The sequence below is a fragment of the Rhizobium leguminosarum genome, assembly GCF_001679785.1.
Lineage (GTDB): Bacteria > Pseudomonadota > Alphaproteobacteria > Rhizobiales > Rhizobiaceae > Rhizobium > Rhizobium leguminosarum_R.
The window spans coordinates 230687-288357 of sequence record NZ_CP016292.1 but is presented as its reverse complement, the minus strand read 5'-3'; the positions used below and the strand labels follow the sequence as shown (position 1 = coordinate 288357).

Below are 57671 nucleotides of genomic sequence, written 5' to 3'. Positions count from 1 at the left end.
GATCGCCCTTGGGGTCAGGCCGGATCAGCCGGTGGCGATCTGCCTGGAACGCAGCCCGGCGATGGTGGTGGGTCTTTTGGCGATCCTCAAGGCGGGCGGCGCCTATCTGCCGCTGGATCCGGCCTATCCGTCGGCGCGGCTGCGGCAGATTGTCGAGGATGCCGCACCGCGGCTGCTGCTTTGCGATGCCGCCGGACGCGCCGCACTCGGCCCCGAGGCGCTTGTCGATCTGACGGTGGTCGATCTGGAGACGGCCACCCCGGCCTGGGCCGAACTGCCGGCCTCGAACCCGGACCCGCGCGCCCTTGGCCTGAGCCCGCGCCATCTCGCCTATGTCATCTACACCTCAGGCTCCACCGGAACCCCAAAGGGCGTCATGGTCGAGCATCACAGCACCGTGAACCTGCTGCATTGGAGCAGCGGCGTATTTGCGGAATCAGAGATCAGCCGCACGCTGTTTTCTACCTCGATCAGTTTTGATCTGTCCGTCTATGAGTGCTTCGTTGCGCTGTCGCAAGGAAGCAGTCTTTATCTTGTCGAGGACGCGCTGGCGTTGGCGCAGACGCCCTTGGATGTCTCCTTGATCAACACGGTCCCCTCGGCGATCGCCGCTCTGGTCGACAAGCAAGCCGTGCCAGCTTCGACACGCGTCATCAATTTGGCGGGTGAGCGGCTGAAGGCAGATCTGATCGAGAGGGTCTTCGAGAGCAGTGGCGCAGAGAAGATCTGTAATCTGTACGCTCCTTCCGAGACGACGACGTACTCGACCTGGATTTGCATGCCAAGGGAGAGGCTGTCGTTGAGACGATCGGCCGTCCGATCGCCAACACGCGGATCTACCTTCTGGACGCTCATGGTCAGCCGGTGCCGTTCGGGGCGGTGGGTGAGCTTTACATCGGCGGAGCGGGGGTGGCGCGTGGCTACCTCAACCGTCCCGAGCTGACGGCGGAGCGGTTCATCGCCAGCCCGTTTGTGGAGGGCGACCGTCTGTACCGGAGCGGCGACCTGGGGCGTTATCTGCCGGACGGCAATCTGGAGTTTTTGGGCCGCAACGACGATCAGGTGAAGATCCGCGGCTTCCGCATCGAGCCGGGCGAGATCGCCGCACGGCTTTGCGAGCACGAGCTTGTCGGCGATGCGGTGGTGGTGGCGCGCCAGGACCGCGCCGGCGACCAGCGGCTCGTCGCCTATGTGGTGGCGAAGCCGGCGCACGGATCGGACGAGGCCGATGGCGCGCAGCTTGCTGCCTCCTTGCGCGCCCATCTGGGTAGCCTGCTGCCGGACTACATGGTGCCGAGCGCCTTCGTGCGGCTGGATGGGCTGCCGCTGACACCGAACGGCAAGCTCGACCGCCAGGCGCTGCCGGCCCCCGACGACGATGCCTATGCGCGGGCGGCCTATGAAGCGCCGCAGGGCGAGGTCGAGACGGCGCTGGCCGGGATCTGGCAAGAGCTCCTCGGTGTCGAGCGGGTCGGACGCAACGACAACTTCTTCGAGCTCGGCGGCCACTCGCTCCTGGCGGTGCAGCTGATGGAGCGGCTGCGGCTGCTGTCGCTGGGGGTGGAGGTGCGCACCCTGTTTGCCAGGCCGGTGCTGGCCGATCTGGCCGCAAGCCTTGGCAGCCATCACGAGGTGGCGGTGCCGGCCAACCTGATCACCGAGCACAGCACGGCGATTACGCCGCAGATGCTGCCGCTCATCGAGCTGGCCCAGCCGGAGATCGACCGGATCGTCGCCACGGTTCCCGGCGGCGTCGGCAACATCCAGGACATTTATGGCCTGTCGCCGCTGCAGGACGGCATCCTGTTCCATCATCTGCTGGCCAGCCGGGGCGATCCCTATCTGCTGGTCTCGCAGATGGCCTTTGCCGACCGTGGCCTGTTGGAGCGCTATCTTGGCGCGGTTCAGCAGGTGGTGGATCGGCACGACATCCTGCGCACGGCCTTTGTCTGGGAGGGGCTGTCGAGCCCGGCCCAGGTGGTGTGGCGGCGTGCGCCGCTACAGGTGAGCGAGGTCGAGCTGGATGACTGTGACGGTTCCGGCGCCGAGGAGCTCCGGCACCGGTTCGATCCACGCCGGCAGCGCATCGACCTTGGCCGGGCGCCGCTGATGCGGTTCGTGATCGCGCGAGAGCCCGGCAGCGGGCGCTGGCTGCTGCTGCAGCTGCTGCACCATCTGATCGGCGATCACACGACGCTGGAAGTGATGGATGCCGAGGTGCGGGCCGTGCTTGACGGGCGCGCCCATGAGCTGGCAGCACCGCAGCCGTTCCGCAACCTGGTGGCGCAGGCGCGGCTGGGGGTTGATGCCAAGGCGCATGAAGCGTTCTTCCAGGAACAATTGGCCGACATCGACGAGCCGACCATGCCGTTCGGGCTGAGCGAGGTCTACGGCGACGGCAGCGGATCCCGCGAGGCACGGCGGATGCTGCCGCAGGCGCTCAACGATCGGCTGCGGCAACAGGCGCGGCGGCTGGGGGTGAGCCTGGCGAGCCTTTGCCATCTGGCCTGGGGGCAGGTGATGGCGCTGAGCAGCGGGCGCGAGCAGGTGGTGTTCGGCACGGTGCTGTTCGGCCGCATGCATGCCGGTGCCGGCGCCGACCGGGCGCTGGGCCTGTTCATCAACACCCTGCCTGTGCGGCTTGACCTCGACGGGACCGGGGTCGAGGCGAGCGTGCGGACCACGCATGCGCGGCTTTCCGAGCTGCTGGCGCACGAGCATGCCTCGCTGGCGCTGGCGCAACGCTGCAGCGGGGTGGCGGCGCCGGCGCCGCTGTTCAGCGCGCTGTTGAACTACCGTCACAACACGCCGGCCATGGCCGGCGTGGGAACAAGCGACGTGCTGTCCGGCCTGGAATGGCTGGGCAGCGAGGAGCGCACCAACTATCCACTGACCCTGTCGGTGGAGGATTCTGGCGAGGCGCTCGGCCTGACGGCGCAGGTGGTGGAGCCGATCTCCGCCGATCGGATCTGCGGCTACATGCAGCAGGTGCTCGAGCAACTGGCCGAGGCGCTGGAGCATGCCCCCAATAGGCCGGTGCGCGACCTCGACATCCTGCCGGCCGCCGAGCGCACCTATCTGCTGGAGGATCTGAACCGGACGGTGGCGACCTATCCGTCGGAGCGGTGCATCCATGAACTGTTCGAGCAACAGGTCCGGCGCGCACCCGAAGCCGTCGCCCTCGTCCATGAGGACGAAGAGCTAAGCTATGGCGAGCTCAACGCGCGGGCCAACCGGCTGGCCCATCATCTGATCGCCCTTGGGGTCAGGCCGGATCAGCCGGTGGCGATCTGCCTGGAACGCAGCCCGGCGATGGTGGTGGGTCTTTTGGCGATCCTCAAGGCGGGCGGCGCCTATCTGCCGCTGGATCCGGCCTATCCGTCGGCGCGGCTGCGGCAGATTGTCGAGGATGCCGCACCGCGGCTGCTGCTTTGCGATGCCGCCGGACGCGCCGCACTCGGCCCCGAGGCGCTTGTCGATCTGACGGTGGTCGATCTGGAGACGGCCACCCCGGCCTGGGCCGAACTGCCGGCCTCGAACCCGGACCCGCGCGCCCTTGGCCTGAGCCCGCGCCATCTCGCCTATGTCATCTACACCTCAGGCTCCACCGGAACCCCAAAGGGCGTCATGGTCGAGCATCACAGCACCGTGAACCTGCTGCATTGGAGCAGCGGCGTATTTGCGGAATCAGAGATCAGCCGCACGCTGTTTTCTACCTCGATCAGTTTTGATCTGTCCGTCTATGAGTGCTTCGTTGCGCTGTCGCAAGGAGGCACTCTTTATCTTGTCGAGGACGCGCTGGCGTTGGCGCAGACGCCCTTGGATGTCTCCTTGATCAACACGGTCCCCTCGGCGATCGCCGCTCTGGTCGACAAGCAAGCCGTGCCAGCTTCGACACGCGTCATCAATTTGGCGGGTGAGCGGCTGAAGGCAGATCTGATCGAGAGGGTCTTCGAGAGCAGTGGCGCAGAGAAGATCTGTAATCTGTACGCTCCTTCCGAGACGACGACGTACTCGACCTGGATTTGCATGCCAAGGGGAGAGGCTGTCGTTGAGACGATCGGCCGTCCGATCGCCAACACGCGGATCTACCTTCTGGACGCTCATGGTCAGCCGGTGCCGTTCGGGGCGGTGGGTGAGCTTTACATCGGCGGAGCGGGGGTTGCGCGTGGCTACCTCAACCGTCCCGAGCTGACGGCGGCGCGGTTCATCGCCAGCCCGTTTGTGGAGGGCGACCGTCTGTACCGGAGCGGCGACCTGGGGCGTTATCTGCCGGACGGCAATCTGGAGTTTTTGGGCCGCAACGACGATCAGGTGAAGATCCGCGGCTTCCGCATCGAGCCGGGCGAGATCGCCGCACGGCTTTGCGAGCACGAGCTTGTCGGCGATGCGGTGGTGGTGGCGCGCGCCGACCGCGCCGGCGACCAGCACCTTGTCGCCTATGTCGTGTGTGGACCCGAGGCAGGATCGGACGACGAGGATGGAAGCGGGCTGGCCGGCGCCTTGCGCGCCCATCTGGGCGGGCGGCTGCCCGACTACATGGTGCCGGCTGCCTTCGTGCGGCTCGAGGCGCTGCCCTTGACGGCGAACGGCAAGCTCGACCGCCAGGCGCTGCCGGCCCCCGACGACGATGCCTATGCGCGGGCGGCCTATGAAGCGCCGCAGGGCGAGGTCGAGACGGCGCTGGCCGGGATCTGGCAAGAGCTCCTCGGTGTCGAGCGGGTCGGACGCAACGACAACTTCTTCGAGCTCGGCGGCCACTCGCTCCTGGCGGTGCAGCTGATGGAGCGGCTGCGGCTGCTGTCGCTGGGGGTGGAGGTGCGCACCCTGTTTGCCAGGCCGGTGCTGGCCGATCTGGCCGCAAGCCTTGGCAGCCATCACGAGGTGGCGGTGCCGGCCAACCTGATCACCGAGCACAGCACGGCGATTACGCCGCAGATGCTGCCGCTCATCGAGCTGGCCCAGCCGGAGATCGACCGGATCGTCGCCACGGTTCCCGGCGGCGTCGGCAACATCCAGGACATTTATGGCCTGTCGCCGCTGCAGGACGGCATCCTGTTCCATCATCTGCTGGCCAGCCGGGGCGATCCCTATCTGCTGGTCTCGCAGATGGCCTTTGCCGACCGTGGCCTGTTGGAGCGCTATCTTGGCGCGGTTCAGCAGGTGGTGGATCGGCACGACATCCTGCGCACGGCCTTTGTCTGGGAGGGGCTGTCGAGCCCGGCGCAGGTTGTCTGGCGCAAGGCGGCCTTGGATGTGCGCGAGGTCGAGCTGGAGGGCTGTGATGGTTCCGGCGCCGATGAGCTCAGGCGGCGGTTCGATCCACGCCAGTACCGCATCGACCTTGGCCGGGCGCCGCTGATGCGGTTCGTGATCGCGCGCGAGCCCGGCAGCGGGCGCTGGCTGCAGCTGCAGCTGCTGCACCATCTGATCGGCGATCACACGACGCTGGAAGTGATGGATGCCGAGGTGCGGGCCGTGCTTGACGGGCGCGCCCATGAGCTGGCAGCGCCGCAGCCGTTCCGCAACCTGGTGGCGCAGGCGCGGCTGGGGGTTGATGCCAAGGCGCATGAAGCGTTCTTCCAGGAACAATTGGCCGACATCGACGAGCCGACCATGCCGTTCGGGCTGAGCGAGGTCTACGGCGACGGCAGCGGATCCCGCGAGGCACGGCGGATGCTGCCGCAGGCGCTCAACGATCGGCTGCGGCAACAGGCGCGGCGGCTGGGGGTGAGCCTGGCGAGCCTTTGCCATCTGGCCTGGGGGCAGGTGGTGGCGCTGAGCAGCGGGCGCGAGCAGGTGGTGTTCGGCACGGTGCTGTTCGGCCGCATGCATGCCGGTGCCGGCGCCGACCGGGCGCTGGGCCTGTTCATCAACACCCTGCCTGTGCGGCTTGACCTCGACGGGACCGGGGTCGAGGCGAGCGTGCGGACCACGCATGCGCGGCTTTCCGAGCTGCTGGCGCACGAGCATGCCTCGCTGGCGCTGGCGCAACGCTGCAGCGGGGTGGCGGCGCCGGCGCCGCTGTTCAGCGCGCTGTTGAACTACCGTCACAACACGCCGGCCATCGCCTGCGAAGCGGATGATGTCCTGTCCGGCATGGAATGGCTGGGCAGCGAGGAGCGCACCAACTATCCACTGACCCTGTCGGTGGAGGATTCTGGCGAGGCGCTCGCCCTGACGGCGCAGGTGGTGGAGCCGATCTCTGCGGATCGGGTCTGCGGCTACATGCAGCAGGTGCTCGAGCAACTGGCCGAGGCGCTGGAGCATGCCCCCAATAGGCCGGTGCGCGACCTCGACATCCTGCCGGCCGCCGAGCGCACCTATCTGCTGGAGGATCTGAACCGGACGGCGGCGGATTATCCGTCGGAGCGGTGCATCCATGAACTGTTCGAGGCACAGGTGCAAAAGGCGCCGGAGGCGGTGGCGGTGGTCCATGAGGAGGAGCGCCTAAGCTATGGCGAGCTCAACGCGCGGGCCAACCGGGTGGCCCATCATCTGATCGCCCTTGGGGTCAGGCCGGATCAGCCGGTGGCGATCTGCCTGGAACGCAGCCCGGCGATGGTGGTGGGTCTTTTGGCGATCCTCAAGGCGGGCGGCGCCTATCTGCCGCTGGATCCGGCCTATCCGTCGGCGCGGCTGCGGCAGATTGTCGAGGATGCCGCACCGCGGCTGCTGCTTTGCGATGCCGCCGGACGCGCCGCACTCGGCCCCGAGGCGCTTGTCGATCTGACGGTGGTCGATCTGGAGACGGCCACCCCGGCCTGGGCCGAACTGCCGGCCTCGAACCCGGACCCGCATGCCCTTGGCCTGGGCCCGCGCCATCTCGCCTATGTCATCTACACCTCAGGCTCCACCGGAACCCCAAAGGGCGTCATGGTCGAGCATCACAGCCTGGTCAATCTGGGGTTGGCTCAGATCGGGCTTTTTGGCGTCTGTTCAAATAGCCGTGTCGTGCAGTTCGCCTCCTTCGGTTTTGATGCAAGTGCTTCGGAGCTTGTCATGGCTTTTGGCTCAGGCGCCGCATTGCACTTGCCTGCGGACGAGCTCCGCCAGGCGAGTAACAAGCTATCGGATTACCTGCGAAGCGAAGCCATAACCCATGCGACGTTACCTCCAGCCTTGCTTCAGGCAAGCAAGGATCCGGGATGTTTGGCATCGCAAGTTCTCATTCTTGCTGGCGAACTGCCGAAAGCAGAACTCGTCCGAAGTCTGGCCCCGGCATCTATCGTCAACGCTTATGGCCCGACCGAAGCAACAGTCTGCGCGACGGTTTGGAGTTGTCCCGATGATTTTGATGGGTCAGTCGTCCCGATCGGCCGTCCGATCGCCAACACGCGGATCTACCTTCTGGACGGTCATGGTCAGCCGGTGCCGTTTGGGGCGGTGGGTGAGCTTTACATCGGCGGGGCGGGGGTGGCGCGTGGCTACCTCAACCGTCCCGAGCTGACGGCGGAGCGGTTCATCGCCAGTCCGTTTGTGGAGGGCGACCGTCTGTACCGGAGCGGCGACCTTGGGCGTTATCTGCCGGACGGCAATCTGGAGTTTTTGGGCCGCAACGACGATCAGGTGAAGATCCGCGGCTTCCGCATCGAGCCGGGCGAGATCGCCGCACGGCTTTGCGAGCACGAGCTTGTCGGCGATGCGGTGGTGGTGGCGCGCCAGGACCGCGCCGGCGACCAGCGGCTCGTCGCCTATGTGGTGGCGAAGCCGGCGCACGGATCGGACGAGGCCGATGGCGCGCAGCTTGCTGCCTCCTTGCGCGCCCATCTGGGTAGCCTGCTGCCGGACTACATGGTGCCGAGCGCCTTCGTGCGGCTGGATGGGCTGCCCTTGACACCGAACGGCAAGCTCGACCGCCAGGCGCTGCCGGCCCCCGACGACGATGCCTATGCGCGCACCGCCTATGAAGCGCCGCAGGGCGCGGTCGAGACGCTGCTGGCCGGGATCTGGCAAGAGCTCCTCGGTGTCGAGCGGGTCGGACGCAACGACAACTTCTTCGAGCTCGGCGGCCACTCGCTCCTGGCGGTGCAGCTGATGGAGCGGCTGCGGCTGCTGTCGCTGGGGGTGGAGGTGCGCACCCTGTTTGCCAGGCCGGTGCTGGCCGATCTGGCCGCAAGCCTTGGCAGCCATCACGAGGTGGCGGTGCCGGCCAACCTGATCACCGAGCACAGCACGGCGATTACGCCGCAGATGCTGCCGCTCATCGAGCTGGCCCAGCCGGAGATCGACCGGATCGTCGCCACGGTTCCCGGCGGCGTCGGCAACATCCAGGACATTTATGGCCTGTCGCCGCTGCAGGACGGCATCCTGTTCCATCATCTGCTGGCCAGCCGGGGCGATCCCTATCTGCTGGTCTCGCAGATGGCCTTTGCCGACCGTGGCCTGTTGGAGCGCTATCTTGGCGCGGTTCAGCAGGTGGTGGATCGGCACGACATCCTGCGCACGGCCTTTGTCTGGGAGGGGCTGTCGAGCCCGGCCCAGGTGGTGTGGCGGCGTGCGCCGCTACAGGTGAGCGAGGTCGAGCTGGATGACTGTGACGGTTCCGGCGCCGAGGAGCTCCGGCGGCGGTTCGATCCACGCCGGCAGCGCATCGACCTTGGCCGGGCGCCGCTGATGCGGTTCGTGATCGCGCGAGAGCCCGGCAGCGGGCGCTGGCTGCTGCTGCAGCTGCTGCACCATCTGATCGGCGATCACACGACGCTGGAAGTGATGGATGCCGAGGTGCGGGCCGTGCTTGACGGGCGCGCCCATGAGCTGGCAGCACCGCAGCCGTTCCGCAACCTGGTGGCGCAGGCGCGGCTGGGGGTTGATGCCAAGGCGCATGAAGCGTTCTTCCGGGAACAATTGGCCGACATCGACGAGCCGACCATGCCGTTCGGGCTGAGCGAGGTCTACGGCGACGGCAGCGGATCCCGCGAGGCACGGCGGATGCTGCCGCAGGCGCTCAACGATCGGCTGCGGCAACAGGCGCGGCGGCTGGGGGTGAGCCTGGCGAGCCTTTGCCATCTGGCCTGGGGGCAGGTGGTGGCGCTGAGCAGCGGCCGCGAGCAGGTGGTGTTCGGCACGGTGCTGTTCGGCCGCATGCATGCCGGTGCCGGCGCCGACCGGGCGCTGGGCCTGTTCATCAACACCCTGCCTGTGCGGCTTGACCTCGACGGGACCGGGGTCGAGGCGAGCGTGCGGACCACGCATGCGCGGCTTTCCGAGCTGCTGGCGCACGAGCATGCCTCGCTGGCGCTGGCGCAACGCTGCAGCGGGGTGGCGGCGCCGGCGCCGCTGTTCAGCGCGCTGTTGAACTACCGTCACAACACGCCGGCGGTCGCCTGCGAAGCGGATGATGTCCTGTCCGGCATGGAATGGCTGGGCAGCGAGGAGCGCACCAACTATCCACTGACCCTGTCGGTGGAGGATTCTGGCGAGGCGCTCGGCCTGACGGCGCAGGTGGTGGAGCCGATCTCTGCGGATCGGGTCTGCGGCTACATGCAGCAGGTGCTCGAGCAACTGGCCGAGGCGCTGGAGCATGCCCCCAATAGGCCGGTGCGCGACCTCGACATCCTGCCGGCCGCCGAGCGCACCTATCTGCTGGAGGATCTGAACCGGACGGCGGCGACCTATCCGTCGGAGCGGTGCATCCATGAGCTGTTCGAGCAACAGGTCCGGCGCGCACCCGAAGCCGTCGCCCTCGTCCATGAGGACGAAGAGCTAAGCTATGGCGAGCTCAACGCGCGGGCCAACCGGCTGGCCCATCATCTGATCGCCCTTGGGGTCAGGCCGGATCAGCCGGTGGCGATCTGCCTGGAACGCAGCCCGGCGATGGTGGTGGGTCTTTTGGCGATCCTCAAGGCGGGCGGCGCCTATCTGCCGCTGGATCCGGCCTATCCGTCGGCGCGGCTGCGGCAGATTGTCGAGGATGCCGCACCGCGGCTGCTGCTTTGCGATGCCGCCGGACGCGCCGCACTCGGCCCCGAGGCGCTTGTCGATCTGACGGTGGTCGATCTGACGGTGGTCGATCTGGAGACGGCCACCCCGGCCTGGGCCGAACTGCCGGCCTCGAACCCGGACCCGCGCGCCCTTGGCCTGAGCCCGCGCCATCTCGCCTATGTCATCTACACCTCAGGCTCCACCGGAACACCCAAAGGGGCACAGAATGAGCATCGGGCTATTCTCAATCGCCTGATCTGGATGCAGAAAGCCTACGCTCTTAATGCGACTGATGTCGTCTTGCAGAAGACGCCATTTGGCTTCGACGTCTCGGCCTGGGAATTCTTCTGGACGTTGCTTGAGGGGGCGACCCTGGTACTGGCGCCTCCGGCTGCACACAAAGATCCAGATGCCCTTGTAAACCTTATAATCAGTCATCGCATCACCACTGCGCACTTTGTACCATCCATGCTGGTCAGCTTTATGGAGGCGAAGAGCGTTGATCGCTGCACATCACTGCAGCGTCTCGTGTGCAGTGGCGAGGCACTTGCTGCCTCCCTTGCGCACAAGGTTCGGCGCGTATTGCCTTGGACTGGCCTGCACAATCTATATGGTCCCACGGAAGCTGCTATCGACGTGACGGTTTGGAGTTGTCCGGCTGATTTTGACGGGTCAGTCGTCCCGATCGGCCGTCCGATCGCCAACACGCGGATCTACCTTCTGGACGCTCATGGTCAGCCGGTGCCGTTCGGGGCGGTGGGTGAGCTTTACATCGGCGGAGCGGGGGTTGCGCGTGGCTACCTCAACCGTCCCGAGCTGACGGCGGCGCGGTTCATCGCCAGTCCGTTTGTGGAGGGCGACCGTCTGTACCGGAGCGGCGACCTGGGTCGTTATCTGCCGGACGGCAATCTGGAGTTTTTGGGCCGCAACGACGACCAGGTGAAGATCCGCGGCTTCCGCATCGAGCCGGGCGAGATCGCCGCACGGCTTTGCGAGCACGAGCTTGTCGGCGATGCGGTGGTGGTGGCGCGCCAGGACCGCGCCGGCGACCAGCACCTTGTCGCCTATGTCGTGTGTGGACCCGAGGCAGGATCGGACGACGAGGATGGAAGCGGGCTGGCCGGCGCCTTGCGCGCCCATCTGGGCGGGCGGCTGCCGACTACATGGTGCCGAGCGCCTTCGTGCGGCTGGATGGGCTGCCCTTGACACCGAACGGCAAGCTCGACCGCCAGGCGCTGCCGGCCCCCGACGACGATGCCTATGCGCGCACCGCCTATGAAGCGCCGCAGGGCGCGGTCGAGACGCTGCTGGCCGGGATCTGGCAAGAGCTCCTCGGTGTCGAGCGGGTCGGACGCAACGACAACTTCTTCGAGCTCGGCGGCCACTCGCTCCTGGCGGTGCAGCTCTCGAGCCGGCTGTCGCAGGCTGTTGGTGTCGAGCTGCCGCTGACGAGGCTGTTCGCCACGCCGGTGCTGGCGGATCTGGCGGCAAGCATCGTCGAGGCGTTGAGCCGCGCCGGTCCGCAAGAGCTGCCGGCGATTGCGGCCGTGTCGCGTCATGAGCCGCTTGTGCTGTCGTTTGCGCAGCAGCGGCTGTGGTTTTTGGCGCAGCTGGACGAGGGCAGCACCAACTATCACATTCCGCTGACCTTGCGGCTGCGTGGTGGGCTCGACCGCACCGCCTGGCAGCGCAGCCTTGACCGTTTTTTTGCCCGTCACGAGGCGCTGCGCAGTGTCTTTGTCGCACCAGAGGGCAAGCCCCGGGTTGAGGTTCTGCCGCCGGATGCGGGGCTGCCGGTGCTGGAGCACGATCTGCGGGCCCGGCCGGATGCAGAGGCAGCGCTTCTGGATCTGTGCCACGAAGAGGCGCGCACGCCATTCGATCTTGCGCGGGGCCGCTGATCCGCGGGCGTCTGATCCGGATGTCGGATGCGGAACACGTCTTCCTGCTGACGCAGCATCATATCGTCTCGGACGGCTGGTCGCTGGGCGTGCTGCTACGTGAACTCAGTCAGCTTTACCAGGCGTTCGAGGCTGGACGGGACGATCCTTTGCCGCCGCTGGCGATCCAGTATCCGGATTATGCCGCCTGGCAACGCCAATGGTTGTCGGGGGAACGGCTGCAGAGCCAGGCGCAGTATTGGCGCGACACCCTGTCCGGCGCTCCGGCCCGACTTGCCTTGCCGACGGACCGTGCGCGGCCGGCCCAGCAGTCGTTTGCCGGGGCCAGTGTGCCTGTTGTCATCGATGCGGATCTGACGCGGGGGCTGAAGCGGCTGAGCCGGCAGCATGGCACGACCTTGTTCATGACGGTGCTGGCGGCCTGGGCGGCGGTGCTGTCGCGTCTGTCGGGGCAGGACGACCTTGTGATCGGCGTGCCGAGCGCCAATCGAGGCCGGCGCGAGATCGAAGAGTTGATCGGCTTCTTCGTCAACACCCTGGCGCTTCGGGTCGACCTGTCGGGCGAGCCGAGCGTGTCGCAGCTTCTGGAACGGACGCGGCGCACGGCCCTGGCTGCGCAGGAGCATCAGGACCTGCCGTTCGAGCAGGTGGTGGAGATCGTCAAGCCGCCCCGGCATCTCGATCACACGCCGCTGTTCCAGGTGATGTTGGCCTGGCAGAACAACCCTGTCGGGTCGTTCGACCTTGCCGGGCTGAGCGTGGCGGCGGCCGGGGAGGGGCTCGATCAGGTCAAGTTCGATCTGGAGCTGAGCCTTGGCGAGTGTGATGAGGTCATAGCCGGAACGTTTGGTTATGCCACGGCGCTGTTCGATCAGGCGACGATCGAGCGGCAGCGTGGTTATCTGCTGGCGTTGCTGCGGGCGATGGTTGCCGATGCGGGTCAGCCGGTCGGCCGCATCGAGCTGCCGTCATCAGATGAGCGCACCTATCTGCTGGAGGATCTGAACCGGACGGCGGCGGCCTATCCGTCGGAGCGGTGCATCCATGAACTGTTCGAGGCACAGGTGCAAAAGGCGCCGGAGGCGGTGGCGGTGGTCCATGAGGAGGAGCGCCTAAGCTATGGCGAGCTCAACGCGCGGGCCAACCGGCTGGCCCATCATCTGATCGCCCTTGGGGTCAGGCCGGATCAGCCGGTGGCGATCTGCCTGGAACGCAGCCCGGCGATGGTGGTGGGTCTTTTGGCGATCCTCAAGGCGGGCGGCGCCTATCTGCCGCTGGATCCGGCCTATCCGTCGGCGCGGCTGCGGCAGATTGTCGAGGATGCCGCACCGCGGCTGCTGCTTTGCGATGCCGCCGGACGCGCCGCACTCGGCCCCGAGGCGCTTGTCGATCTGACGGTGGTCGATCTGGAGACGGCCACCCCGGCCTGGGCCGAACTGCCGGCCTCGAACCCGGACCCGCGCGCCCTTGGCCTGAGCCCGCGCCATCTCGCCTATGTCATCTACACCTCAGGCTCCACCGGAACCCCAAAGGGCGTCATGGTCGAGCATCGGGGGTTGGTCAATCTTACAGCATGGCATGTGCAAACGTTTTGTCGGCAACCAGAAACCTGCTGCACACTCACGGCTGCAGTGGCTTTCGATGCCAGCACCTGGGAGCTATGGTCCGCATTATGCAATCGTAGCACATTGCTGCTCCCGCCCAGGGCGGCAGCAGGAGATTCCTCGCGTCTGTTGCAATGGTGGCGTGATCAACCACTGGACGCCGCCTTTCTAGCCACACCGCTGGCTACAACCGCATTGCAAGACGAGCTGGTAAATCCAAAATTGGGGTACTTGCTGATCGGTGGTGATCGTCTCCAGCGTGTTCCTTCCCGGATACCGTCGCCTCTCAAGTTGATAAACAATTATGGCCCGACGGAAGTTACCGTCGTGGCAACCTCGGGACGACTTCTCAGTGACAACGCCGTGCCGCATATTGGCCGTCCGATCGCCAACACGCGGATCTACCTTCTGGACGGTCATGGTGCGCCGGTGCCGTTTGGGGCGGTGGGTGAGCTTTACATCGGCGGGGCGGGGGTGGCGCGTGGCTACCTCAACCGTCCCGAGCTGACGGCGGAGCGGTTCATCGCCAGCCCGTTTGTGGAGGGCGACCGTCTGTACCGGAGCGGCGACCTGGGGCGTTATCTGCCGGACGGCAATCTGGAGTTTTTGGGCCGCAACGACGATCAGGTGAAGATCCGCGGCTTCCGCATCGAGCCGGGCGAGATCGCCGCACGGCTTTGCGAGCACGAGCTTGTCGGCGATGCGGTGGTGGTGGCGCGCGCCGACCGCGCCGGCGACCAGCACCTTGTCGCCTATGTCGTGTGTGGACCCGAGGCAGGATCGGACGACGAGGATGGAAGCGGGCTGGCCGGCGCCTTGCGCGCCCATCTGGGCGGGCGGCTGCCCGACTACATGGTGCCGGCTGCCTTCGTGCGGCTCGAGGCGCTGCCCTTGACGGCGAACGGCAAGCTCGACCGCCAGGCGCTGCCGGCCCCCGACGACGATGCCTATGCGCGGGCGGCCTATGAAGCGCCGCAGGGCGCGGTCGAGACGGCGCTGGCCGGGATCTGGCAAGAGCTCCTCGGTGTCGAGCGGGTCGGACGCAACGACAACTTCTTCGAGCTCGGCGGCCACTCGCTCCTGGCGGTGCAGCTGATGGAGCGGCTGCGGCTGCTGTCGCTGGGGGTGGAGGTGCGCACCCTGTTTGCCAGGCCGGTGCTGGCCGATCTGGCCGCAAGCCTTGGCAGCCATCACGAGGTGGCGGTGCCGGCCAACCTGATCACCGAGCACAGCACGGCGATTACGCCGCAGATGCTGCCGCTCATCGAGCTGGCCCAGCCGGAGATCGACCGGATCGTCGCCACGGTTCCCGGCGGCGTCGGCAACATCCAGGACATTTATGGCCTGTCGCCGCTGCAGGACGGCATCCTGTTCCATCATCTGCTGGCCAGCCGGGGCGATCCCTATCTGCTGGTCTCGCAGATGGCCTTTGCCGACCGTGGCCTGTTGGAGCGCTATCTTGGCGCGGTTCAGCAGGTGGTGGATCGGCACGACATCCTGCGCACGGCCTTTGTCTGGGAGGGGCTGTCGAGCCCGGCCCAGGTGGTGTGGCGGCGTGCGCCGCTACAGGTGAGCGAGGTCGAGCTGGATGACTGTGACGGTTCCGGCGCCGAGGAGCTCCGGCACCGGTTCGATCCACGCCGGCAGCGCATCGACCTTGGCCGGGCGCCGCTGATGCGGTTCGTGATCGCGCGAGAGCCCGGCAGCGGGCGCTGGCTGCTGCTGCAGCTGCTGCACCATCTGATCGGCGATCACACGACGCTGGAAGTGATGGATGCCGAGGTGCGGGCCGTGCTTGACGGGCGCGCCCATGAGCTGGCAGCACCGCAGCCGTTCCGCAACCTGGTGGCGCAGGCGCGGCTGGGGGTTGATGCCAAGGCGCATGAAGCGTTCTTCCAGGAACAATTGGCCGACATCGACGAGCCGACCATGCCGTTCGGGCTGAGCGAGGTCTACGGCGACGGCAGCGGATCCCGCGAGGCACGGCGGATGCTGCCGCAGGCGCTCAACGATCGGCTGCGGCAACAGGCGCGGCGGCTGGGGGTGAGCCTGGCGAGCCTTTGCCATCTGGCCTGGGGGCAGGTGATGGCGCTGAGCAGCGGGCGCGAGCAGGTGGTGTTCGGCACGGTGCTGTTCGGCCGCATGCATGCCGGTGCCGGCGCCGACCGGGCGCTGGGCCTGTTCATCAACACCCTGCCTGTGCGGCTTGACCTCGACGGGACCGGGGTCGAGGCGAGCGTGCGGACCACGCATGCGCGGCTTTCCGAGCTGCTGGCGCACGAGCATGCCTCGCTGGCGCTGGCGCAACGCTGCAGCGGGGTGGCGGCGCCGGCGCCGCTGTTCAGCGCGCTGTTGAACTACCGTCACAACACGCCGGCCATGGCCGGCGTGGGAACAAGCGACGTGCTGTCCGGCCTGGAATGGCTGGGCAGCGAGGAGCGCACCAACTATCCACTGACCCTGTCGGTGGAGGATTCTGGCGAGGCGCTCGGCCTGACGGCGCAGGTGGTGGAGCCGATCTCCGCCGATCGGATCTGCGGCTACATGCAGCAGGTGCTCGAGCAACTGGCCGAGGCGCTGGAGCATGCCCCCAATAGGCCGGTGCGCGACCTCGACATCCTGCCGGCCGCCGAGCGCACCTATCTGCTGGAGGATCTGAACCGGACGGTGGCGACCTATCCGTCGGAGCGGTGCATCCATGAACTGTTCGAGCAACAGGTCCGGCGCGCACCCGAAGCCGTCGCCCTCGTCCATGAGGACGAAGAGCTAAGCTATGGCGAGCTCAACGCGCGGGCCAACCGGCTGGCCCATCATCTGATCGCCCTTGGGGTCAGGCCGGATCAGCCGGTGGCGATCTGCCTGGAACGCAGCCCGGCGATGGTGGTGGGTCTTTTGGCGATCCTCAAGGCGGGCGGCGCCTATCTGCCGCTGGATCCGGCCTATCCGTCGGCGCGGCTGCGGCAGATTGTCGAGGATGCCGCACCGCGGCTGCTGCTTTGCGATGCCGCCGGACGCGCCGCACTCGGCCCCGAGGCGCTTGTCGATCTGACGGTGGTCGATCTGGAGACGGCCACCCCGGCCTGGGCCGAACTGCCGGCCTCGAACCCGGACCCGCGCGCCCTTGGCCTGAGCCCGCGCCATCTCGCCTATGTCATCTACACCTCAGGCTCCACCGGAACCCCAAAGGGCGTCATGGTCGAGCATCACAGCACCGTGAACCTGCTGCATTGGAGCAGCGGCGTATTTGCGGAATCAGAGATCAGCCGCACGCTGTTTTCTACCTCGATCAGTTTTGATCTGTCCGTCTATGAGTGCTTCGTTGCGCTGTCGCAAGGAGGCACTCTTTATCTTGTCGAGGACGCGCTGGCGTTGGCGCAGACGCCCTTGGATGTCTCCTTGATCAACACGGTCCCCTCGGCGATCGCCGCTCTGGTCGACAAGCAAGCCGTGCCAGCTTCGACACGCGTCATCAATTTGGCGGGTGAGCGGCTGAAGGCAGATCTGATCGAGAGGGTCTTCGAGAGCAGTGGCGCAGAGAAGATCTGTAATCTGTACGCTCCTTCCGAGACGACGACGTACTCGACCTGGATTTGCATGCCAAGGGGAGAGGCTGTCGTTGAGACGATCGGCCGTCCGATCGCCAACACGCGGATCTACCTTCTGGACGCTCATGGTCAGCCGGTGCCGTTCGGGGCGGTGGGTGAGCTTTACATCGGCGGAGCGGGGGTGGCGCGTGGCTACCTCAACCGTCCCGAGCTGACGGCGGCGCGGTTCATCGCCAGCCCGTTTGTGGAGGGCGACCGTCTGTACCGGAGCGGCGACCTGGGGCGTTATCTGCCGGACGGCAATCTGGAGTTTTTGGGCCGCAACGACGATCAGGTGAAGATCCGCGGCTTCCGCATCGAGCCGGGCGAGATCGCCGCACGGCTTTGCGAGCACGAGCTTGTCGGCGATGCGGTGGTGGTGGCGCGCGCCGACCGCGCCGGCGACCAGCACCTTGTCGCCTATGTCGTGTGTGGACCCGAGGCAGGATCGGACGACGAGGATGGAAGCGGGCTGGCCGGCGCCTTGCGCGCCCATCTGGGCGGGCGGCTGCCCGACTACATGGTGCCGGCTGCCTTCGTGCGGCTCGAGGCGCTGCCCTTGACACCGAACGGCAAGCTCGACCGCCAGGCGCTGCCGGCCCCCGACGACGATGCCTATGCGCGGGCGGCCTATGAAGCGCCGCAGGGCGAGGTCGAGACGGCGCTGGCCGGGATCTGGCAAGAGCTCCTCGGTGTCGAGCGGGTCGGACGCAACGACAACTTCTTCGAGCTCGGCGGCCACTCGCTCCTGGCGGTGCAGCTGATGGAGCGGCTGCGGCTGCTGTCGCTGGGGGTGGAGGTGCGCACCCTGTTTGCCAGGCCGGTGCTGGCCGATCTGGCCGCAAGCCTTGGCAGCCATCACGAGGTGGCGGTGCCGGCCAACCTGATCACCGAGCACAGCACGGCGATTACGCCGCAGATGCTGCCGCTCATCGAGCTGGCCCAGCCGGAGATCGACCGGATCGTCGCCACGGTTCCCGGCGGCGTCGGCAACATCCAGGACATTTATGGCCTGTCGCCGCTGCAGGACGGCATCCTGTTCCATCATCTGCTGGCCAGCCGGGGCGATCCCTATCTGCTGGTCTCGCAGATGGCCTTTGCCGACCGTGGCCTGTTGGAGCGCTATCTTGGCGCGGTTCAGCAGGTGGTGGATCGGCACGACATCCTGCGCACGGCCTTTGTCTGGGAGGGGCTGTCGAGCCCGGCGCAGGTTGTCTGGCGCAAGGCGGCCTTGGATGTGCTCGAGGTCGAGCTGGAGGGCTGTGATGGTTCCGGCGCCGATGAGCTCAGGCGGCGGTTCGATCCGCGCCAGTACCGCATCGACCTTGGCCGGGCGCCGCTGATGCGGTTCGTGATCGCGCGAGAGCCCGGCAGCGGGCGCTGGCTGCTGCTGCAGCTGCTGCACCATCTGATCGGCGATCACACGACGCTGGAAGTGATGGATGCCGAGGTGCGGGCCGTGCTCGACGGGCGCGCCCATGAGCTGGCAGCGCCGCAGCCGTTCCGCAACCTGGTGGCGCAGGCGCGGCTGGGGGTTGATGCCAAGGCGCATGAAGCGTTCTTCCAGGAACAATTGGCCGACATCGACGAGCCGACCATGCCGTTCGGGCTGAGCGAGGTCTACGGCGACGGCAGCGGATCCCGCGAGGCACGGCGGATGCTGCCGCAGGCGCTCAACGATCGGCTGCGGCAACAGGCGCGGCGGCTGGGGGTGAGCCTGGCGAGCCTTTGCCATCTGGCCTGGGGGCAGGTGGTGGCGCTGAGCAGCGGGCGCGAGCAGGTGGTGTTCGGCACGGTGCTGTTCGGCCGCATGCATGCCGGTGCCGGCGCCGACCGGGCGCTGGGCCTGTTCATCAACACCCTGCCTGTGCGGCTTGACCTCGACGGGACCGGGGTCGAGGCGAGCGTGCGGACCACGCATGCGCGGCTTTCCGAGCTGCTGGCGCACGAGCATGCCTCGCTGGCGCTGGCGCAACGCTGCAGCGGGGTGGCGGCGCCGGCGCCGCTGTTCAGCGCGCTGTTGAACTACCGTCACAACACGCCGGCGGTCGCCTGCGAAGCGGATGATGTCCTGTCCGGCATGGAATGGCTGGGCAGCGAGGAGCGCACCAACTATCCACTGACCCTGTCGGTGGAGGATTCTGGCGAGGCGCTCGGCCTGACGGCGCAGGTGGTGGAGCCGATCTCTGCGGATCGGGTCTGCGGCTACATGCAGCAGGTGCTCGAGCAACTGGCCGAGGCGCTGGAGCATGCCCCCAATAGGCCGGTGCGCGACCTCGACATCCTGCCGGCCGCCGAGCGCACCTATCTGCTGGAGGATCTGAACCGGACGGCGGCGACCTATCCGTCGGAGCGGTGCATCCATGAGCTGTTCGAGCAACAGGTCCGGCGCGCACCCGAAGCCGTCGCCCTCGTCCATGAGGACGAAGAGCTAAGCTATGGCGAGCTCAACGCGCGGGCCAACCGGCTGGCCCATCATCTGATCGCCCTTGGGGTCAGGCCGGATCAGCCGGTGGCGATCTGCCTGGAACGCAGCCCGGCGATGGTGGTGGGTCTTTTGGCGATCCTCAAGGCGGGCGGCGCCTATCTGCCGCTGGATCCGGCCTATCCGTCGGCGCGGCTGCGGCAGATTGTCGAGGATGCCGCACCGCGGCTGCTGCTTTGCGATGCCGCCGGACGCGCCGCACTCGGCCCCGAGGCGCTTGTCGATCTGACGGTGGTCGATCTGGAGACGGCCACCCCGGCCTGGGCCGAACTGCCGGCCTCGAACCCGGACCCGCGCGCCCTTGGCCTGAGCCCGCGCCATCTCGCCTATGTCATCTACACCTCAGGCTCCACCGGAACCCCAAAGGGCGTCATGGTCGAGCATGCTCAGATGGCTCGTCTGTTCGAGGCGACCCAGGACTGGTATGGCTTCACCGAACACGACGTATGGTGCCTGTTCCATTCCATCTCGTTCGACTTCTCGGTGTGGGAATTGTGGGGCGCACTGCGCTATGGCGGGCGTTTGATTCTTGTGCCGAGTAATACCGCCCGTTCTGCTCCCGACTTCCATGAGCTAGTCTGCAAGTCTGGCGTCACGGTTCTCAATCAGACGCCCTCGGCTTTTAAAGCTTTCATGGATGTAGAATTCCCGAGCAATGTTCGAAACCGCCTTCGATATGTGATTTTTGGTGGGGAGGCTCTGCAGCCATCCATTCTAAAGCCGTGGTATGAAAGGCATTCAGACAGTGCCCCGCAATTGATCAACATGTACGGCATCACGGAAGCGATCGTGCATGTAACCTATCGGCCTCTAAATCAATCTGACACCTCCAACTCGGCCAATCTGATCGGAAAGCCTATCCCCGATCTTCGGTTGTACTTGTTGGATCGCTTCGGCCAGCCGGTGCCGTTTGGGGCGGTGGGTGAGCTTTACATCGGCGGGGCGGGGGTGGCGCGTGGCTACCTCAACCGTCCCGAGCTGACGGCGGAGCGGTTCATCGCCAGTCCGTTTGTGGAGGGCGACCGTCTGTACCGGAGCGGCGACCTTGGGCGTTATCTGCCGGACGGCAATCTGGAGTTTTTGGGCCGCAACGACGATCAGGTGAAGATCCGCGGCTTCCGCATCGAGCCGGGCGAGATCGCCGCACGGCTTTGCGAGCACGAGCTTGTCGGCGATGCGGTGGTGGTGGCGCGCCAGGACCGCGCCGGCGACCAGCGGCTCGTCGCCTATGTGGTGGCGAAGCCGGCGCACGGATCGGACGAGGCCGATGGCGCGCAGCTTGCTGCCTCCTTGCGCGCCCATCTGGGTAGCCTGCTGCCCGACTACATGGTGCCGAGCGCCTTCGTGCGGCTGGATGGGCTGCCCTTGACACCGAACGGCAAGCTCGACCGCCAGGCGCTGCCGGCCCCCGACGACGATGCCTATGCGCGCACCGCCTATGAAGCGCCGCAGGGCGCGGTCGAGACGCTGCTGGCCGGGATCTGGCAAGAGCTCCTCGGTGTCGAGCGGGTCGGACGCAACGACAACTTCTTCGAGCTCGGCGGCCACTCGCTCCTGGCGGTGCAGCTCTCGAGCCGGCTGTCGCAGGCTGTTGGTGTCGAGCTGCCGCTGACGAGGCTGTTCGCCACGCCGGTGCTGGCGGATCTGGCGGCAAGCATCGTCGAGGCGTTGAGCCGCGCCGGTCCGCAAGAGCTGCCGGCGATTGCGGCCGTGTCGCGTCATGAGCCGCTTGTGCTGTCGTTTGCGCAGCAGCGGCTGTGGTTTTTGGCGCAGCTGGACGAGGGCAGCACCAACTATCACATTCCGCTGACCTTGCGGCTGCGTGGTGGGCTCGACCGCACCGCCTGGCAGCGCAGCCTTGACCGTTTTTTTGCCCGTCACGAGGCGCTGCGCAGTGTCTTTGTCGCACCAGAGGGCAAGCCCCGGGTTGAGGTTCTGCCGCCGGATGCGGGGCTGCCGGTGCTGGAGCACGATCTGCGGGCCCGGCCGGATGCAGAGGCAGCGCTTCTGGATCTGTGCCACGAAGAGGCGCGCACGCCATTCGATCTTGCGCGGGGGCCGCTGATCCGCGGGCGTCTGATCCGGATGTCGGATGCGGAACACGTCTTCCTGCTGACGCAGCATCATATCGTCTCGGACGGCTGGTCGCTGGGCGTGCTGCTACGTGAACTCAGTCAGCTTTACCAGGCGTTCGAGGCTGGACGGGACGATCCTTTGCCGCCGCTGGCGATCCAGTATCCGGATTATGCCGCCTGGCAACGCCAATGGTTGTCGGGGGAACGGCTGCAGAGCCAGGCGCAGTATTGGCGCGACACCCTGTCCGGCGCTCCGGCCCGACTTGCCTTGCCGACGGACCGTGCGCGGCCGGCCCAGCAGTCGTTTGCCGGGGCCAGTGTGCCTGTTGTCATCGATGCGGATCTGACGCGGGGGCTGAAGCGGCTGAGCCGGCAGCATGGCACGACCTTGTTCATGACGGTGCTGGCGGCCTGGGCGGCGGTGCTGTCGCGTCTGTCGGGGCAGGACGACCTTGTGATCGGCGTGCCGAGCGCCAATCGAGGCCGGCGCGAGATCGAAGAGTTGATCGGCTTCTTCGTCAACACCCTGGCGCTTCGGGTCGACCTGTCGGGCGAGCCGAGCGTGTCGCAGCTTCTGGAACGGACGCGGCGCACGGCCCTGGCTGCGCAGGAGCATCAGGACCTGCCGTTCGAGCAGGTGGTGGAGATCGTCAAGCCGCCCCGGCATCTCGATCACACGCCGCTGTTCCAGGTGATGTTGGCCTGGCAGAACAACCCTGTCGGGTCGTTCGACCTTGCCGGGCTGAGCGTGGCGGCGGCCGGGGAGGGGCTCGATCAGGTCAAGTTCGATCTGGAGCTGAGCCTTGGCGAGTGTGATGAGGTCATAGCCGGAACGTTTGGTTATGCCACGGCGCTGTTCGATCAGGCGACGATCGAGCGGCAGCGTGGTTATCTGCTGGCGTTGCTGCGGGCGATGGTTGCCGATGCGGGTCAGCCGGTCGGCCGCATCGAGCTGCCGTCATCAGATGAGCGCACCTATCTGCTGGAGGATCTGAACCGGACGGCGGCGGCCTATCCGTCGGAGCGGTGCATCCATGAACTGTTCGAGGCACAGGTGCAAAAGGCGCCGGAGGCGGTGGCGGTGGTCCATGAGGAGGAGCGCCTAAGCTATGGCGAGCTCAACGCGCGGGCCAACCGGCTGGCCCATCATCTGATCGCCCTTGGGGTCAGGCCGGATCAGCCGGTGGCGATCTGCCTGGAACGCAGCCCGGCGATGGTGGTGGGTCTTTTGGCGATCCTCAAGGCGGGCGGCGCCTATCTGCCGCTGGATCCGGCCTATCCGTCGGCGCGGCTGCGGCAGATTGTCGAGGATGCCGCACCGCGGCTGCTGCTTTGCGATGCCGCCGGACGCGCCGCACTCGGCCCCGAGGCGCTTGTCGATCTGACGGTGGTCGATCTGGAGACGGCCACCCCGGCCTGGGCCGAACTGCCGGCCTCGAACCCGGACCCGCGCGCCCTTGGCCTGAGCCCGCGCCATCTCGCCTATGTCATCTACACCTCAGGCTCCACCGGAACCCCAAAGGGCGTCATGGTCGAGCATCACAGCACCGTGAACCTGCTGCATTGGAGCAGCGGCGTATTTGCGGAATCAGAGATCAGCCGCACGCTGTTTTCTACCTCGATCAGTTTTGATCTGTCCGTCTATGAGTGCTTCGTTGCGCTGTCGCAAGGAGGCACTCTTTATCTTGTCGAGGACGCGCTGGCGTTGGCGCAGACGCCCTTGGATGTCTCCTTGATCAACACGGTCCCCTCGGCGATCGCCGCTCTGGTCGACAAGCAAGCCGTGCCAGCTTCGACACGCGTCATCAATTTGGCGGGTGAGCGGCTGAAGGCAGATCTGATCGAGAGGGTCTTCGAGAGCAGTGGCGCAGAGAAGATCTGTAATCTGTACGCTCCTTCCGAGACGACGACGTACTCGACCTGGATTTGCATGCCAAGGGGAGAGGCTGTCGTTGAGACGATCGGCCGTCCGATCGCCAACACGCGGATCTACCTTCTGGACGCTCATGGTCAGCCGGTGCCGTTCGGGGCGGTGGGTGAGCTTTACATCGGCGGAGCGGGGGTTGCGCGTGGCTACCTCAACCGTCCCGAGCTGACGGCGGCGCGGTTCATCGCCAGCCCGTTTGTGGAGGGCGACCGTCTGTACCGGAGCGGCGACCTTGGGCGTTATCTGCCGGACGGCAATCTGGAGTTTTTGGGCCGCAACGACGATCAGGTGAAGATCCGCGGCTTCCGCATCGAGCCGGGCGAGATCGCCGCACGGCTTTGCGAGCACGAGCTTGTCGGCGATGCGGTGGTGGTGGCGCGCGCCGACCGCGCCGGCGACCAGCACCTTGTCGCCTATGTCGTGTGTGGACCCGAGGCAGGATCGGACGACGAGGATGGAAGCGGGCTGGCCGGCGCCTTGCGCGCCCATCTGGGCGGGCGGCTGCCCGACTACATGGTGCCGGCTGCCTTCGTGCGGCTCGAGGCGCTGCCCTTGACGGCGAACGGCAAGCTCGACCGCCAGGCGCTGCCGGCCCCCGACGACGATGCCTATGCGCGGGCGGCCTATGAAGCGCCGCAGGGCGAGGTCGAGACGGCGCTGGCCGGGATCTGGCAAGAGCTCCTCGGTGTCGAGCGGGTCGGACGCAACGACAACTTCTTCGAGCTCGGCGGCCACTCGCTCCTGGCGGTGCAGCTGATGGAGCGGCTGCGGCTGCTGTCGCTGGGGGTGGAGGTGCGCACCCTGTTTGCCAGGCCGGTGCTGGCCGATCTGGCCGCAAGCCTTGGCAGCCATCACGAGGTGGCGGTGCCGGCCAACCTGATCACCGAGCACAGCACGGCGATTACGCCGCAGATGCTGCCGCTCATCGAGCTGGCCCAGCCGGAGATCGACCGGATCGTCGCCACGGTTCCCGGCGGCGTCGGCAACATCCAGGACATTTATGGCCTGTCGCCGCTGCAGGACGGCATCCTGTTCCATCATCTGCTGGCCAGCCGGGGCGATCCCTATCTGCTGGTCTCGCAGATGGCCTTTGCCGACCGTGGCCTGTTGGAGCGCTATCTTGGCGCGGTTCAGCAGGTGGTGGATCGGCACGACATCCTGCGCACGGCCTTTGTCTGGGAGGGGCTGTCGAGCCCGGCGCAGGTTGTCTGGCGCAAGGCGGCCTTGGATGTGCGCGAGGTCGAGCTGGAGGGCTGTGATGGTTCCGGCGCCGATGAGCTCAGGCGGCGGTTCGATCCACGCCAGTACCGCATCGACCTTGGCCGGGCGCCGCTGATGCGGTTCGTGATCGCGCGCGAGCCCGGCAGCGGGCGCTGGCTGCAGCTGCAGCTGCTGCACCATCTGATCGGCGATCACACGACGCTGGAAGTGATGGATGCCGAGGTGCGGGCCGTGCTTGACGGGCGCGCCCATGAGCTGGCAGCGCCGCAGCCGTTCCGCAACCTGGTGGCGCAGGCGCGGCTGGGGGTTGATGCCAAGGCGCATGAAGCGTTCTTCCAGGAACAATTGGCCGACATCGACGAGCCGACCATGCCGTTCGGGCTGAGCGAGGTCTACGGCGACGGCAGCGGATCCCGCGAGGCACGGCGGATGCTGCCGCAGGCGCTCAACGATCGGCTGCGGCAACAGGCGCGGCGGCTGGGGGTGAGCCTGGCGAGCCTTTGCCATCTGGCCTGGGGGCAGGTGGTGGCGCTGAGCAGCGGGCGCGAGCAGGTGGTGTTCGGCACGGTGCTGTTCGGCCGCATGCATGCCGGTGCCGGCGCCGACCGGGCGCTGGGCCTGTTCATCAACACCCTGCCTGTGCGGCTTGACCTCGACGGGACCGGGGTCGAGGCGAGCGTGCGGACCACGCATGCGCGGCTTTCCGAGCTGCTGGCGCACGAGCATGCCTCGCTGGCGCTGGCGCAACGCTGCAGCGGGGTGGCGGCGCCGGCGCCGCTGTTCAGCGCGCTGTTGAACTACCGTCACAACACGCCGGCGGTCGCCTGCGAAGCGGATGATGTCCTGTCCGGCCTGGAATGGCTGGGCAGCGAGGAGCGCACCAACTATCCACTGACCCTGTCGGTGGAGGATTCTGGCGAGGCGCTCGCCCTGACGGCGCAGGTGGTGGAGCCGATCTCTGCGGATCGGGTCTGCGGCTACATGCAGCAGGTGCTCGAGCAACTGGCCGAGGCGCTGGAGCATGCCCCCAATAGGCCGGTGCGCGACCTCGACATCCTGCCGGCCGCCGAGCGCACCTATCTGCTGGAGGATCTGAACCGGACGGCGGCGGATTATCCGTCGGAGCGGTGCATCCATGAACTGTTCGAGGCACAGGTGCAAAAGGCGCCGGAGGCGGTGGCGGTGGTCCATGAGGAGGAGCGCCTAAGCTATGGCGAGCTCAACGCGCGGGCCAACCGGCTGGCCCATCATCTGATCGCCCTTGGGGTCAGGCCGGATCAGCCGGTGGCGATCTGCCTGGAACGCAGCCCGGCGATGGTGGTGGGTCTTTTGGCGATCCTCAAGGCGGGCGGCGCCTATCTGCCGCTGGATCCGGCCTATCCGTCGGCGCGGCTGCGGCAGATTGTCGAGGATGCCGCACCGCGGCTGCTGCTTTGCGATGCCGCCGGACGCGCCGCACTCGGCCCCGAGGCGCTTGTCGATCTGACGGTGGTCGATCTGGAGACGGCCACCCCGGCCTGGGCCGAACTGCCGGCCTCGAACCCGGACCCGCATGCCCTTGGCCTGGGCCCGCGCCATCTCGCCTATGTCATCTACACCTCAGGCTCCACCGGAACCCCAAAGGGCGTCATGGTCGAGCATCACAGCCTGGTCAATCTGGGGTTGGCTCAGATCGGGCTTTTTGGCGTCTGTTCAAATAGCCGTGTCGTGCAGTTCGCCTCCTTCGGTTTTGATGCAAGTGCTTCGGAGCTTGTCATGGCTTTTGGCTCAGGCGCCGCATTGCACTTGCCTGCGGACGAGCTCCGCCAGGCGAGTAACAAGCTATCGGATTACCTGCGAAGCGAAGCCATAACCCATGCGACGTTACCTCCAGCCTTGCTTCAGGCAAGCAAGGATCCGGGATGTTTGGCATCGCAAGTTCTCATTCTTGCTGGCGAACTGCCGAAAGCAGAACTCGTCCGAAGTCTGGCCCCGGCATCTATCGTCAACGCTTATGGCCCGACCGAAGCAACAGTCTGCGCGACGGTTTGGAGTTGTCCCGATGATTTTGATGGGTCAGTCGTCCCGATCGGCCGTCCGATCGCCAACACGCGGATCTACCTTCTGGACGGTCATGGTGCGCCGGTGCCGTTTGGGGCGGTGGGTGAGCTTTACATCGGCGGGGCGGGGGTGGCGCGTGGCTACCTCAACCGTCCCGAGCTGACGGCGGAGCGGTTCATCGCCAGTCCGTTTGTGGAGGGCGACCGTCTGTACCGGAGCGGCGACCTTGGGCGTTATCTGCCGGACGGCAATCTGGAGTTTTTGGGCCGCAACGACGATCAGGTGAAGATCCGCGGCTTCCGCATCGAGCCGGGCGAGATCGCCGCACGGCTTTGCGAGCACGAGCTTGTCGGCGATGCGGTGGTGGTGGCGCGCCAGGACCGCGCCGGCGACCAGCGGCTCGTCGCCTATGTGGTGGCGAAGCCGGCGCACGGATCGGACGAGGCCGATGGCGCGCAGCTTGCTGCCTCCTTGCGCGCCCATCTGGGTAGCCTGCTGCCCGACTACATGGTGCCGAGCGCCTTCGTGCGGCTCGAGGCGCTGCCCTTGACGGCGAACGGCAAGCTCGACCGCCAGGCGCTGCCGGCCCCCGACGACGATGCCTATGCGCGGGCGGCCTATGAAGCGCCGCAGGGCGCGGTCGAGACGCTGCTGGCCGAGATCTGGCAAGAGCTCCTCGGTGTCGAGCGGGTCGGACGCAACGACAACTTCTTCGAGCTCGGCGGCCACTCGCTCCTGGCGGTGCAGCTCTCGAGCCGAGCATCAGATCTTGGGCTGAAGTTCAGCACCGCCGACCTCTTCCAAGCCCCTGTTCTGACGGACTTTGCAACGAAGATTCACTTGGGACCACAGCTCAGCAATCCGGGAGTGATATCCGTTCAAGCAACCGGCTCGCAGCCGCCGCTGTTCTTTGTTCCCACAGGTTTGGGCGATTGTTCCTATGTCCCCAGTTTGGTAAAGGAAATGGACGTAGACTGTCCCGTCTATGCTTTGCCATGGCCGTCTTTCGATGAAGTTCGTCCACCAACCCTTGAGGCGATAGCCGCGGAGATCATCGTGGCGATTAGAGAGATTCAGCCCCGGGGTCCATATCGATTGGCTGGATACTCATCAGGCGGAATATTGGCTTACGCAATCGCACAGCGATTGCTGAGTCTCGATGACGCTGTGTCGTTCATCGCTCTCATCGATGTTACGCTACCTGCAAATCCATCAAGCATATCGCCCACCCAAATGATACGAGAAGTCGTACTGGATTCTTTTGAATCCTTGGATGATGAGAGCTTCGAAGTGTTGGAACGCTTTACTAGACAAAGTTCGATCGCACAGCTGCTTGAAAAGGCACAGCAAATCGGGGCGATACCTCTGGATCGTGATCTCCAAAACGTTGTTCTGATGTATGAAAAAAGCGCGCAATTTCATGCGGCGCTACAGTCGTATCGGGTTCCGTCGCTGCCAATTGAGGTACATCAGTTTTATGCCACTGAGCCTCTCATCAGTCGTCGGGTACCACCTGATGAAGCCTCAATAGGTCCAGAGGCAAGCTCACCCATGCGCGGTTGGGACCGGGTTCTAGGTGCGGCGGCCATTCATGCTGTGCCGATCCCAGGTAGGCACGAAACATTGATGAGCGTTCCACAAAACCGCGTAGTTCTGGCACGCTCCATATCACGAGCCTTAGGTGTTTAGTCCCGGCATTTGATGGATAGGATCGATGATGAATCGATCTGGCTCGGAAGTCCACCTTTTGCAGATGAACTCGTAGGGGGTGAGGCCCTTTAGTGTCTTGAGCCTGCGCCCAAAATTGTAGGCGTCGATGAAGTCGGCGAGATGCTTTTTCAGTTGTGCGTGATCGTCGTAGTGGAAGCGCTTGACAGTCGCTTCCTTGATCGTCCGGTTCATCCGCTCGACCTGCCCATTGGTCCATGGGTGCTTAACCTTTGTCAGGCGATGCTCGATCTCGTATTCCTCACAGACTCGGTCGAAGATGTGCTGGAAGGCATTTTGGTCACAGGCCCGGTTGGTGAACTGGATGCCATTATCGGTCAGGATAGTATGGATGGTGTAGGGCACCGCCGCGATCAGGTTGCGCAGGAACTGGGCGGCATTCATCTTGCCAGCTTTGGCATAGAGCTCAGCGAAGGCGAACTTGGACGTGCGATCAATCGCCACGAAGAGATAGAGCTTGCCCTCAGCCGTCTGCACCTCGGCAATATCGACGTGGAAGTAGCCGATCGGGTAGCTTTTGAACTTTTTCTTCGGTTCTTTGTCGCCTTTCACTTCCGGCAGGCGTGAAATGCCGTGGCGCTGCAGACACCTGTGCAGGGACGAACGTGTCAGATGCGGGATCGTCGGTTGAAGGGCATAGAGGCAGTCATCAAGAGGCAGCAATGTATGCCTGCGAAAGGCGACGATGACGGCTTCTTCTTCAAGGGAGAGGATTGTCGAATGCGGGTCCTTCGGGCCTGTCGGAAGATCGGCCAATGATGTCCGTCTCTTCCATTTGGCTATTGTCTTCTGATTGACCCCATACCGCTTTGAAAGCGCTCTCAGGCTCTCTTCACTATTTTGTATTGCTCGACGGATTGCCTCTGTCGTTGTGGCGCTCCCGTGTAGAACCTGGCCCATAGTGCCTCCCTCCATTCTAAGGAAAATAATGCACCATCAAATGCCGGGACTAAACACTTAGGTGGTGTGGACTCTAGGCGCACCTGATGCCACTCAGATCTCGGAGTCGATGGCATCTTCTCGCGAATTCAGGCGAAGCTCTTCGTCTGACGGTCGGTCGTCATCGGAAAGCTGTTCGTCGTGCCGGTGTCGCCGCCATGAATGAAATCTCCGCAAGCGGCATGACGACCAAGAACAGCCCTCGTAGAAGCAAACATTGCCGCGAAGTTTGCGGCAACTGAGAAAGCTGCAACGTCGCGAGGTTCTGTCGCAAAACTTTTCACCGGGTTTGCAACCAGTATGGTAGGCGTAGATCCGGGTTGAAGATGAGCAGGCTGCGTGTTTCACTAATTTCGGGACAGCAATTCCGGTAATTCGCGGACAGCGATTTCAGTAAATACGGGACAGCGATTCCGCTAATTCCGGGACAGTCTCGGACGTGGATTTAAGGTCGATTTTCGCAAGCGCCGTTCTGGCAGATTGCCTCCTCATCATCGGTTGAGAGGGGCCATGCCAAGACGGAAGCAAGCGAGACGAACGACAGTGAAAGACATTCGATCGATACTGCGACTGACGCACGAGCAGGGCCTTTCGGTTCGCGCCGTTTCGGAACGCCTGAAGATCAGCAAAACCTCTGTGGCGACGTATCTGTTGCGAGCGAGGGAGACCGGACTTTCGGTCTGGCCGTTGCCTGCGGGCCTGGACGATGATGCCGCGCTGGAGCGACATCTTTTCCGGCGCGTTGGCCGGCCGCCACAGGACTTGGTCGAGCCGGATTGGCGGTCCGTTTCCGCCGAGCTGAAGCGCAAGGGTGTAACGCTGACGCTGCTCTGGCAGGAATACAGGGCGAGCCATCCCGACGGCTACGGCTACACATGGTTTTGCGACCGTTTTGCCGTCTTCGAACGCCGCGCTCACGCGACGTTCCGCAACCGTCATGAGGCGGGCGCGGTGATGCAGACGGATTATGCCGGCCACACCATCCCCATCATCGACCCTTCGACCGGCGTCATCCATTCGGCACAAATCTTTGTGGCGATGCTTCCCGCCTCGTCGTTGACATTCGCCTGTGCCAGCTTCAGCCAGAAACTGCCGGACTGGATCGAGGGCCAGGAACGCGCGCTGAGCTTCTTCGGCGGCGTCACGAAGGCGATCGTGTGCGACAACCTGAAGGCAGGCGTCGCCAAGGCGCTGTGGTTCGAGCCGACGCTCAACGCCACCTTCGCTGCTATGGCCGAACATTACGATACGACCATCCTGCCGACCAGAAGCCGCAAGCCGCGTGACAAAGCCAAGGTCGAAGGTGCAGTGCTGATCGTCGAGCGCTGGATATTGGCTCGCCTCAGAAACCGACGCTTCTTCAGTCTGGCTGATCTGAATGCCGCGATCTCGGTTCTGCTTGACGACTTGAACAACCGCCCGATGCGCCACATCGGAAAGTCGCGCCGAGACCTGTTCGAGGAGGTAGAGAGAAAGGCGCTTGCGCCGCTGCCAGCAACGCCGTTCGACTATGCGGAATGGAAATCGGCGAAGGTCCATCCCGATTACCATGTCGAGGTCGACAAGACGTTCTACTCTGTGCCGCACCGCTTGATCGGCCGACAGGTTGATGTGCGTCTGACCCACCGGGTGGTCGAGGTATTTCTCGATCACAAGCGGATTGCCAGCCATATCAGGCGTTCTCAGCGATCCGGGCATGTGACGGTCAACGAGCATATGCCCAAATCCCACCAGCGTTATGCCAACACGACGCCGGCATCGCTTTTGAACCAGGCGGCAAGGATCGGGGTGAACACCGCCATTCTGGTCGAGCGGATGATGCGCGATCGTCCTCATCCCGAACAAGGATATCGCTCGGCCTTCGGCATTCTGTCCCTTGCCCGCCGTTACGAGACGGATCGCCTGGAAGCGGCGTGCGAGCGGGCGCTGGTCATCAACTCCATCACCTATTCCTCTGTCGCCGCCATTCTCAAATCCGGTCTCGATCGAACCAAACCCCAGACAGACCCGGCAAAACCCACCCCGCCGCACACCAACATCCGCGGCGGCTCCTATTACCAGTGAAGGAAAGGAAAGACCCATGCTGACACATCCAACCCTCGATCAGATGCAGGCCCTTGGCCTTGCCGGAATGGCAACGGCCTATCGCGAACTTGCCGCTCAGAACAACAGCAGCGATCTCAGCCGCGACGAGTGGCTCGGCCTGATGCTCGATCGGGAAACGGCTCTGCGATCCGACAAGCGCCTGACCAACCGGCTTGCAGCTTCAAAGCTCCGCTTTCCCGACGCCTGCATCGAGAACATCGACTTTGCCGCTCATCGTGGTCTCGACCGCCGCAACACTCTGTCGCTTGCGCAAGGGGCGTGGTTGAAGGCACATGAGAATATGATCATCACCGGCCAGACCGGCACGGGAAAAACCTGGCTCGCCTGCGCCTTCGGCCGTCAGGCTGCCCGGCTCGATCATTCCATCCTCTACCTGCGTATGCCGCGTCTGTTCGAAGATCTGGGCCTTGCCAGGCTTGACGGCCGCTTTCCACGCCTGGTCGACAAACTCGCCCGCGTCCAGTTGCTGATCCTCGACGACTGGGGAACGCACACGCTCACAGATCAACAACGCCTCGACCTGCTGGAAATCTTCGAGGAACGCTATCGCCGGAAATCAACGCTCATCACCGCGCAGCTTCCTGTCGCCCAGTGGCATGACATGATCGGAGAACCGACCATCGCAGACGCAATCCTCGATCGGATCATCCACAATGCGCACCGCATTGCCCTTGAAGGCGACAGCATGCGACGGCAAAAAACACCATCCCACTTGACCGGCGCTGAAAACGGCGAAATCAATCGCTCATGACTTCAACCAGGCAGGCGAAAATCGACCACACCATGCTGTCCCGGAATTAGTGAAACCATTGTCCGCGATTTAGTGAAACGACTGTCCCGTTCTTCCGAAATACGCAAGCAGGCAGATTGAGTTTCCCGATCATGGTCGATTTCAAAGGCAGTCATTACCCGAAAGACGTGATTTTATACGCGGTATTTTTCTACGTGAGATATGCGGTCGGTGATGTCAGGTTAACTCGATCAAGTAAGCTTTCGGCATGCTGGTTGGATCAGGCCGCTGTCGCGGTGACCGCCTTCCAATGTGCCATCGCCGTGAGGCGATGCAGATGAACAGCGGTGGCAGAGTGGTTGGAGCGTGCGGGGACGAAGAGATTTCGGATCGCGGAGAACACACTGACGAAACGTTGCAGCGAACCCGGCGAGCGAAATCGCTGCATGATCCGCTCCCGTTTCCGCAGAGGAAGATGCGAGTTTTCGGCGCGGTTGTTCAGCCCCTTGTGTGATCGATGCTCGACGGTGGGCATCACATGCCGCCGTGCTGCGCCATAAGAGCGAAGCTTGTCGGTGACGATCCGCTTCGGCAGACATCCCTGCTTCTTCATCAACCGCGTTAGCAGACGCTTGGCAGCCTTGGTGTTGCGGCGGGTCTGGACGATCTCGTCGAGAACGTAGCCATCCTGATCGACGGCGCGCCAGAGCCAGTGTTTGCGTCCGCCGATCGTCACGACCACCTCGTCCAGATGCCACACATCATCTGGGCTTGGCGCCTTCCGCCGCAAGCGGCACGCATAATCCGGGCCGAACTTCCTCGCCCAACACCGGATCGTCTCATAGGAAACCACGATGCCGCGCTCCAGCAGCATTTCTTCGACCAGTCGCAGGCTCAGCGTATGCGGCGTCTCCACCCCATTGATTTTGCGGTTGTAGCGGTCAGGTCTATCGCTTGCGGATTTTCTGTGAGCTCATCGAAGAGTCCCGGACGAGCTCACTGTGAGGCGCTGGTCCGGCAGTGCGCATAGGCCCACGGCATGAGTGCGTCGATATCTTTGGCGAGATGACCGTTGGCGAGGCTGATGAAGAGATCTCGCAGGTAGGCGTAGGGTTCGACACCATTCATTTTGCAGCTTCCGATCAGGCTGGCAAAGCGGGCCCAATTTCGGCCACCCTCGTCATGCCCGGCAAACAGCGCGTTGCGGCGGTTCATGGCCGGGCTGCGGATCGCGTTTTCGACCAGGTTTGAATCGATGTCGACGCAGCCGTCATCGAGGAAGAGCCGGAAGCCATCCTGGCGTTTGAGCATATAGGCCATAGCCTGACCGAGGTCGGACTTGCGCGAGACGCGCGCGGCTTGAGCGGACAGCCAGGTGAAGAACTCATCCACCAATGGGCGGGACAGGTGTTGGCGGACAGCCCGGCGATATTCGGGATCACGGCCTCGGATGCCGTCTTCAATCTTGTAAAGAGCGGCGATACGTAACAACGCCTCATCGACGATGGGCGAACCTTTCTTCGGCTTGGCCTTGATCAGTTTTCTGCGGCCATGCGCCCAGCAGAAGGCCAGCTTTAGCGGATCACCGCCCGTGCGGTCCAGCGTGGCGAGGTGCGAGTAGCCACCATAGGCATCGACCTGGATCGTGCCGTTGAAGCCGTCGAGGATTTCTGCGGCATATTCGCCTTTACGCCCAGGCCGGTAGTGGAAGACCACGCCCGTCGGCGCAGAGCCGTTCCAACCGCGATCATCGCGCAAAACAGCCCAGAGATAGCCAGTTTTCGTCGTGCCGCGGCCCGGATCCAACACCGGGGCCGTAGTCTCATCGACATAAAGTCTTGAACTGCCCTGATTCAGGATCATGGCCATGCGGTCTACCACCGGCGCGATCGCAGCACCCGTTCGGCCCATCCAATCGGCCAGGACCGTACGGTCGATCGGCACTCCGTGTCGGGCCATGACTGTCGCCTGACGGTTGAGCGGCATATGTTCGGAATGCTTGGACACGGCGATCTGCGCCAACAGGGCTTCGGTCGGCCAGCTACCTTCCAGCAAATGCGCCGGCGCTCTGGCCTGTACCACGCCCGTGCGGCCCTTGGGACAAGCGTATTTCGGGCGGATCGTGACTATCACCTGATAGCAAGCCGGAATTTGATCGAGCCGTTCCGTCCGATCTTCGCCGATCCGCACCATGTTGCCGCAGCCACAGGGGCAAGCAATGCTGTCGGGCTCGATCACCCGCTCGACCCGCGGCAGGTGCTCAGGCAGCGCGCGCGTCTTGCGCTGTTTGCGAGGGGCGTCCTTGCCGACATCGGGTCCGCTCGCCGCGATCTTTTCCTCAACGAAGGCGATCTGGGCCTGTGTTTCGGCAATCGCCGTCTCCAGGTCCTCCAGCGCCAGTTCCATCTGCGTCGGATCCAGCTTTTCCGATTTCGGCCCGAACTTCGTACGCCGGTAGTCCTGAACCTGGCCCTCAAGCTTCTCGATCAGTTCCTTTAGCTCGGTGATGAAGGCGTCCTTTTCGGCCACCGCCGCCTGCTCATGCTGACGTGCTGCACGCTCCACCGACAGCTCGAACTGCACCGCCGCAAAGGCGTTCAACACCTCGACGGGAAGGTCCGGGAACTGGCTGAGATCGATGGGCTGCGACATGCAGCTTTATAGCAAATCAAGCAGAAAAGCCCAATAAAACAATGCCAAAATCGAGCCGGTGAGTCATCCTGCCGCAGTTGGCGGTGTCACCCGCTGCGCCATCACCCGCCGCCAATCGAGCCCTTCGAACAACGCTTCGTATTGAGCCCGTGACAGCCGCATCGTTCCATCTTGCACCTTCGGCCATGCAAAGCTTCCCTGTTCCAGGATTTTGTAGGTCAGCACCATTCCGGTGCCATCCCATACCAGGATTTTCAAACGATCCCCGCGCTTCGACCGGAAGACCACGGTGACCCCGGAATGCGGATCAAGCTTCAACTCGGTCTGCACCATCAATGCCAGCGCCTGATGGCCACAGCGGAAGTCCACCGGCCGCGTCGCGATCAGGATCGGTAAGCGTTGGCCCGCGACGATCATGCTGTCCCTCGCATCGCCCGCACCAAGGCCGCAACCCGATCAACCGGCACATCGCCGGGAACCCTCACCACGAGGTCTGCGCCTATTTCTACTGTCATAATCCCTGAAGTGATCTCGACCAGCTCCGGAACCGGCGATGCATCGGCAGCCTCCTTCGGTTCCGTTGCGATCGCCAGCGGCACAAAGGCAGGTTCGATAGACCCGTCCTCAATGGCTGGCATCAGTTCGGCAGGCAGCGCCAGAAGACCCTGACGTGCTTGTCGTCGCCAGCAAGAAAGCTGATGCGCAACGAGATCATGACGACGCGCAACGTCAGCGACCCTAACTCCAGGCTGAAGGCTCTCCGCAACAATCCGCGCCTTCACAGCATTGGGCCATCGCCGGTTTCCACGACGAGGCTCGACAATTTCACAGCGCCCAATAAATCCCTCACCATCTGCCATGCCAAATCTCCAGCTCTTGCCGAAAACCTTGTGGCAGATACCTCAATGCTCAGAAACACACGGAATCAATGGGATGTAGGCGGCGCATACGGCTCAGCGGAAATCGGGTGTAGAGCCAGACCGCATGGGCGATCAAAGAGGGCGGAAAGCGATGCCGTTTGTAGCTGACAGGATTCAGGTTCATGGCGCCGAGCTAATAGCGAACGCCTTCAAGGAAAGTTAATCTGACATCACCGCCTCGACACAATGGGCGACGGAATTGCTGGAGCGAAAACCAGGCAAAGTGGCGGCTGTCGCACTGGCTCACCACGACCTAATTCGGTCGAAGCGTTTTGGTCGCAATCAGCATGACGAGATCTTCGGAGGCATCTGCGAGCGCCAGTGCCAATTCCGCAGCCGACCATCCACGTTTCTGCAAACTGACGAGCATTTCCACCATCGCGACTTCGACTTCTCGTCTGCAGCTCGAAATCGGCTTCAATTCGATATATTTCTCATCACATGCCGTGGTCATCTTAGCCTCCGCTCTGCCATATGAAAGGCAGCGTCATCAATTTCGACAATGGGTGGATATGGTAGGGGTTGCATGCAAGCCTCGAGCCATTACGCCTCGACACAGAGGGCCTCGGCTGCGCGCAACCCCTCGCGCGCCATTATTTGCCGATGTCCGGCATCAGGAGCGTCTCGCATGAATCTGCACAATAGGTGGTGGAATTCTTCCCGGCGCCTGAGCGGGTGCACGCAGAATGATTCCTGTTGCAAGCCAACGCTTGCGCAAAGCACGCACGAATGTTCCTCCGATAGATCACGACCTATCCTCCTATGTTTGCATGTTTTGTTTTGAATAAGTGTCGTTTTACGTTGCCGGCGCCTCGAAACTACATTGCACCGGCAGGTGCGTATTTCTGAATTTCCTTCGGAATTAACCACTGCTCATTTAAATATATGAACAGGACGCAATTGTCGTTATCGCCGCATCCTGAAAATTATCGGTCCGTCCATTTCTGCTCGCCAGGGAATATGATAGGTAGCTTATGCACGTAAAGCTTTAGCCAATTCGGCTTTTGTCGGATGGCAGTGCGGTTCAGCCGCGAAAACGATTGTTTGCTTCAGTTTCAGCAGCCCGGATCGGCTATGTGCTGGAGGAATTGGATGGTTACGGAGTCTGGAGGGCCCCGTAACGTTAACCGGGCATCGATCAAAATGTGGGATCTGGCCGCATGCCCAGATTTTCCCGTGATCCTCTTTATCGTCGCCACCGATTTCCGTCGCAGGTGATTGCCCACGCGGTTTGGCTCTATTTCCGGTTTCCGCTCAGCCTGCGGATGGTCGAGGATATGCTGGCAGCTCGTGGAGTCATCGTCTCTCACCAGACCGTGCGGCAGGGCGGAGAAGTTCGGCAGGCATTTCGCCAATAATATCCGGAAGCGATCGGCCGGCAAGCTCGGCGACCAAGGCATCTCGATGAAGGGCGATGACACGTTGTTTGATCAACGGCCGAAAAGTCGCTTGTCGGTAAACTCAGGCAATTGCAGCGGTCACGGCTTTCCACTGCGCCATGGCGCGGATCCGATGAATATGGGTGGCTAGGGCTGAGTGTCTCTGGTGCGGCGCGACGAAAAGATTTCGGACTGCTGAAAAGACCGAGATGAAACGTTGCAAACCTCCGACGGATCGAAAGCCCTGCATCATCCGCTCTCGTTTTCGAAGCGGCACGTGAGAATTCTCTGCGCGATTGTTAAGGCCCTTGTGCGATCGATGTTCGACGCCGGGCATTACATCCCGTTTTGCCGCGCCGTATGAGCGCAGTTTGTCGGTGACGATGCGCTTCGGCGACAGACCTTGCTTCTTCAGCAGCCTGACCAGCAATCGCTTGGCAGCCTTGGTATCGCGGCGGGTCTGGACGATCTCGTCGAGAACGTAGCCGTCTTGGTCGACAGCACGCCACAGCCAATGTTTTCGGCCGCCTATGGAAATCACGACCTCGTCCAGATGCCAGATATCTTTCCGCGACGGCTTCTTTCTAGGCAGCTGCTTGACGTAGGCTGCCCCGAATTTGCGGCCCCATCGCCGTATCGTTTCGTAAGAGACGACGATACCGCGCTCCAGCAACATTTCCTCGACCAGCCGCAGGCTCAACGGGAACCGGAAATACAGCCACACCGCACGGGCGATGATCTGCGGTGGAAAGCGGTGGTTCTTGTAGCTGATGGTCGATGAGGTCATCTCAACCGTATTATCCGCCACCCGTTAAGTTGCCGACAACGTGACATCGCCCTGGTGCAGCATCGGCTGGCGCGATGATAATCAGTGCTTCAGGATATGGGTTGCCGCTCAGGATGTCCTGATCGACGATGTCGATCAGGTCCTGCTGTTCAAACTCCGCAAGCGTCGTGACCAGCACCAGGCAATCCGCGTGCTCTTTGCGTGACCAATGAAAATGGTAGAAGGCGCTCATCAGTTGCCGAGCCCGATCGGAATGAGAATTGTGAAGACGGCGCCTTCGACGCGCGCATGTTGTCCTGGTGGCCCGCCACCGATGTCAATGAACTGTAGGTCATCGTCTGTCACCCGGGGTTCTTCCAATCCAGGGTGAAACCATTTGCATAACGACAGCCGACCAGTTCTGAGCCGCATAAGGCCACCGGACGATTTGAGGGCATGCATCACCCGAGGCAGTCCCCATCCGTGCGCCGGATTGGGAACCGTGGTGATGCTCTTCAAAAAGCATTTGTGAACTAGGTCGTACTCTTCTCGGATCGGCATTTCAGCTGGGATCAGGGCACCAAATGACCGCGCTGCGAGGCCCGGGCCGCTGTCGAAGACCGACACCTCCAGGAATTCAACCCGTGGACGTGATGCATGTCGCTCCATGCTTTCGATATACTCTCGGAGTGCGGTGAGGCCGGCCGAAAATGCATCATGCGGTATGTCGACCGGCCGAAGAGCGAACACAATTCCTCGCGCAGACCGCGGATAAAGCGCACCTTCAAGGTCCGTTCGAGCGTGGAGATGCGTATTGGAGAACAATTCTCGAAAAAGACTTGCGAGTAGCCCAGCATCGACGTCTTCAATACGAAGCCTGTTTCGCTTTATAAGTCTGAGCAGGGCCTGCCTGACGAGCCCAGTGAAATCAGGCAGAACCTCGCCGGTTCTCGGATGGTAGAGGAACGGGTTCGGCCCGTCACGCTCAAGATGATCAATCGAGACCAACGGCAGCGACTGGCCGTGAATTATTTCGTCGAATGTCCCGGTATAAAGCTCGTTCAGGCGCTTGCTCACCAAACGGAGCATACCAGCGGTCACGTCACGACTGCCGTCACGGCCAATGATACGATCGGCGAAGGACGCCGCGATCAATCCGTAAGTTCTTGCGAGTAGCGTCTCGGCAGCGTGCTCCGGTTCGACGTCGCTATTCAGATGCAGCGTTGCGTCAGGCTCATTTCGACGAGACCAGGTTATGGCCAACTGCGCGCCACTAACCGAGCCACCGGCTCTCGCTTCGAATGCCCATTTGTTAGGCACAGTCAAGCCGCTCGAGCGCTCATTGACGAGACTGAGTGCGGCCTCAACCTTGTCGTACATTGCGCTTTGGGCAAGGCGATCACGAATTTCCACGCCGGATGCCATGGATGGAAGACTTACCTTTTCGCCAAGATGGACATGAACTCGTCCCACTCGCGTTTCGACATAGCAGTGTGGGAATGCTCGACTTTTTCTCCAGCGAGCATCCGCCGTAATGCTTTCATTCCTTCACGGAGATTGGTCGCCTGATCAAAGCGGCCGGCCGGCTTCGACCTCAAGGAGGCCTGCGCTCGCTGACGTATGCGACCTTGATCGCCCTACTGGCGGCCACGGGGCTGCGCATCTCCGAAGCCCTCAAGCTCACGTTCGCTGACATAACGAGCGACGGTCTGCTGATCCGCGAGACCAAGTTCCGCAAGACCCGTCTCGTGCCGTTGCACGATACAACGGCGGCAGGCTTGCAATGCTACCTGAACCGGCGCGGGCCTGGCTCGGGCGATGATCCCGTGTTCGCCGACACGCATGGCCGGCCGCTGCGCTATATCGCAGTCAAAGAGACCTTCGACAGGCTGGTCGGCAAAGCTGGCATCTGGCTAACGCCGGCGCGGCGCCCTCGGCTGCATGATCTGCGGCACACATTCGCGGTGCGGGCGCTGCAAGGCAGTCCGATGGGCCGAAACGGATGCGGTGCGCATGTGGTCGCGCTCGCGACGTACATGGGGCACGTCAACATCTACTCCACCTACTGGTACCTGGAAGCAACCGCTGATCTTGTGCGCGACATCGCCGTGGCGGGAGAAGCGTTCATGTCAGAGGGAGCGCAAGCATGACACCGATCGCTCCCCTCATCGAAGCGTTCCTGCGCGAAACACTCGTCCATCAACGGGGCGCAAGCCGACACACGTGCGATTCCTATGCCCAGGGCTTCCAACTCCTGTTCGAGTTTGCCGCTGCAAGGCTCAAGAGTACACCATCGAAGCTGATGTTGGAGCAGATCGACTCCGGTTTAGTCAGCGCCTTCCTCGAGCATCTCGAGGATAAGCGCAAGAATGGCGCCGTGACGCGAAACGTTCGTCTGGCAGCCATCAAGTCGTTCTTCCACTTCCTCGAATACCGGCAACCGGCAGCCCTCGATCAAGTCCGCCGCGTGCTGGCTATTCCGTTCAAGAAGACGGACACGCGTCTCGTTCCCTATCTGCTGCGCGAAGAGCTGCAAGCGTTGCTCGATGCTCCGGACCCGACAACGCGTGACGGCATCCGCGACCGAGCCATGCTGCATGTGGCCGTGTGTGCTGGCTTGCGCGTCTCGGAACTGACAGGCCTGAAGATCGACGATATCGAAATGTCGTCTATGAGCATGCGCGTTATCGGTAAGGGCCGGCGGGAACGAGTGCTGCCGCTGTGGAAGCCGGCAGCCACGGCACTGCGCGCCTGGCTCGCCATTCGCGGAAAGATCGCGACACCCGAAGTGTTCATCAACGCCCGTGGTGAACCTCTGAGCCGATGGGGCTTTGCCTATCTGCTCAAACAGCACGCCGCGGTGGCAGCTCTCCAACAGCAAGGTCTCGCCAAAAAGCGCGTCTCGCCTCATGTGCTTAGGCACACCTGCGCGATGATCATCCTGCAGGCGACGCAAGACATCCGGAAAGTATCGCTATGGTTGGGCCATGCCACGCTGACGACCACCGAGGTCTATACGCGAGGTGATCCGACCAAAAAGCTCGAAGCCATGGAAGCGATCGTGCCACCGCATCTGCGGCGCGGAACGTTCCAACCGACCGACAGGCTGATTGCATTACTAAAGAGCACTTCGTAATGGTGAGCTAAGCGGGCGGCGAAATGTGTGAAAGGGCCACCAGGTCGCCGCCAACTCCCCATTACTGGATCTGCACATAAGACAGGAATTATAGGCGATGCGGAACGCCGCGCAGTCCTGACATTGCTGGACATGCCCGCCCAGGCGAGCGGTCCGGCACATCTCGACCGCACTCATGACCCGGCGTTCGACACGCCCGAGATGGGTGTCGTGGGCTTGACGATATCTTTCCCCGTGGCGGCGAAAAATGTCCGCCACCTCCAGTCCCGCCGCCATGGCGAAACTATGCTCAGCCTGGCGGCACCACCTCTAACGTCAGCCGGTCGAGCGGGCTGGTCGTGCTGCGGATCAGGGTATTGGAAACCTTCGTGTAGCGTGCCGTGGTGGACAGATTGTTGTGGCCGAGCAAAACCTGGATGATGCGGATGTCGGTTCCGCTTTCCAGAAGATGGGTGGCAAAGCTGTGACGCAGCGTATGTACCGTCACCCTTTTGTCGATGCCGGCCGCGGCGCACGCCGAACGGCAGGCAGAATACAGAACCTGGACGTCGATGGGCTTGGTCTCGTCCCGGCCCGGGAACAGCCAGACCTCGGGTCTCGCCAGCCGCCAATAGACCCGCAGGATCGCGAGCAACTGCCCGGACAGCATGACGTTGCGATCCTTTCCGCCCTTGCCATGCTCGACGCGGATGATGCCGCGTTCGCCATCAACGTCGCGGACCTTGAGATGGACAGCTTCCGAGGCGCGCAGCCCCGCTGCATAAGCTGTCGTCAGTGCGGTGCGGGTCCTCAGGCTCGGAACCGCTTCCAGAAACCGCACGATCTCGTCGCCGTTTAGGATCGTCGGAAGCTTGGCGGGTGTCCGGGCATAGGCAATGCGCTCCGGTATCTCGCCATGACCAAGCGTGACGCCAAAGAAGAACCGCAGGGCACAAACTGTCTGGTTCAAGGCCGGCCATGATAGGCCCGATGAGACCAGATGCACCTGAAACCCGCGCACGTCTTCCAGTCCAAGACGGTCTGGCGATCGCCCGAAATAGCGCGAGAACTTCGTCACCGCATGCAAATACGATCGTTGCGTCGCTGGCGAAAGATTGCGGATCGTCATGTCATCGATCATGCGCCGGCGCAGCGGGCTTATCTCTGTCATCGTCATCTCCTGTTCTGAAAGTTGGGCAAACAACCCAATCCTTCAAAACAGCAGCAATCATGCAAATCCCGCGCTCCAAATGCCGCGATAGCGGCTTCGTTCAATCCTGAATGTCGACCGGTCCTAGTCACCTGAATCTGAAGTTCAGTTCATTGTCTTCTGGCAGAAGCGCTTGACCGACGCGAGGATTTGGTCGGCGGATTTGACCCACTTGTACGGGGTGGGGTTCTCGTTGTGGGTTTCGATGAAGGCGTCGATGTCGGCTTCCAGTTCTGCGGTGGAACGGTGTACGCCGCGCTGCAACTGCTTTCGCGTTAGCTCTGCAAACCACCGCTCGACCTGATTGATCCAGGATGCCGACGTTGGCGTGAAGTGAACATGCCAGTGTGGGCGGCGCGCGAGCCAGGCCTTGATTCTCGGCGTCTTGTGGGTCGCATAGTTGTCCATCACCAGATGCACGTCCGGCCCACTGGGCATTTCGGCGTCGATCCGCTTCAGGAAGTCGAGGAATTCAGTGGCCCGGTGACGCTTGTAGCAATGACCGATCACCGCACCAGTGGCAATGTCGAGCGCGGCGAACAGAGAAGTCGTGCCGTTGCGGACATAGGTATGGGTGCGCCGTTCGGCGACGCCCGGTGCCATAGGCAGAACCGGCTGCTCGCGATCCAATGCCTGGATTTGCGATTTCTCATCCACGCATAGCACGATCGCCCGGTCCGGTGGCGACATATAAAGGCCGACGATGTCCTGCACCTTATCGACGAAGAGCGGATCTGAGGAAAGCTTGAATGTCTCGGCACGATGCGGCTGCAGGCCAAATGCGGTCCAGATCCGACGGATGGTGGTATGCGAAAGGCCGCTGTCGGCTGCCATCGAACGGATGGACCAGTGCGTGGCATCCTTGGGAGTGACGTTCAACGTACGCTCGACGACCTGAGCAACCTGGGCATCGGAGACAGTTCGCGGTCGACCGGCACGATATTCATCTGTCAGCCCTTCAATACCATCCTGTACGAACCTGCGGCGCCACTTGCCAACCGTGTGCTCGTGAACACCCAGGCGTTCGGCAACGTCCTTGCTTTGCAAACCCTGCGCGCACAGCAAGACCATCCGGCATCGATCCGACAACGAGCGTGCCGCTTTATGCCGGCGCACCTGAGATTCGAGGAAATTTCTGTCCGCGTCGCTCAGAACGACGAGGTCCGCCTGCCTGCCAACCATCGATCAAACCCCTGCTCTTGTGACAGAAGCCGAACAAAATGAAGCTTACTTTGGTTCCAGGTGACTAGGGTACCGTGGCGTTGTTGCGGCAGAATCCCGCCCAAGCGACAACGGGTTCGTCGTTGACCGAGAACCAAGCCCGGGTCTTAAGCCCAGGGACACCTTCAGGATTTGCAAAATGCGTGATCGGGATCAAACAGCGGTAGCGCGGGTCTACGACCAGATGTCCCCACATCGGGTTTGTGAGGTCTGCGACCAGCCCAATCCGGCCGGGAGGTGCCCCGTGCAGGCGCATCTCCCTGGTGTGACGCGGGAAGCCCCAGGGGATAGATTTGAGTAGGCGTCGACCATCTTTCTCGAAAGCGATCAAACCCTGGACTGTTATAGCACAGAACACAATGGGAACAAACTGCTTGGAGTCATTCGAGCAAAACGATATGAACCAGACTCCAGCCTGATTTTATATTCGTGAGTCACAGATTGCAGCCTGATATGTTGAGCCATATAATCATATTACAGACTGAGTCATGCGCATTGACATTCAGCCTGTATACTGATTTATCATGTCTCGTGATCAACTTACAGTCTGAGGACAATGGATGAAGAGCGACAGTCGAAAGAGGGGGCGCCTGCGACTCGATGAACGACTTCGAGCGCTCCAACCGATTGATCGCTTCAAGGCGCCGCCGAAAGGATGGGTGCGTGCACTACGCGATGCGCTCGGCATGACGGGCGCGCAGCTCGGCACACGCATTGGCGTGCGACCTCAAACTGTTGAAGCCATCGAGAAGTCGGAAGCCGCAGGCACGATCCAACTCAATACCTTACGTCGCGCAGCTGAGGCGCTGGATTGCACTCTCGTCTACGCCCTCGTTCCAAACAGTTCACTTGAGACTGTCATCGAGGGGCGCGCAAGGAAGATCGCAACGCGTGAGCTTCAGCGTGTCGCGCATACAATGCGGCTCGAAGCTCAGGACACAGATGAAGCAGACTTCGAATCCCGCGTCCAGGCATACATTCGCGACAAGCTCTCCGAGCGCGACCTCTGGAACGAGACATGACGGACCTATTTCAGGAGCCCGAGGACGCCACACCCCTTGAGCCGCATGAGCGAGAGGGACTGCTTCAGACATGGATCACGCACCGCCGTGATCTCAACGAGGCGGAGCAAGAAAACATCGTCGAGGGTGCGGCCTGGGCGCGCCGGCGCGTGTCGCTTGAGCGAATGCTCAGCGAGGACTTCATGCGAACACTGCACAAGCGGATGTTCGGCGACGTCTGGGAATGGGCCGGCACCTTCCGAACGACGGAGCGCAACATCGGCGTCCAAGCCTACTGCATCGGAGTGGAGCTCGCGAGCCTGTTAAGCGACGTCGGCTATTGGGTTGAGCATGAGGCATTTCCGTCGGATGAAATTGCGATCAGGTTTCACCATCGCCTGGTCGCGATCCACCCGTTTCCAAACGGAAACGGCCGTCACGCTCGATTGGCAGCCGATCTTCTGATCGAACGCCTTGGCGGCGAGCGTTTCAGTTGGGGCGGCGGAACTCTGGCCGATGTCGGTGAACTGCGCACTCGCTACGTCGTGGCCCTTCGCGCAGCAGACAACCATGATATCGCGCCGCTGCTAGAATTCGCGCGCACCTGAGAAGCGGTATATCGTTCGCCTTGATGGGATCAGAACCGTCGACAACTTGACCTAGTTTAGCTCAGCCGCTGATTTGTTTGAAACTCTTTGGCATAAGCCGCTATTGTGGAACGACTAGCTTCGGCGCTTGAAGGCCGTCTCCCGCTGCCTGTTGGATCCAGTGTTGCTGTCGGCGGAACCTGGCACAAGCGGAATTTGCAGCGGATGGCGTGAAGCGCTATAATTGCGACCTGCAAAATCTTTGCGACAAGCCCACGGTCAGGTTCTGAACTCGCCCGGCGGTTTCCAGACCAAATGGCAGATCGTTGCCCATACCCTGACGGATCAGGATGCTGGCGATGTCTCTCAAGTTGCGCCACTCCTCGACCAGATTGGCGGTCTGATCGGACAGTTCACAGCCGACGTTGCCTATGATGGAAAACCTACATACGACGCAGTCATCGATCATAGCGCGGCGGCGGCTATCGTCATTCCGCCTCGCGCCAACGCGGTCGAGCCAAGCGACGATAGACCTCGCGGCCAACGGAACCGGCATATCGCCGCAATCAACAGTGACGGCCGGATGAAATGGCAGGTCTCTAACGGTTACGGCAAACGCTCGCTGGTTGAGACGGCAATCGGGCGATACAAGTCCATCATCGGGCGGCGTCTGCGGGCCAGGTCACTGCCTGGTCAGCAGACCGAGTCCGCCATCGGCTGCGCCGTCCTCAACCGCATGCTTGCTTGCGCACGCCCGAAAGCCGTCCGCCGCAAGGCAGCCACGCCATAGTCAGCCGTTTCAAAGATCCCCATCCGTTCAGTTCCACATCCGTGCACCAACGCCCTATCTTCAGCATCTTCGACTGGAAGCTGCTCATAGGGAACTCCAGGAAGCAACGCCCGGACTGACTGTGCGGCAATCGCCCTGAATTGGGGCTTTACCCATTTCGGCCGTTTTGCCGTCGACTACAGGCTTCGATTTGGCCAATTGCCATCGCAGACCCTCCGACGATAATTCATGCCGGTTTTAGCGGCCGTCGGGGTCAGAGGAATGCCCGGATCTCAATGTCTGCGACGGCAGACAGCCATAACTCTTCCTGTAATCGCCCGAAAAGCGGCCCTGATGGGTGAACCCCCACTTCTGCGCTATAGCGGCGACGGTCGTCGCCGAATTTGCCATGATGAGATCCCGATGCACGGCCTCCAGGCGCAGATTGGCCAGATAGGCCATGGGGGACATGCCCTTGAACCGCTTGAAGCCTTCCTGCAGCGATCTAATGCCGACCTGGGAAGCCTGCGCTATGTCGCTAATTGAGATCGACTGCGAGAGATTGGCCTGCATGAAATCGATGGCACGCCGGATATGCCGGGGAGATGGCAACGTCGGCTGCCGCGCCAGCGCGCCTGAAAAACGATGCGGCACGTTTTCAAGCAACAGGTGGATCAACCCCGTGGACAGGGAGGAAAGGGCCGCCGGTGATTGCAGCAGGGAGGCGTCGTCGTTCAATCCGGTCGCCAGGATTTTTGTTAACCGGGAAAAGGCCAGTCCGGCCTCAAGACACAGGTCGAATTCGAGCGCAAGGTCGATCGAGCCAGAGACGGGTTGCTCCAGCATCGCGGACAGTAGCCGGACAACCCCGCTCTGATCGATGATCAGCGAAAGATGCTCGCGATCGCCGTTGATCACAATATCAGACAGGCTGGTCATATCGATAATGGTGCCTTTGCCGGGTTCGGAAATATGGTGCCGATTGGACGACGATATCGTTGCCGCGCCCGAGAGTGGGACGTAGATCAGAAACTTGCTGTCTTCGGCCTTCTGGTGAAACGTCAATCCCCCCTGATATGCCGCGCGACCGACGCCAAGTGCCCCGGCGGCAACGAAATCATATTCGGCCGAAAATCCCGCATCGCGCAGGGCCTCGACCCTTCCTGGAGCCTTGCAACGGCTCAGTATCGCAGAAAATTCATCCGCGTTATTGCCCTTGAAGGTTAAGGACGAACCAGGTTTCTCGCGCTGCATTCCGGCGTTTCCCGAACTAGAATGAGATGAATGTCAAGCGAAGTGAATGAAGATGGAACTGACCCCCTTCATTGATTTGCTGTTTCGTTTGTCTCGAACGGCGCTTTTCGCGAAGCCTGTAGCTATCACCTCGGATGGTGATCACTGTCCAATGGTGCAGCAGGCGGTCCAATATTGCGGTGGCGACGACAGGGTCTCCGAAGACGCTCCCCCACTCTCCGACCGATCGATTTGAGGTAATCAGGATCGATCCCTTCTCGTAGCGGCGAGAGACCAGTTGGAAGAACAGGTGAGCCGCGTTCGCTTTTCCACAATGGCGACACCGACCCGCTCACAGCAGACAACGACCCAGGGGGCCGATGTATTCCGTCTTGAGGCCGTGACGTCGAACACTTCTCAGAAAATCGTTCGCGGCGATCAGGTTAAGATAAAGCTCGTCCTCGCCAGAGCCCACATTCATGGATTTCATCCAATATAACCCTTGCTGGGAAATGACCCGAAGCCGCCACTTGCCACCCTCCAGCCGACGTAGTTCGAAATCAACACCCTGATGCACCGATGCTGAGATACGGGCCGCAGTCCGGGCCGAACTTTGGGCGACATGCTTTTCGGGTTCTGAAGACATACCTATCCACCATTCAGACCAGATCAGAATTCGGAAACGGTCGGATGGCGCACGGCAAGAGCCAATCGTTTCGAACGCGGAAGTCCCAGCTTGAGATAAGCCAGAACCGCCAACCCCACGCCAGATGGTGCAAGGTCAACGGCTAACGACGACAACGACGGAGGGAAGAGGGAAGGAATGATCCATGATGTCGCGATAGCAAGCATACCGGGGAAGAGGGCCGTCTGCGTCCACCAACGTTGTTCACTCATCGTAACCTCCATGTGAAGCAACGGCAGGAGGCCAAGGCCGTTCGCCGCGTGTGATGATCACCGACAAGCTTCGATCCTACGGTGCGGCGAAGCGGGAGATCATGCCAGGCGTCGAGCATCGCTCGCACAGGAGCCAACAATCGGGCGGAGAACTCTCATCAACCCGTCCGACGGCGGGAGAGGATCATGAAGCGCTTCAAAGTCAGCGCGACATTTTCAGGGTTTCGTTTCCGTACACGACCCGATCGCCAACCTCTTTAACGTTCCCCGCCACGATATTCCATCCACCTACCATCGACAATTGCGAGCAACGGCCATGCAAGCATGGCGCCAAATCGCGCCCCTTCATGCCGAATGAACCAAAGCCCTCACTCCCAGATCTTGTTTTCACAGCGTTAAGTTTACGGTGCCTCTTTGGTTCCTCGGTCAAGATTGATGTGTGAGTGAAGGAGTGCCACTTATCAGCAACAACAGGCACTCCCATGCAATTCCGCCCTGACGGGCGGAGCTGAAGCCAATTCACCTTCCCATCAAGCTCCCTTTCCGCTGATTTTCAGTTTTCACGCCAGGACGGATCCAATCGTTTGGACCGCTTCTTGGCCCAGCTCCAACTGAGGCGAGTGTTATTGAAGACACCAATTCAGCTATAATCATTTCTGGGTGAGGTAAATGAGTAGATTTACTCTAAGCGCTCATTTCCATGCGCATTGACGCGGCCAGTTTGACGTTGGTCGCTGTCAGACGGTCGCATCGGTTCAGGCAGCGGCGGGTTTGGTGAAGTTGAAGGCGCAGCAGATCGGTGATGTCGGCATCTGCTGCGCGCTGGGGCAACTCGCCGAGAAGATGGCGCAAGTAGGCCAAGGGTTCGATGCCGCAGGCTCGGCATGTCAGCATGAGGGCGTGTCGCAAAGCGGTCGGCCGAACGCGTTGAGCTGAAATACATTCTGCTCTTCACGCCTTATTAACCTTTTGAAGTCCGAAGAGACGCGCGAGCAGATCGTTCTGATCATTGACGGTCCACTCTCCGGAGAAGCCAAACCCTTTTCGCAGCCACAGCATCGCTTCGAACCCTGCGATAATTCGATCGCGCGGTTTTGAAGGATTGGAAACCGCCGATCTTCGGCATGTTCTTCTTCACGCGGAAATGGTCACTCTCAATGCCTTGTTGGAGATGTTTGGTGACATAATGAACCGGATCCGCATGCAGGTGCCCATCGTCGACTGACGTCTTGATCGCCGACGGAAAGGTGTTGGCGCCGTCCGTGCCGATCTTTGCCGGTGACGGCGATGTCACGTTGTTTGATCAACGGCCGAAAAGTCGCTTGTCGGTAAACTCAGGCAATTGCAGCGGTCACGGCTTTCCACTGCGCCATGGCGCGGATCCGATGAATATGGGTGGCTAGGGCTGAGTGTCTCTGGTGCGGCGCGACGAAAAGATTTCGGACTGCTGAAAAGACCGAGATGAAACGTTGCAAACCTCCGACGGATTAAAGCCCTGCATCATCCGCTCTCGTTTTCGAAGCGGCACGTGAGAATTCTCTGCGCGATTGTTAAGGCCCTTGTGCGATCGATGTTCGACGCCGGGCATTACATCCCGTTTTGCCGCGCCGTATGAGCGCAGTTTGTCGGTGACGATGCGCTTCGGCGACAGACCTTGCTTCTTCAGCAGCCTGACCAGCAATCGCTTGGCAGCCTTGGTATCGCGGCGGGTCTGGACGATCTCGTCGAGAACGTAGCCGTCTTGGTCGACAGCACGCCACAGCCAATGTTTTCGGCCGCCTATGGAAATCACGACCTCGTCCAGATGCCAGATATTTTCCGCGACGGCTTCTTTCTAGGCAGCTGCTTGACGTAGGCTGCCCCGAATTTGCGGCCCCATCGCCGTATCGTTTCGTAAGAGACGACGATACCGCGCTCCAGCAACATTTCCTCGACCAGCCGCAGGCTCAACGGGAACCGGAAATACAGCCACACCGCACGGGCGATAATCTGTGGTGGAAAGCGGTGGTTCTTGTAGCTGATGGTCGATGAGGTCATCTCAACCGTATTATCCGCCACCCGTTAAGTTGCCGACAACGTGACATCGCCCTCCCTCAGCCGCCAACAAGCCTCGGGTCGACATCAAAGCCGGGAATGGGCACAAGCCTATTTTCCCGGCCTTTCCTTGCGCGGCGGAGTGTTTCGCATTTCCGCACCGACGCGGCGGCGTGCCGATTTCAGATGCGGATCCCCTTGCGTGGGTTCTGTCGCAAAACTTTTCACCGGGTTTGCAACCAGTATGGTAGGCGTAGATCCGGGTTGAAGATGAGCAGGCAGATTGAGTTTCCCGATCATGGTCGATTTCAAAGGCAGTCATTACCCGAAAGACGTGATTTTATACGCGGTATTTTTCTACGTGAGATATGCGGTCTCCTATCGTGATCTGGAAGAGATTATGGCCGAGCGCGGCGTTACCGTTGACCACGCGACGCTGAACAGATGGGTCGTGAAATATTCGCCCCTGATTGCCTGCCAGGCCCAGCGGCGCAAATCCGCAACCAGCAGCTCCTGGCGGATGGACGAGACCTCTATCCAGGTCAAAGGCAAGTGGACCTATTTCTATCGGGCTGTCGACAAATTCGGCAAAACCCTTGATTTCATGCTGTCCGAGCACCGCGATGAGGCCGCGGCCAGCGCTTTCTTCGCCCGCACGATTAAGACCAATGGCTTGCCCGAAAAGGTCGTCATCGACAAGAGCGGCGCGAACCTGGCAGGATTGCAAAACATCAACTGGCTGCTGCTGTTGTTGTATGGATGGTTCTGGCTGATCGAGATCCTGCAGGTCAAATACCTCAACAACACGATTGAGCAGGACCACCGGTTTATCAAGAAGCTGATCCGCCCCATGAAGGGCTTCAAATCCTTTCAGTCTGCGTCAGCAACACTGGATGGTATCGAGGTGGCTCACATGATCCGCAAGCGCCAATTTTCAACCAGTGGCCAATCGGCATTTCAGCAATTCGCCGCACTCGCTGCATAACTGTGTCCAGCGATGGCCGCTTCTGCGGCCTTTTAAAAAGTTTGCGACAAAACCCGATCAACAAGGGCGAGACCGTTGCTCTGGTCGGAGAGTCCGGTTCCGGCAAATCCGTGACGGCCCGTTCGCTCATCGGCCTTTCCGGCGTCGGCGCCAATGTGCGTGCCGACCGCTTCGACATCGATGGTGAAAGCGTCCTCAATTTCGGCGAAAGGGACTGGCGACGCCTGCGTGGCGAAAAGATTGGCTTTGTTCTTCAGGATGCGCTCGTGTCGCTTGATCCGCTCCGGCGGATTTCCCAGCAATTGTCGGATGCCTTCGGCAGACGCGGCCTTTTCGCCCGCCCGGATGTCGGCCGGGACAGCCATGCGCTGCTGCGCTCGGTCGGCATCCCCGACCCGGAAAGGCGCTTGCCGCAATATCCGCATCAGCTGTCCGGTGGGTTGCGCCAACGCGCCCTCATCGCCACGGCGATTGCCAGGCAGCCATCGCTGCTGATTGCCGATGAGCCGACAACGGCGCTCGACACCACCGTACAAAAGCAAATCCTTGATCTCTTGGCAGAGCGCCGGAGGGCCGGTCACACGCTTCTGCTGATCAGCCACGATCTGGCTGTGGTTTCGCGCCTGGCCGACCGCGTGCTGGTGATGCACAATGGCAGGATCGTCGAGGACGGACCGCCGGGCAGGATCCTGAGTAATCCGGAACATCCTTACACGAGACAATTGCTCGATGCGGTGCCGTCAGCGGGATCGCGGGGTTTTCGTCTGTCTCCTCCCAGCCAGCCAGATTCCCAACAACAGGTTGCGCGTGCGCCTGCCGCACCAGCCGAGCGGTTACGCATTCCGCTGCCGGCCAAACATATCGACCAAGAGAACCGCGTCCTGTCGTCCCATAATCTCTTCAAGCATTACGGGGGAATCAGCGGCACATTTGCCGTCAACGACGTGTCGTTCGACCGCGCCGCCGGCGAAGCCCTGGGGATCGTCGGCGAATCCGGCTCCGGCAAGACCACCGTTGCAAAAATAGTCCTCGGCCTGGTCGAGCCAGACGACGGCGCGGTGTTCATCGACGGCGCGCAGTGGAGTAATATTCCGGAGGCTCGACGTCGCTCGCGGCGCGCCAGCATGCAATTGATCGCCCAGGACGCCCTCAGTTCCTTCGACCCGCGCTACACGGTCGAAAAAATCGTCGGCGAGAGCCTCGACTCCGTCGGCATCTTCGGTGCGTCCCGCCGCGACCGCGTGCTCGAAGTGCTGGATGCGGTTCGCCTGGGCTCGGCCTATCTCAACCGTCATCCGCGTGAGCTTTCCGGCGGCCAGCGCCAGCGGGTGGCAATTGCCCGCGCCTTCGCGCCGCGGCCGCGGCTTCTGGTGGCGGATGAACCGGTCAGCGCGCTCGACGTTTCGGTGCAGGCACAGGTTCTCGATCTACTCGCCGAACTGCAAGCCGCGTCCGGTACGGCACTTCTCTTCATCTCCCATGATCTCGGTGTCATCAATCATCTCACCGATCGCGTGCTGGTGATGAAGGACGGCCGGATCGTCGAGGCGGGGGGCGTCGAGCACGTCTTTTCGGCACCGCAGCACAGCTATACGCGCGCCCTCCTGGAGGCGGTCCCGGCCCTGGCCTGAGCGGCGCTTGCTAGAACATCCGGCAAGAGCTTGCCGGATACCTGAATTCAATCTGCGAGACATCTGTCATGACCCCTACCCGCAAACGTCGCCTGAAGACCCTGACCGGCGCAAGCAGCGTCATCTCCGCATCGAATGACATCGAGCCATCGACGGGTGCGAAGCGCGCCGTCGAACTTGCCCGCAAAGCCGAGGCCGAGAAGATCACCGGCCTGTTCACCGCCGATCTTCTGCATATCGACCCGGCCGGCCTTGCCGGCACGGCCGGCATACAGGAGCCGATCATTGCTCTTGCGGCGCTCAGCCAGGCGACATCGCAGATCGGCCTGATCGCCACCGTCTCGACCACCTTCCATCACCCCTACAATCTGGCGCGCCAGATCGGCACGCTGGATCACGCCAGCGGCGGCCGCACCGGTTGGAACGCGGTGACCTCCTCCGTCGGCGAAGAGAATTTCGGAGAGACGCTACCGAGCCCGGAAGAACGCTACGAGCGCGCCGCCGAATTCATCGAGATCGTCAACGCGCTTTATGATGCCAATGAACGGGACGCAGCCCAGCGCAAGGGTTCCGGAGCCGTCGGCATCGACCCGGCCAAGTTCCACCGCATCGACTATCGCGGCAAGCACTTCAGTGTCGCAGGCCCCTTGAACGTGCCGCCCTTGCCGCAGCGCCGCCCGGTCCAGTTTCAGGCCGGTCAGTCCGAAGCCGGGGTGGCGGTGGGCGCACGCTATGCGGAGGTCGTCTACACGTCGCAGCCCAAGCTTGAGGATGCAATTGCCTTCGCGACCGATCTACGCCGTCGCGCAGCGAGTTTCGGTCGTGGAAACAATGTGCCCTTCATCATGAATTCCTTCCACTCGGTGATCGGCGAGTCCGACGTTGACGTGGCACGTCGGCTGAAGGAAAAACACGAGCATATCGACTACGAGCAGGGTCGCCTGAAGCTTGCCGACATGCTGGGCGGCGATCTCGATCTCTCCGATCTGCCGCTGGACAGGCCACTGCCGGAAACATTGCTGCCGGAGGTGACCAGCATCAACCGCAGGCGCGGGAGAGTGGAAATCTTTCGTCGCTACGCGCGCCAGGGACTAACGTTGCGCGAACTGATCATTCAGGCGCAGGAGACCGGTCATTGGTCGGTTGCCGGCACGCCGGAACAGCTGGCGGATGCGATCGAAGAGCGCGTCAAGTCAGGCGTTCTCGATGTCTTGTCGCTGCATGGCTTCGGCAATCCCGACCAGGAGGACCTCCTGGTGAACGGTCTGCTGCCCGAACTCCGGCGCCGTCAACTGATCGACACCGATTATGTCGGAGAGGATTTCCGCTCCAATCTGGAGCTGCCGCCGCTTGCGTCACCGACAGCCATCCAAGCATCGCGAACGGCCTGACGGCGAACCGTTCCCAGCTTGGGACACAGATAACTCTAACACGTCGTCACAGGCTTTGACGACGTGCTGCGCTTTTAGCCAAATCGCCTGTCCCCGCCTGTCGACGCCTTGAATGCGTTGTTTTTGCCGATGGAACGATGGTCCTGCGGTCAAGGTGTCAGTTAAGATGTGCGTTTGAGATCTTCATCGGCAACGCCATAACCTGCGAAGCGGTGGGCGATCATCGAGCTGTGCAAAATGCCCGCCTTGAACGATGTGAGAGGCCTACACCTGATAACTTCATCCAAGTCGGTCCGCTTCAGGTGTGCCAACGAGTTTGGCCGCATCCATATTCGCATTTTTAAGCGCGTCGTTTATCGTTTTACCAGACGCAATTTCGGCAGCTAGGACGCCGATAAACTCGTCTCCGGCCCCATGCGTACTTTCAACTTTCACCTTCACAGCCGCAATGATGGTCTCCTCTCGATCGCGATTTGCGTAGGCGACACCGGCACCACCTGCGGTGACTACGACCTCGGGGAAGGTCCGCACAAGTTTCCGTGCGGCCTCAAGCGCGCCATCGAGTGTTTCAACGACGGGAACCCCTCCCAGCATCTCAGCTTCGATCGCGTTGACAACGATGATATCGATGAGCGGCTGAAGATCGGCCGATAGTGGTCGCGCCGGCGCTGCATTGATCAGGACACGCCCTCCGGCCTGTTTCACTGCTCTCGCCGCTGCGACATTGGCGGCATCCGGGATTTCGCTCTGCAGAACAAGCAGCGTTGTCCTTTCCAGAAGATCCCGGGCCGCTGCGACATCGCCATCGCCCAGGGTAAGATTGCTTCCGGAGACGATGACTGCGCCATACGACGCTGTTCGGAGAGGCCTGCCTGACCCGGCGATGGGGAAGGATCGGCAAGCGTGGGCAGGAAAAGCAGCATGTTTTCGAGCGGGAAGAGGAGGCGGTTCGTTTGTTCCTCGAACTTCTGAGGCAAAAACGTGGTCGCGGCTACCGGCCCAAAATAACGCTCCGGGGCGATGTCACGTTGTTTGATCAACGGCCGCAAAGTCGCTTGTCGGTAAACTCATGCAATTGCAGCGGTCACGGCTTTCCACTGCGCCATGGCGCGGATGCGATGAATATGGGTGGCTAGGGCTGAGTGTCTCTGGTGCGGCGCGACGAAAAGATTTCGGACTGCTGAAAAGACCGAGATGAAACGTTGCAAACCTCCGACGGATCGAAAGCCCTGCATCATCCGCTCTCGTTTTCGAAGCGGCACGTGAGAATTCTCTGCGCGATTGTTAAGGCCCTTGTGCGATCGATGTTCGACGCCGGGCATACATCCCGTTTTGCCGCGCCGTATGAGCGCAGTTTGTCGGTGACGATGCGCTTCGGCGACAGACCTTGCTTCTTCAGCAGCCTGACCAGCAATCGCTTGGCAGCCTTGGTATCGCGGCGGGTCTGGACGATCTCGTCGAGAACGTAGCCGTCTTGGTCGACAGCACGCCACAGCCAATGTTTTCGGCCGCCTATGGAAATCACGACCTCGTCCAGATGCCAGATATCTTTCCGCGACGGCTTCTTTCTAGGCAGCTGCTTGACGTAGGCTGCCCCGAATTTGCGGCCCCATCGCCGTATCGTTTCGTAAGAGACGACGATACCGCGCTCCAGCAACATTTCCTCGACCAGCCGCAGGCTCAACGGGAACCGGAAATACAGCCACACCGCACGGGCGATAATCTGTGGTGGAAAGCGGTGGTTCTTGTAGCTGATGGTCGATGAGGTCATCTCAACCGTATTATCCGCCACCCGTTAAGTTGCCGACAACGTGACATCGCCTGGGTGATGTTTGCGCTTTATGAATTTCAGTCGATCGAGGATGCACCCTTTCGACCGGAACAATCATCGGGTCTGAAGTTCGGTTGCGACGAAGCAGCTCGCGGGATGGGCCAACAGAGTGCAGACAAGTTCTCCGAAAACGCGCGTCCGCAATAATGAACAGTCGCTGCCTCATCATGTCGTCGCCATTTAATTTCGTTTCAAATGCAGCAATGCGCTACACGCCCAAGTCTCCGTAAATTGCTATAGGTTCGCTTGATATTTGTGTCCCATCCCTCGCGTTCCAAGAGCATATGCACGCAACGTTACCCGCCGGCACGTCGGTCTAAATAGCCTCCTGGAAACGCGGTCGGAGCGGGCATTGGCGTACAGGGGTTCCAAAGCGGAAGCCCAACCAGGCGGGCGTCCAGCCGGACAATCAGTTTGCGAGCAATAAGGTCTGCAGTCGCCTCCTCAATCTCCAGCGGACTCGCCCCCTTCAGCTGTTCACCCAGGTGGGCCTCTGGCATGCCTTGATCAGCAGCCAATAGGATTTCACGCGCCAACCCTTTGACTCGCTGTTCATGCTCCACTGCGACGTTACGTGTGTCCTCGACTATAATCTCGTCACCGCTATCGCGCATCGATAGCATGGGTGGAGTCAGGCCGCGCGATGCGTCCTCCCAAGCATCCATGCCTTGAATAACCGCTTGAACGCCGGGGCGGCGGTTTGCGTCAAGTGTGCGAAAATCGCGGCCGGCACCATCGTCTGCACTGTCTTCGAAGTAGTAAACCTGATCCGCAAGATCGTGCTCAGAGAGCGGATAGACGTAGCGATAGGAAGCCGCCGGGCTGAGCGTCAGCCCATATTGGTCGGCTGCGCGATGATAGAGACTGAAGCGCTGGTAGCGCAATCTAACAGCGTGTCCCGGCTGCAGATGATGCAGCAACGGCAACAAGCGGCACATTTGAGCGTACCAAGCGTCGCTCTCGCGGGGGAAGCCCCACAGGACGCTCCAGATAACCCGCACGCCAAACTGGCGACACCATTTCAGGAGCTGAACATTTTGCGCTGCCGTCGTTCCCTTGCCCATAAGCTTCAAAGCGCGGCTATCCAGGCTCTCGATACCTGGCTGGATCCAGCGGACACCGCCTGCGGCCAGCTTCTCGACTTCATGGCGCTTCAAATTGGCTTTGACTTCAAAGAGGATGGCGAGTTTTTCGGGTAAGGCGATGAGGCGTGGCAACGCCTTTTCAATGTAGTCAGTCGCCAGAATGTTATCAACCGCCTCGATGCGCGACGTGCCGTAGCGCGTGGACATCTCGATCATCTCCTCTGGGACTTGCGCAGCCGGTTTCTGGCGGTAGGTCATCAATGCGCCGTTGAGGCCGCAGAACGTACATGGGCTGCTGCGCCGCCACCAACAGCCACGAGAGAACTCCATCGGCAGCCCGGGATGCACGCGGTCGGCATAGAGCGAACGCTGAAGCTCGGCAAAATAATCCGAGAAATCAGGCAACGGCAGGGCATGTATATCCTCGACCACTGCGCGGGGCACCAAGTCGCCTGTCAGCGTGCCGGGATAGCCGGCCTGGCGATGAGCCGGGCCGAAAACGCCGAACGGTAGGTCGGCCGGTGGAATGTCTCTACCATGAGTGAGGATGTCGCGACAAAGCCCTCCGATCAGTGTGTCGGCCTCCCCCGACACGACGTAGTCGACCCACGGGAACCGCGCATGAGTAGTACGTCCCATCACGGATTCACAATTTGCACCCCCCATGAGCGTGACTAAGCCTGGCGAGAGCTCGCTCAGG

24 protein-coding genes and 18 pseudogenes (2 of these 42 running past the window's edge) are annotated in these 57671 nt (G+C 62.3%); 18 read left to right on the top strand and 24 right to left on the bottom strand.

Annotated elements, in window-relative coordinates; genetic code table 11:
- The 4 genes and pseudogenes from BA011_RS46795 to BA011_RS46780 form a co-directional block, all read left to right on the top strand.
- Positions 1-867: pseudogene (locus BA011_RS46795) on the top strand (AMP-binding protein) (its annotated part extends 1961 nt beyond the left edge of the window); the annotation flags it as partial.
- Complete coding sequence (locus BA011_RS46790) at positions 865-11130, top strand: amino acid adenylation domain-containing protein (protein WP_420493463.1); 10266 nt, start codon at positions 865-867, stop codon at positions 11128-11130. The pseudogene BA011_RS46795 and the gene BA011_RS46790, both read left to right, overlap by 3 nt.
- A pseudogene (locus tag BA011_RS46785) lies at positions 11088-21110 on the top strand (phosphopantetheine-binding protein). The gene BA011_RS46790 and the pseudogene BA011_RS46785 overlap by 43 nt, the downstream one beginning before the upstream one ends.
- A 20-nt stretch (positions 21111-21130) precedes the next feature.
- The gene (locus BA011_RS46780; RefSeq protein ID WP_420493462.1) at positions 21131-28450 is read left to right on the top strand and encodes an amino acid adenylation domain-containing protein; all 7320 of its coding nucleotides are present in this window, start codon (positions 21131-21133) and stop codon (positions 28448-28450) included.
- On the opposite strand, the gene BA011_RS39605 is transcribed toward BA011_RS46780, so the two are convergent.
- Complete coding sequence (locus BA011_RS39605; protein ID WP_072638367.1) at positions 28439-29389, bottom strand: IS481 family transposase; 951 nt, start codon at positions 29387-29389, stop codon at positions 28439-28441. The genes BA011_RS46780 and BA011_RS39605 overlap by 12 nt on opposite strands.
- Before the next feature lie 549 nt (positions 29390-29938).
- Here BA011_RS39605 and istA point away from each other — a divergent pair.
- The 3 genes and pseudogenes from istA to BA011_RS43990 form a co-directional block, all read left to right on the top strand.
- The gene (gene istA / locus BA011_RS39595) at positions 29939-31492 is read left to right on the top strand and encodes an IS21 family transposase (protein ID WP_065279982.1); all 1554 of its coding nucleotides are present in this window, start codon (positions 29939-29941) and stop codon (positions 31490-31492) included.
- A gap of 16 nt (positions 31493-31508) precedes the next feature.
- Positions 31509-32285 carry an IS21-like element helper ATPase IstB gene (gene istB, locus BA011_RS39590; RefSeq protein ID WP_065279981.1) on the top strand — a complete coding sequence of 259 codons (777 nt, stop codon included), beginning with the start codon at positions 31509-31511 and terminating at the stop codon, positions 32283-32285.
- A 131-nt stretch (positions 32286-32416) separates the two neighbouring features.
- Positions 32417-32494, top strand: a pseudogene (locus tag BA011_RS43990) (IS6 family transposase); the annotation flags it as partial.
- Between the two features lie 50 nt (positions 32495-32544).
- Here BA011_RS43990 and BA011_RS39585 read toward each other — a convergent pair.
- From BA011_RS39585 to BA011_RS39565, 6 genes and pseudogenes are all read right to left on the bottom strand, one after another.
- Positions 32545-33162, bottom strand: a pseudogene (locus BA011_RS39585) (IS6 family transposase); the annotation flags it as partial.
- A gap of 98 nt (positions 33163-33260) precedes the next feature.
- Complete coding sequence (tnpC, locus tag BA011_RS39580; protein ID WP_065280338.1) at positions 33261-34916, bottom strand: IS66 family transposase; 1656 nt, start codon at positions 34914-34916, stop codon at positions 33261-33263.
- A 63-nt stretch (positions 34917-34979) separates the two neighbouring features.
- Positions 34980-35333, bottom strand: coding sequence for an IS66 family insertion sequence element accessory protein TnpB (tnpB, locus tag BA011_RS39575; protein WP_065280339.1), 354 nt, complete (start codon positions 35331-35333; stop codon positions 34980-34982).
- Positions 35330-35776, bottom strand: coding sequence for an IS66-like element accessory protein TnpA (tnpA, locus tag BA011_RS39570; protein WP_065280340.1), 447 nt, complete (start codon positions 35774-35776; stop codon positions 35330-35332). Before tnpA ends, tnpB begins: the two co-directional genes overlap by 4 nt.
- A 91-nt stretch (positions 35777-35867) precedes the next feature.
- Positions 35868-35960: pseudogene (locus BA011_RS43980) on the bottom strand (IS6 family transposase); the annotation flags it as partial.
- A 129-nt stretch (positions 35961-36089) separates the two neighbouring features.
- Positions 36090-36290, bottom strand: coding sequence for a hypothetical protein (locus BA011_RS39565; protein WP_065284798.1), 201 nt, complete (start codon positions 36288-36290; stop codon positions 36090-36092).
- Between the two features lie 706 nt (positions 36291-36996).
- Here BA011_RS39565 and BA011_RS43975 point away from each other — a divergent pair.
- Positions 36997-37210 (top strand): annotated as a pseudogene (locus tag BA011_RS43975) (IS6 family transposase); the annotation flags it as partial.
- 87 nt (positions 37211-37297) lie between these two features.
- Here BA011_RS43975 and BA011_RS39560 read toward each other — a convergent pair.
- From BA011_RS39560 to BA011_RS39550, 3 genes and pseudogenes are all read right to left on the bottom strand, one after another.
- A pseudogene (locus BA011_RS39560) lies at positions 37298-38049 on the bottom strand (IS6 family transposase).
- Complete coding sequence (locus BA011_RS39555) at positions 38013-38234, bottom strand: hypothetical protein (RefSeq protein ID WP_065284796.1); 222 nt, start codon at positions 38232-38234, stop codon at positions 38013-38015. Before BA011_RS39555 ends, BA011_RS39560 begins: the two are co-directional and overlap by 37 nt.
- Entirely contained in the window at positions 38234-39406 is a 1173-nt protein-coding gene (locus BA011_RS39550) for a hypothetical protein (RefSeq protein ID WP_065284795.1), read from the bottom strand. Before BA011_RS39550 ends, BA011_RS39555 begins: the two co-directional genes overlap by 1 nt.
- 131 nt (positions 39407-39537) lie before the next feature.
- Here BA011_RS39550 and BA011_RS39545 point away from each other — a divergent pair, with 131 nt between their 5' ends.
- Together BA011_RS39545 and BA011_RS39540 are read left to right on the top strand one after the other, a co-directional pair.
- The gene (locus tag BA011_RS39545) at positions 39538-40131 is read left to right on the top strand and encodes a tyrosine-type recombinase/integrase (RefSeq protein WP_081374279.1); all 594 of its coding nucleotides are present in this window, start codon (positions 39538-39540) and stop codon (positions 40129-40131) included.
- A complete protein-coding gene (locus BA011_RS39540; RefSeq protein ID WP_065284794.1) occupies positions 40128-41117 on the top strand; it encodes a tyrosine-type recombinase/integrase in 990 nt (329 codons plus the stop codon). Before BA011_RS39545 ends, BA011_RS39540 begins: the two co-directional genes overlap by 4 nt.
- Positions 41118-41156: 39 nt before the next feature.
- Here BA011_RS39540 and BA011_RS43965 read toward each other — a convergent pair.
- The 4 genes and pseudogenes from BA011_RS43965 to BA011_RS46775 all read right to left on the bottom strand — a co-directional run.
- Positions 41157-41393, bottom strand: a pseudogene (locus BA011_RS43965) (transposase zinc-binding domain-containing protein); the annotation flags it as partial.
- 13 nt (positions 41394-41406) lie between these two features.
- Positions 41407-42267, bottom strand: coding sequence for a tyrosine-type recombinase/integrase (locus BA011_RS39535; protein WP_065284793.1), 861 nt, complete (start codon positions 42265-42267; stop codon positions 41407-41409).
- Positions 42268-42411: 144 nt separating this feature from the next.
- A complete protein-coding gene (locus BA011_RS39530; RefSeq protein WP_065284792.1) occupies positions 42412-43488 on the bottom strand; it encodes an IS630 family transposase in 1077 nt (358 codons plus the stop codon).
- Between the two features lie 82 nt (positions 43489-43570).
- Positions 43571-43861 (bottom strand): annotated as a pseudogene (locus BA011_RS46775) (DUF159 family protein); the annotation flags it as partial.
- A gap of 226 nt (positions 43862-44087) precedes the next feature.
- Between BA011_RS46775 and BA011_RS39525 the strand changes: the two are divergent.
- The 3 genes and pseudogenes from BA011_RS39525 to BA011_RS39515 form a co-directional block, all read left to right on the top strand.
- Positions 44088-44549 carry a mobile mystery protein A gene (locus BA011_RS39525; protein WP_065284791.1) on the top strand — a complete coding sequence of 154 codons (462 nt, stop codon included), beginning with the start codon at positions 44088-44090 and terminating at the stop codon, positions 44547-44549.
- Complete coding sequence (locus BA011_RS39520) at positions 44546-45136, top strand: mobile mystery protein B (protein WP_065284790.1); 591 nt, start codon at positions 44546-44548, stop codon at positions 45134-45136. The genes BA011_RS39525 and BA011_RS39520 overlap by 4 nt, the downstream gene beginning before the upstream one ends.
- A gap of 298 nt (positions 45137-45434) precedes the next feature.
- Positions 45435-45905 (top strand): annotated as a pseudogene (locus BA011_RS39515) (transposase); the annotation flags it as partial.
- 237 nt (positions 45906-46142) lie between these two features.
- Here BA011_RS39515 and BA011_RS39510 read toward each other — a convergent pair.
- The 4 genes and pseudogenes from BA011_RS39510 to BA011_RS43945 all read right to left on the bottom strand — a co-directional run bounded on the left by BA011_RS39510 (position 46143) and on the right by BA011_RS43945 (position 48014).
- Positions 46143-47138, bottom strand: a complete 996-nt coding sequence (locus BA011_RS39510) for an AraC family transcriptional regulator (RefSeq protein WP_064697843.1) — start codon at positions 47136-47138, stop codon at positions 46143-46145.
- A gap of 16 nt (positions 47139-47154) precedes the next feature.
- Positions 47155-47445: pseudogene (locus BA011_RS43950) on the bottom strand (ATP-binding protein); the annotation flags it as partial.
- 24 nt (positions 47446-47469) lie between these two features.
- Entirely contained in the window at positions 47470-47763 is a 294-nt protein-coding gene (locus tag BA011_RS39500) for a hypothetical protein (protein WP_065284789.1), read from the bottom strand.
- Positions 47764-47786: 23 nt separating this feature from the next.
- Positions 47787-48014 (bottom strand): hypothetical protein, encoded by a 228-nt coding sequence (locus BA011_RS43945; RefSeq protein ID WP_151343801.1) that lies wholly within the window; start codon positions 48012-48014, stop codon positions 47787-47789.
- A gap of 32 nt (positions 48015-48046) precedes the next feature.
- Here BA011_RS43945 and BA011_RS43940 point away from each other — a divergent pair.
- A pseudogene (locus BA011_RS43940) lies at positions 48047-48372 on the top strand (DDE-type integrase/transposase/recombinase); the annotation flags it as partial.
- Positions 48373-48769: 397 nt separating this feature from the next.
- On the opposite strand, the pseudogene BA011_RS46770 reads toward BA011_RS43940, so the two are convergent.
- The 3 pseudogenes from BA011_RS46770 to BA011_RS39485 all read right to left on the bottom strand — a co-directional run.
- Positions 48770-48911: pseudogene (locus tag BA011_RS46770) on the bottom strand (transposase domain-containing protein); the annotation flags it as partial.
- A 54-nt stretch (positions 48912-48965) separates the two neighbouring features.
- Positions 48966-49296: pseudogene (locus tag BA011_RS39490) on the bottom strand (DDE-type integrase/transposase/recombinase); the annotation flags it as partial.
- A 52-nt stretch (positions 49297-49348) separates the two neighbouring features.
- A pseudogene (locus BA011_RS39485) lies at positions 49349-50098 on the bottom strand (IS6 family transposase).
- A gap of 248 nt (positions 50099-50346) precedes the next feature.
- Here BA011_RS39485 and BA011_RS39480 point away from each other — a divergent pair.
- The 3 genes from BA011_RS39480 (at position 50347) to BA011_RS39470 (ending at position 54055) form a co-directional block, all read left to right on the top strand.
- Entirely contained in the window at positions 50347-51033 is a 687-nt protein-coding gene (locus tag BA011_RS39480; protein WP_065284788.1) for an IS6 family transposase, read from the top strand.
- A 2-nt stretch (positions 51034-51035) separates the two neighbouring features.
- On the top strand, positions 51036-52664 hold the full coding sequence (locus tag BA011_RS39475; protein ID WP_420493460.1) for a dipeptide ABC transporter ATP-binding protein: 1629 nt from the start codon (positions 51036-51038) through the stop codon (positions 52662-52664).
- A 68-nt stretch (positions 52665-52732) separates the two neighbouring features.
- Complete coding sequence (locus BA011_RS39470; RefSeq protein ID WP_065284786.1) at positions 52733-54055, top strand: NtaA/DmoA family FMN-dependent monooxygenase; 1323 nt, start codon at positions 52733-52735, stop codon at positions 54053-54055.
- 279 nt (positions 54056-54334) lie between these two features.
- Here the strand turns inward: BA011_RS39470 and BA011_RS39465 are convergent.
- Positions 54335-54904: pseudogene (locus BA011_RS39465) on the bottom strand (PfkB family carbohydrate kinase); the annotation flags it as partial.
- Between the two features lie 2 nt (positions 54905-54906).
- Between BA011_RS39465 and BA011_RS43925 the strand changes: the two are divergent.
- Positions 54907-55071: pseudogene (locus BA011_RS43925) on the top strand (WGR domain-containing protein); the annotation flags it as partial.
- Positions 55072-55122: 51 nt separating this feature from the next.
- On the opposite strand, the pseudogene BA011_RS39460 reads toward BA011_RS43925, so the two are convergent.
- A pseudogene (locus BA011_RS39460) lies at positions 55123-55873 on the bottom strand (IS6 family transposase).
- A gap of 309 nt (positions 55874-56182) precedes the next feature.
- On the bottom strand, positions 56183-57671 hold the 3' portion of the coding sequence (locus tag BA011_RS39455; protein WP_065284785.1) for a RiPP maturation radical SAM C-methyltransferase. 461 nt of this gene lie beyond the right edge of the window; only the last 1489 of its 1950 coding nucleotides appear in the window; its start codon lies beyond the right edge, outside the window; its stop codon occupies positions 56183-56185.

Coding starts and splice junctions, on each gene's coding strand:
- BA011_RS39555 (WP_065284796.1), bottom strand. CDS start 38,234: ATGAGCGCCTTCTACCATTTTCATTGGTCACGCAAAGAGCACGCGGAT.
- BA011_RS39605 (WP_072638367.1), bottom strand. CDS start 29,389: ATGGGCCAGGTTCTACACGGGAGCGCCACAACGACAGAGGCAATCCGT.
- BA011_RS39530 (WP_065284792.1), bottom strand. CDS start 43,488: ATGGTTGGCAGGCAGGCGGACCTCGTCGTTCTGAGCGACGCGGACAGA.
- BA011_RS39550 (WP_065284795.1), bottom strand. CDS start 39,406: ATGGCATCCGGCGTGGAAATTCGTGATCGCCTTGCCCAAAGCGCAATG.
- tnpB (WP_065280339.1), bottom strand. CDS start 35,333: ATGATCGTCGCGGGCCAACGCTTACCGATCCTGATCGCGACGCGGCCG.
- tnpA (WP_065280340.1), bottom strand. CDS start 35,776: ATGGCAGATGGTGAGGGATTTATTGGGCGCTGTGAAATTGTCGAGCCT.
- BA011_RS39525 (WP_065284791.1), top strand. CDS start 44,088: ATGAAGAGCGACAGTCGAAAGAGGGGGCGCCTGCGACTCGATGAACGA.
- BA011_RS39520 (WP_065284790.1), top strand. CDS start 44,546: ATGACGGACCTATTTCAGGAGCCCGAGGACGCCACACCCCTTGAGCCG.
- BA011_RS39470 (WP_065284786.1), top strand. CDS start 52,733: ATGACCCCTACCCGCAAACGTCGCCTGAAGACCCTGACCGGCGCAAGC.
- BA011_RS39565 (WP_065284798.1), bottom strand. CDS start 36,290: ATGACCACGGCATGTGATGAGAAATATATCGAATTGAAGCCGATTTCG.
- BA011_RS39510 (WP_064697843.1), bottom strand. CDS start 47,138: ATGCAGCGCGAGAAACCTGGTTCGTCCTTAACCTTCAAGGGCAATAAC.
- BA011_RS39540 (WP_065284794.1), top strand. CDS start 40,128: ATGACACCGATCGCTCCCCTCATCGAAGCGTTCCTGCGCGAAACACTC.
- BA011_RS43945 (WP_151343801.1), bottom strand. CDS start 48,014: ATGAGTGAACAACGTTGGTGGACGCAGACGGCCCTCTTCCCCGGTATG.
- istA (WP_065279982.1), top strand. CDS start 29,939: ATGCCAAGACGGAAGCAAGCGAGACGAACGACAGTGAAAGACATTCGA.
- BA011_RS39535 (WP_065284793.1), bottom strand. CDS start 42,267: ATGACAGAGATAAGCCCGCTGCGCCGGCGCATGATCGATGACATGACG.
- istB (WP_065279981.1), top strand. CDS start 31,509: ATGCTGACACATCCAACCCTCGATCAGATGCAGGCCCTTGGCCTTGCC.
- BA011_RS39480 (WP_065284788.1), top strand. CDS start 50,347: ATGGTCGATTTCAAAGGCAGTCATTACCCGAAAGACGTGATTTTATAC.
- tnpC (WP_065280338.1), bottom strand. CDS start 34,916: ATGTCGCAGCCCATCGATCTCAGCCAGTTCCCGGACCTTCCCGTCGAG.
- BA011_RS39500 (WP_065284789.1), bottom strand. CDS start 47,763: ATGTCTTCAGAACCCGAAAAGCATGTCGCCCAAAGTTCGGCCCGGACT.